At 36.1% G+C, this 49,070-nt stretch carries 49 protein-coding genes and 1 riboswitch; of the genes, 16 read left to right on the forward strand and 33 right to left on the reverse strand.

Features of this window, described 5'->3' with window-relative positions; genetic code table 11:
* Positions 1-35: 35 nt before the first annotated feature.
* On the reverse strand, positions 36-1,526 hold the full coding sequence (locus BAQ48_RS10395; RefSeq protein WP_071711019.1) for a coproporphyrinogen III oxidase: 1,491 nt from the start codon (positions 1,524-1,526) through the stop codon (positions 36-38).
* Positions 1,527-1,737: 211 nt separating this feature from the next.
* Positions 1,738-2,610: a Cof-type HAD-IIB family hydrolase gene (locus tag BAQ48_RS10400; protein ID WP_071711020.1), complete on the reverse strand. Its 873-nt coding sequence runs from the start codon at positions 2,608-2,610 to the stop codon at positions 1,738-1,740.
* Positions 2,611-2,744: 134 nt separating this feature from the next.
* On the opposite strand from BAQ48_RS10400, the gene BAQ48_RS10405 reads away from it, so the two are divergent.
* On the forward strand, positions 2,745-3,359 hold the full coding sequence (locus BAQ48_RS10405) for a DNA-3-methyladenine glycosylase (protein ID WP_071711021.1): 615 nt from the start codon (positions 2,745-2,747) through the stop codon (positions 3,357-3,359).
* 95 nt (positions 3,360-3,454) lie between these two features.
* Here BAQ48_RS10405 and BAQ48_RS10410 read toward each other — a convergent pair whose 3' ends face one another.
* The 4 genes from BAQ48_RS10410 to alsS form a co-directional block, all read right to left on the reverse strand.
* Positions 3,455-4,564: a glycosyltransferase gene (locus BAQ48_RS10410; protein ID WP_071711022.1), complete on the reverse strand. Its 1,110-nt coding sequence runs from the start codon at positions 4,562-4,564 to the stop codon at positions 3,455-3,457.
* A 40-nt stretch (positions 4,565-4,604) separates the two neighbouring features.
* Entirely contained in the window at positions 4,605-5,684 is a 1,080-nt protein-coding gene (locus BAQ48_RS10415) for a glycosyltransferase (protein WP_084064530.1), read from the reverse strand.
* A 187-nt stretch (positions 5,685-5,871) separates the two neighbouring features.
* The gene (alsD, locus tag BAQ48_RS10420) at positions 5,872-6,630 is read right to left on the reverse strand and encodes an alpha-acetolactate decarboxylase (RefSeq protein WP_071711024.1); all 759 of its coding nucleotides are present in this window, start codon (positions 6,628-6,630) and stop codon (positions 5,872-5,874) included.
* Positions 6,631-6,646: 16 nt separating this feature from the next.
* Positions 6,647-8,335, reverse strand: coding sequence for an acetolactate synthase AlsS (gene alsS / locus BAQ48_RS10425; protein WP_071711025.1), 1,689 nt, complete (start codon positions 8,333-8,335; stop codon positions 6,647-6,649).
* Positions 8,336-8,736: 401 nt separating this feature from the next.
* On the opposite strand from alsS, the gene BAQ48_RS10430 reads away from it, so the two are divergent.
* Together BAQ48_RS10430 and BAQ48_RS10435 are read left to right on the forward strand one after the other, a co-directional pair.
* Positions 8,737-9,294, forward strand: coding sequence for an HAAS signaling domain-containing protein (locus BAQ48_RS10430; protein ID WP_071711026.1), 558 nt, complete (start codon positions 8,737-8,739; stop codon positions 9,292-9,294).
* 13 nt (positions 9,295-9,307) lie between these two features.
* The gene (locus BAQ48_RS10435) at positions 9,308-9,904 is read left to right on the forward strand and encodes an NDxxF motif lipoprotein (protein ID WP_071711027.1); all 597 of its coding nucleotides are present in this window, start codon (positions 9,308-9,310) and stop codon (positions 9,902-9,904) included.
* A gap of 66 nt (positions 9,905-9,970) precedes the next feature.
* On the opposite strand, the gene BAQ48_RS10440 is transcribed toward BAQ48_RS10435, so the two are convergent.
* Together BAQ48_RS10440 and BAQ48_RS10445 are read right to left on the reverse strand one after the other, a co-directional pair.
* On the reverse strand, positions 9,971-10,327 hold the full coding sequence (locus tag BAQ48_RS10440; RefSeq protein ID WP_000164613.1) for a YlbF/YmcA family competence regulator: 357 nt from the start codon (positions 10,325-10,327) through the stop codon (positions 9,971-9,973).
* Between the two features lie 143 nt (positions 10,328-10,470).
* Positions 10,471-11,607: a DUF445 domain-containing protein gene (locus tag BAQ48_RS10445; RefSeq protein WP_071711061.1), complete on the reverse strand. Its 1,137-nt coding sequence runs from the start codon at positions 11,605-11,607 to the stop codon at positions 10,471-10,473.
* Between the two features lie 129 nt (positions 11,608-11,736).
* Between BAQ48_RS10445 and BAQ48_RS10450 the strand changes: the two genes are divergently transcribed.
* Together BAQ48_RS10450 and BAQ48_RS10455 are read left to right on the forward strand one after the other, a co-directional pair.
* Positions 11,737-12,789, forward strand: a complete 1,053-nt coding sequence (locus BAQ48_RS10450; protein WP_071711028.1) for a YheC/YheD family protein — start codon at positions 11,737-11,739, stop codon at positions 12,787-12,789.
* A gap of 20 nt (positions 12,790-12,809) precedes the next feature.
* A complete protein-coding gene (locus BAQ48_RS10455) occupies positions 12,810-14,267 on the forward strand; it encodes a YheC/YheD family endospore coat-associated protein (RefSeq protein ID WP_071711029.1) in 1,458 nt (485 codons plus the stop codon).
* 18 nt (positions 14,268-14,285) lie between these two features.
* Here the strand turns inward: BAQ48_RS10455 and BAQ48_RS10460 are convergent, their stop codons facing one another.
* Positions 14,286-14,531 (reverse strand): hypothetical protein, encoded by a 246-nt coding sequence (locus BAQ48_RS10460; RefSeq protein ID WP_071711030.1) that lies wholly within the window; start codon positions 14,529-14,531, stop codon positions 14,286-14,288.
* Positions 14,532-15,003: 472 nt separating this feature from the next.
* Between BAQ48_RS10460 and sasP the strand changes: the two genes are divergently transcribed.
* Positions 15,004-15,207, forward strand: coding sequence for a small acid-soluble spore protein, SasP family (sasP, locus tag BAQ48_RS10465; protein ID WP_000013349.1), 204 nt, complete (start codon positions 15,004-15,006; stop codon positions 15,205-15,207).
* Positions 15,208-15,257: 50 nt separating this feature from the next.
* On the opposite strand, the gene BAQ48_RS10470 is transcribed toward sasP, so the two are convergent.
* From BAQ48_RS10470 to BAQ48_RS10495, 5 genes are all read right to left on the reverse strand, one after another.
* On the reverse strand, positions 15,258-15,992 hold the full coding sequence (locus BAQ48_RS10470; protein ID WP_071711031.1) for an amino acid ABC transporter ATP-binding protein: 735 nt from the start codon (positions 15,990-15,992) through the stop codon (positions 15,258-15,260).
* Between the two features lie 28 nt (positions 15,993-16,020).
* Positions 16,021-16,719, reverse strand: a complete 699-nt coding sequence (locus tag BAQ48_RS10475) for an amino acid ABC transporter permease (RefSeq protein WP_000281495.1) — start codon at positions 16,717-16,719, stop codon at positions 16,021-16,023.
* A complete protein-coding gene (locus BAQ48_RS10480; protein WP_071711032.1) occupies positions 16,706-17,503 on the reverse strand; it encodes an amino acid ABC transporter substrate-binding protein in 798 nt (265 codons plus the stop codon). The genes BAQ48_RS10475 and BAQ48_RS10480 overlap by 14 nt, the downstream gene beginning before the upstream one ends.
* Positions 17,504-17,793: 290 nt before the next feature.
* On the reverse strand, positions 17,794-19,794 hold the full coding sequence (locus BAQ48_RS10490; RefSeq protein WP_071711033.1) for an ABC transporter ATP-binding protein: 2,001 nt from the start codon (positions 19,792-19,794) through the stop codon (positions 17,794-17,796).
* Positions 19,791-21,551 carry an ABC transporter ATP-binding protein gene (locus BAQ48_RS10495; RefSeq protein WP_071711034.1) on the reverse strand — a complete coding sequence of 587 codons (1,761 nt, stop codon included), beginning with the start codon at positions 21,549-21,551 and terminating at the stop codon, positions 19,791-19,793. The genes BAQ48_RS10490 and BAQ48_RS10495 overlap by 4 nt, the downstream gene beginning before the upstream one ends.
* Positions 21,552-22,175: 624 nt before the next feature.
* On the opposite strand from BAQ48_RS10495, the gene gapN reads away from it, so the two are divergent.
* On the forward strand, positions 22,176-23,615 hold the full coding sequence (gene gapN, locus BAQ48_RS10510) for an NADP-dependent glyceraldehyde-3-phosphate dehydrogenase (RefSeq protein WP_071711036.1): 1,440 nt from the start codon (positions 22,176-22,178) through the stop codon (positions 23,613-23,615).
* 51 nt (positions 23,616-23,666) lie between these two features.
* Here the strand turns inward: gapN and racE are convergent, their stop codons facing one another.
* Positions 23,667-24,494, reverse strand: a complete 828-nt coding sequence (gene racE, locus BAQ48_RS10515) for a glutamate racemase (protein WP_071711037.1) — start codon at positions 24,492-24,494, stop codon at positions 23,667-23,669.
* 200 nt (positions 24,495-24,694) lie between these two features.
* A riboswitch (Lysine riboswitch) is annotated at positions 24,695-24,876 on the forward strand.
* Between the two features lie 146 nt (positions 24,877-25,022).
* Between racE and BAQ48_RS10520 the strand changes: the two genes are divergently transcribed.
* The 3 genes from BAQ48_RS10520 to BAQ48_RS10530 all read left to right on the forward strand — a co-directional run bounded on the left by BAQ48_RS10520 (position 25,023) and on the right by BAQ48_RS10530 (position 28,070).
* Positions 25,023-26,447 (forward strand): amino acid permease, encoded by a 1,425-nt coding sequence (locus tag BAQ48_RS10520; protein ID WP_071711038.1) that lies wholly within the window; start codon positions 25,023-25,025, stop codon positions 26,445-26,447.
* Between the two features lie 60 nt (positions 26,448-26,507).
* The gene (locus BAQ48_RS10525) at positions 26,508-27,707 is read left to right on the forward strand and encodes an ABC transporter permease (RefSeq protein WP_071711039.1); all 1,200 of its coding nucleotides are present in this window, start codon (positions 26,508-26,510) and stop codon (positions 27,705-27,707) included.
* Positions 27,708-27,866: 159 nt separating this feature from the next.
* Complete coding sequence (locus tag BAQ48_RS10530) at positions 27,867-28,070, forward strand: hypothetical protein (RefSeq protein ID WP_071711040.1); 204 nt, start codon at positions 27,867-27,869, stop codon at positions 28,068-28,070.
* Positions 28,071-28,115: 45 nt separating this feature from the next.
* Here the strand turns inward: BAQ48_RS10530 and BAQ48_RS10535 are convergent, their stop codons facing one another.
* Positions 28,116-29,378 carry an MDR family MFS transporter gene (locus BAQ48_RS10535; RefSeq protein WP_071711041.1) on the reverse strand — a complete coding sequence of 421 codons (1,263 nt, stop codon included), beginning with the start codon at positions 29,376-29,378 and terminating at the stop codon, positions 28,116-28,118.
* 107 nt (positions 29,379-29,485) lie between these two features.
* Here BAQ48_RS10535 and BAQ48_RS10540 point away from each other — a divergent pair, with 107 nt between their 5' ends.
* Entirely contained in the window at positions 29,486-31,225 is a 1,740-nt protein-coding gene (locus BAQ48_RS10540) for an SgrR family transcriptional regulator (protein WP_071711042.1), read from the forward strand.
* A 30-nt stretch (positions 31,226-31,255) separates the two neighbouring features.
* The gene (locus tag BAQ48_RS10545; RefSeq protein WP_071711043.1) at positions 31,256-31,774 is read left to right on the forward strand and encodes a general stress protein; all 519 of its coding nucleotides are present in this window, start codon (positions 31,256-31,258) and stop codon (positions 31,772-31,774) included.
* Positions 31,775-31,828: 54 nt separating this feature from the next.
* Here BAQ48_RS10545 and BAQ48_RS10550 read toward each other — a convergent pair whose 3' ends face one another.
* Together BAQ48_RS10550 and BAQ48_RS10555 are read right to left on the reverse strand one after the other, a co-directional pair.
* On the reverse strand, positions 31,829-32,377 hold the full coding sequence (locus BAQ48_RS10550) for an NAD(P)H-dependent oxidoreductase (protein ID WP_071711044.1): 549 nt from the start codon (positions 32,375-32,377) through the stop codon (positions 31,829-31,831).
* A 19-nt stretch (positions 32,378-32,396) separates the two neighbouring features.
* Entirely contained in the window at positions 32,397-32,936 is a 540-nt protein-coding gene (locus BAQ48_RS10555) for an ester cyclase (RefSeq protein ID WP_071711045.1), read from the reverse strand.
* Positions 32,937-33,105: 169 nt separating this feature from the next.
* Between BAQ48_RS10555 and BAQ48_RS10560 the strand changes: the two genes are divergently transcribed.
* Positions 33,106-33,444 (forward strand): winged helix-turn-helix transcriptional regulator, encoded by a 339-nt coding sequence (locus BAQ48_RS10560; protein ID WP_071711046.1) that lies wholly within the window; start codon positions 33,106-33,108, stop codon positions 33,442-33,444.
* Positions 33,445-33,477: 33 nt separating this feature from the next.
* On the opposite strand, the gene BAQ48_RS10565 is transcribed toward BAQ48_RS10560, so the two are convergent.
* From BAQ48_RS10565 to BAQ48_RS10585, 5 genes are all read right to left on the reverse strand, one after another.
* Entirely contained in the window at positions 33,478-34,680 is a 1,203-nt protein-coding gene (locus BAQ48_RS10565) for an MFS transporter (RefSeq protein WP_071711047.1), read from the reverse strand.
* A gap of 212 nt (positions 34,681-34,892) precedes the next feature.
* The gene (locus BAQ48_RS10570) at positions 34,893-35,471 is read right to left on the reverse strand and encodes a TetR/AcrR family transcriptional regulator (protein WP_002017530.1); all 579 of its coding nucleotides are present in this window, start codon (positions 35,469-35,471) and stop codon (positions 34,893-34,895) included.
* Between the two features lie 129 nt (positions 35,472-35,600).
* Entirely contained in the window at positions 35,601-35,915 is a 315-nt protein-coding gene (locus BAQ48_RS10575) for a DMT family transporter (protein WP_000539670.1), read from the reverse strand.
* Positions 35,916-35,917: 2 nt separating this feature from the next.
* Positions 35,918-36,262: a DMT family transporter gene (locus BAQ48_RS10580; protein ID WP_071711048.1), complete on the reverse strand. Its 345-nt coding sequence runs from the start codon at positions 36,260-36,262 to the stop codon at positions 35,918-35,920.
* 1,071 nt (positions 36,263-37,333) lie between these two features.
* A complete protein-coding gene (locus tag BAQ48_RS10585; protein ID WP_071711049.1) occupies positions 37,334-37,693 on the reverse strand; it encodes a MerR family transcriptional regulator in 360 nt (119 codons plus the stop codon).
* Positions 37,694-37,829: 136 nt separating this feature from the next.
* On the opposite strand from BAQ48_RS10585, the gene BAQ48_RS10590 reads away from it, so the two are divergent.
* Complete coding sequence (locus tag BAQ48_RS10590; protein ID WP_071711050.1) at positions 37,830-38,600, forward strand: SDR family NAD(P)-dependent oxidoreductase; 771 nt, start codon at positions 37,830-37,832, stop codon at positions 38,598-38,600.
* 73 nt (positions 38,601-38,673) lie between these two features.
* Here BAQ48_RS10590 and BAQ48_RS10595 read toward each other — a convergent pair whose 3' ends face one another.
* Both BAQ48_RS10595 and BAQ48_RS10600 read right to left on the reverse strand, forming a co-directional pair.
* Entirely contained in the window at positions 38,674-39,129 is a 456-nt protein-coding gene (locus BAQ48_RS10595) for an N-acetyltransferase (protein WP_071711051.1), read from the reverse strand.
* A 128-nt stretch (positions 39,130-39,257) separates the two neighbouring features.
* Positions 39,258-39,752 carry an Lrp/AsnC family transcriptional regulator gene (locus tag BAQ48_RS10600; RefSeq protein WP_071711052.1) on the reverse strand — a complete coding sequence of 165 codons (495 nt, stop codon included), beginning with the start codon at positions 39,750-39,752 and terminating at the stop codon, positions 39,258-39,260.
* A 205-nt stretch (positions 39,753-39,957) separates the two neighbouring features.
* On the opposite strand from BAQ48_RS10600, the gene BAQ48_RS10605 reads away from it, so the two are divergent.
* The gene (locus BAQ48_RS10605; protein WP_071711053.1) at positions 39,958-40,869 is read left to right on the forward strand and encodes a DMT family transporter; all 912 of its coding nucleotides are present in this window, start codon (positions 39,958-39,960) and stop codon (positions 40,867-40,869) included.
* Positions 40,870-40,902: 33 nt separating this feature from the next.
* Here the strand turns inward: BAQ48_RS10605 and BAQ48_RS10610 are convergent, their stop codons facing one another.
* The 8 genes from BAQ48_RS10610 to BAQ48_RS10645 all read right to left on the reverse strand — a co-directional run bounded on the left by BAQ48_RS10610 (position 40,903) and on the right by BAQ48_RS10645 (position 48,375).
* Positions 40,903-41,385 (reverse strand): PRK06770 family protein, encoded by a 483-nt coding sequence (locus tag BAQ48_RS10610; protein WP_071711054.1) that lies wholly within the window; start codon positions 41,383-41,385, stop codon positions 40,903-40,905.
* A gap of 87 nt (positions 41,386-41,472) precedes the next feature.
* On the reverse strand, positions 41,473-41,874 hold the full coding sequence (locus BAQ48_RS10615; protein ID WP_071711055.1) for a nuclear transport factor 2 family protein: 402 nt from the start codon (positions 41,872-41,874) through the stop codon (positions 41,473-41,475).
* Positions 41,875-42,029: 155 nt separating this feature from the next.
* Positions 42,030-42,434, reverse strand: a complete 405-nt coding sequence (locus BAQ48_RS10620) for a DoxX family protein (protein WP_071711056.1) — start codon at positions 42,432-42,434, stop codon at positions 42,030-42,032.
* 151 nt (positions 42,435-42,585) lie between these two features.
* On the reverse strand, positions 42,586-43,659 hold the full coding sequence (locus tag BAQ48_RS10625) for a DUF871 domain-containing protein (protein WP_071711057.1): 1,074 nt from the start codon (positions 43,657-43,659) through the stop codon (positions 42,586-42,588).
* Between the two features lie 48 nt (positions 43,660-43,707).
* Positions 43,708-45,072: a PTS transporter subunit EIIC gene (locus tag BAQ48_RS10630; protein ID WP_071711058.1), complete on the reverse strand. Its 1,365-nt coding sequence runs from the start codon at positions 45,070-45,072 to the stop codon at positions 43,708-43,710.
* Positions 45,073-45,096: 24 nt separating this feature from the next.
* Positions 45,097-45,981 (reverse strand): N-acetylmuramic acid 6-phosphate etherase, encoded by an 885-nt coding sequence (murQ, locus tag BAQ48_RS10635; protein ID WP_071711059.1) that lies wholly within the window; start codon positions 45,979-45,981, stop codon positions 45,097-45,099.
* A gap of 252 nt (positions 45,982-46,233) precedes the next feature.
* Positions 46,234-47,097: a MurR/RpiR family transcriptional regulator gene (locus BAQ48_RS10640; RefSeq protein WP_071711060.1), complete on the reverse strand. Its 864-nt coding sequence runs from the start codon at positions 47,095-47,097 to the stop codon at positions 46,234-46,236.
* A gap of 150 nt (positions 47,098-47,247) precedes the next feature.
* The gene (locus BAQ48_RS10645; protein WP_000899805.1) at positions 47,248-48,375 is read right to left on the reverse strand and encodes a cation:proton antiporter; all 1,128 of its coding nucleotides are present in this window, start codon (positions 48,373-48,375) and stop codon (positions 47,248-47,250) included.
* 221 nt (positions 48,376-48,596) lie between these two features.
* On the opposite strand from BAQ48_RS10645, the gene BAQ48_RS10650 reads away from it, so the two are divergent.
* Positions 48,597-49,070 (forward strand): amino acid permease (locus BAQ48_RS10650; protein WP_116758503.1); only part of this gene is annotated, 474 nt, incomplete at its 3' end.

A 49,070-nucleotide genomic window follows, 5' to 3' on the forward strand; every position in this document is an offset into this window, starting at 1 on the left:
AGAGATTGTTCCTAATTGGAACAACCTCTTCACTCTTACACAAATAGCTCTTCTAAAATTTTCAGTTTATCTTCTGTATATTTCACAAAGCCATCGTTATATGATTTTGGATCTTTCGGATTCGCAAAGTGCGTAATTGCACCTGTCTTCGGATGAACGAACTTACTTGAAGCACCACATCCAAGTCCGATAATCGATTGTACTTCTTCCATAATAACAATGTTGTAAATACTTTCTTGCGTCGGAATTGCATAACCAACGTTTTCTAAGTTACCTAAAATATTCTTTTGACGATATAGGTAATATGGTACGTAATTATGCTTTTGTGTCCATTCTTCTGCTTCGTGCATCATCGCTGTAATTTCTTCACGACCTGCTACTTTATATTTACGTTTGTTTTGCGTCATTTCAGAAGCACGTTTAAATGATAACGTATGAACTGTTAATGATTCTGGCATTAACTTTTCTGTTTCATCTAACGTATGCTTGAAGATTTCTAACCCTTCACCAGGAAGACCAATAATTAAATCCATATTAATATTGTTCATTCCCATTTCACGAGCTAAATGATACTTCTCAATTGTTTCTTCTACAGTATGATGACGTCCAATTGCTTTTAGTGTTTCTTGATGGTATGACTGCGGATTAATACTAATACGGTCAATATTCCATTTATTTAACACTTCTAGCTTCGCTGGCGTAATCGTATCTGGGCGACCTGCCTCAACTGTCACTTCACGCACATTTTTCACATCTGGGAACGCTTCATACATTTCTTCATACAGCATATCCATCTCTTCTGCTGTAATACTTGTCGGTGTACCGCCGCCGTAATAAATCGTCGTAACTTTCACACCTTTTTCTTTTAAAAACTTACCAATTTCACGAACTTCATAATGTAAACCACCTAAGAATGAATCAACTGATCCTTGGCGTCCGTTAATTGCATAAGCTGGGAATGTACAGTATGCACATTTCGTCGGACAAAACGGAATACCGATATAAATACTTACTTCCTCTTTCAAGCGGTATAAATCTGGAACAACCGCTAATTGGCAATCAACAATACGCTGAAGAAGTTCAATTTTCTCTTCATGAATTAAATAGCTTTCACGAAGTTCTTTGTGTGCTTCTTCTTTTGACATACCATTTTGAAGCATTTTGTGAAGAAGTTTCGTTGGACGTACTCCTGTTAAAATACCCCAGCTTTGTTCAAGTCCAGTTAACTGCTGAAGAACAGAAAGATATACATAAGAAACAACGTGCTTCACTTGCTTCATACGCTCTTTTTCATCTGTAAAAGCAGATAAATCTTTTGCGAATGTTTCTTCATACACATTTCCAGTGGCAACATCTGTTAAACGAGCAGATGCTTTCACATTCTCTTCAATGTGAATATCAACGATAAGATTTGCTTCCTCTTGTTCAAATCCAATCGTACTATCTTCAAAAAATAAGCCGCCAATATTTTGTAGCGGACGTAAAAAACGATCATCTTGTAACGTTTTAATTGAAATTAACAACATTATCACCTTTTCATTTGCAAACTCTCTTTAGTTTACTTGAAGGGCGTTTGTAGGTCAATACAGAAGGTTTTACCTTATTTTTATATTCTATTTACAACTGAATAAATATTGCTTCTTCACGAAACTACACTAATACGAACAAAGATGCTAACGATTGAAATTGAATCTCAAACGTACAAAAAAAACGTAGCCAAAAAGCTACGTTTTCCTTTTATCTTCCCGATGTATTTTTATGATTTTTCAAAAATGGAAGCGGGAATTGCTTACGGAAGTGTTCTTTAATCATGTACTCCACACCATTTTCACTATTTGAACGTGTAATCCAGTCTGCTGCTTGCTTTAACTCTACAGGTGCATTCCCCATCGCTACCCCAAGCCCTACATTTTCAATTACCTCTAAATCCTCCATACTATCCCCAATCGCAACCATTTCATTTAGCGAAATATTTAAATGCTCTCCAAGCAATTGTAATCCACGTAATTTTGATACATTTTGCGGCAAAATCTCTATTCGTTTCGAATCACACTCCACATACTCTATATCTTGGAACGCTTTTCTTAATGTATTTAGCCCTCTTTCTTTTTCACCTTTACTATGGAAAATCACATCAATTTTTGGCGCAGCTACTGGATGATCACGAAGCGCATCCCCTAACGAATCTACAAATTGAACCGGATAAAATAGCGGATCTGCGCTTGATAATACAGTACGCGCAATTATGTTTGGTGTATTTCTCTCACGATTCCCTATCGAAAAACGTTCATGAGAAATACGTACATTACAATCAAAGTGCTCCAATACTTGCACAATGTTAAAAGTCTTCTCTTCAGATAATCGCCTTTGAGCATACGGCTTATCTAACGTTGCTGAAACGAAAGCACCACCGTGTGTCACTAATATAGAATCTAATTTTAACGCCTTTGCTACTTTATGAGCGGACTGAAAATTACGGCTCGTAAACAATGTAACGTATACATCTTTTCTTTTCACAAATTCAATTGTTTCTCGTAATCCTTTTGCAATTTTTCCATTGTTGTATAGTAGTGTCCCATCTATATTAAGAGCTAGTAAGCGATAAATCATGTCGCACTCCCCCTCTTCGCTGTTGTACTCTATCCATAATTTATGAAATAAATGTAGCAAATAGAACGAGTTAGAATTACTACTGAAAATTTGGTTTACTATATACATATACAACTTGTAAAGGAGATAGTACGATGCAAGCACCACCTTCTTTTTACGAAGGCGATACGTTAGAAATCGCAAAGAAGTTACTCGGACAAAAACTTGTACATATTGTAAATGGGATAAAACGAAGCGGCATCATTGTAGAAGTGGAAGCATACAAAGGTCCAGATGATAAGGCCGCACATAGTTACGGGGGCAGACGAACAGATCGTACAGAAGTCATGTTCGGCGCACCAGGGCATGCTTACGTATATTTAATTTACGGCATGTATCATTGTTTTAACGTTATTACAGCACCTATTGGCATCCCGCAAGGAATTCTCATTCGTGCTCTTGAACCTGTAGATGGCATTGAAGAAATGAAACGAGTGCGCTACAACAAAACCAATCTCACAAAAGCGCAGTACAAAAACTTAACAAACGGCCCCGGCAAACTATGCCGTGCACTTAGCATCACTTTAGAAGAACGCGGTGTATCATTACAAAGTGACACGTTACATATTGAATTAATGCCAGAAGAAGAACACATGTCATCACAATATAAAATAACGGCAGGACCTCGTATTAACATCGACTATGCAGAAGAAGCTGTTCATTATCCGTGGCGATTTTATTACGAGGGGCATCCTTTTGTTTCAAAATAAAGGAACCATTTCATACTTCATCACACGTCAAAAAACCGAGACCCAAGATTGGATTTCGGTTTTGTTTTATTGCCAAAGAGAAAATTTTGAAAGCATTATTTTTTTAGTGCATTATAATTTTCCAAATTAAACCTCGACAGAATGAAAGTTCCTGTTGGTGTTAAAAGTTGCGAAATAGATTGTAGGACCTGAGGGAATTGTGCTAACTCAATAGGATGCGATATTAGAATGTACTGAAACTTTTGATCAGTAAATACCTCATGTAACTTATCATACGCAACAGAAGTTGTAGGAGCTGTCCGATTTGCAAGAGCTGCCGCTTTTTCATTCACTTCTGCCCCGAATAAGGAAGCCTCTGGATAACACCTTTTCATTTCTAACAAAGTTGCACCGCATCCAGCTCCTAGATGAAGAATATTTACTTTATCAGGCGCAAATCGCTCTAAAATTGTTAGTAAATCATAATGAATGTATAAACCTTCACCATAAAATCCCCATTTTTCATGCAATTTTATATTATTCGCATGTAAAATTACGGAAAACTTCAAACTATCTTCCTTCCACGAGACGCTTCCATAGTGATGAATAAATGTATCTCTACATACATACAATTTATATCCTTTTTCAAAAATTCTTAATGACAAATCATCATCTTCATAATTCCCTGGTGTAAATCGTTCATCTAGTAATCCAACTTCATCTAACACTGATTTTTTTATAAGCATACAAAATCCGATTAATTTCATACGTTCTTCCCATTTATTTTTATCACTTTGATTATATAAAGTTGCAAAAGTCTGCATCTCTTTCATATCTTTATAAAAGGTCGGTATAGCAGTATAGTAAGCAGCATTATTAGTTACGGGCCCTACAGCTCCAGTATCCTCACTTTCATACAGACACCGAATTAAGTTACTTAACCAATTTTCAGTTACGACCACATCATTATTTAATAATAAAATGTTATCGCCTTTTGCTTCTTTAATTCCCTGATTGCAGCCTTTTGGAAAACCCATATTTTCCGCATTTTCCACTAGCAAAATATCCGATTGTTTTTGTAACCATTCTACAGTACCATCTGTTGACGCATTATCGACAACTATTAATTCATATTCTTTTTCCTCTGTATAAGTTCTAATACTTTGGATGCATTCTTTTGTATATTGTAATTGATTATGCGTCAATATAATTATACTTGTGAGCATGAAACAAACTCCTCTCTGCAGCCAAAATGATTATCAAATACTATTTTTTGAATACACTATCAAAATATTTTCTATTATATTCAATACTTGGATTATTAGGTATGAACTTTGCAGCTTCTTCATTATGATAAATTGCCTTTTCATATTCTTTTATTCGATCATAGCAAATACATAATTGAATATGTGGCAACCACGTATGACACTCTTCCCGGACAAATGGAGAATCTTTCGGTCTTGGTCCGTCAATTGCTGCATGGTACCAATATATTGCTTTAGAGTATTCACCTTGTTGCAAAAACACACGTCCTAAATGACAACAAAGTTCTCCTCTCGGTATGTCATACATAAATGATTCTAAACAAGAATCGATCGATTGTTTAAGATTCTCCAATGCCAAATAACATTCGGCTCTTTTTAAACAAGCTTGAATATTATCTTCAACCCAACCCTTTCCTTCATCTAAAAACTTGGTATACCCCTGAATAGCTTTTTCATATAATCCGTGATCCTTACATTCATTTGCATAATAGTACACATCACGAGGGCTAAATTCTTTTCCACTTTCAAGATGTTTTTCGTATATTTTTAAATTACGATTCGTATATACTTTTACTTTTTTATGACTTACCCCAACATCACTATTTATAAGGTTTCCATACACCTCTAAATATTCGTGAATAAATCCATGCCATTGAAAATTTCTACTTCTTTTAACTAATCGATACCTCCTTAAAGAATGCGTTGGTTTTCCTTCTGCATCAAAAGTTAAGTAATAATGCATCGATACTGCATCCGTACTACGATGTAACGTATCTTTTAACTGCAGAAATTTCTTTCTATCCTCCGTAGCTATTATGTCATCTGCGTCTAGCCAAAGAATATATTCTTTTGTAGCTTTAGAAAACGCAAAATTTCGTGCCGCTGAAAAATCTTCAATCCATTCAAAATCATATATTTTCGCATCATACTTCTGCACAATTTCTTTTGTAGCATCTGTGGAACCCGTATCTACAATAATAATTTCATCCACAATACCTTTGACCGATTCTAAGCATTTTGATATCGTTTGTTCCTCATCTTTTACAATCATACATAAACTAATAGCAATTGAGTTTCCCATCATATCCCCCCTATCCTTTTGATATATATGTTTAGAGGGAAAATTATATTTCCTTTGCTTCACAGTTGCGTTTGGATAGAGGCATTTTATGAGGAGATTACGCGGCAATAAAAAAAACGAAGCTTGAATAAAGCTTCGGTTTTTTTCCTACTGACGTTAGTCACTTATTTCTTTATGGGCGAAAGTGTCAATCTGCACCTTCCGCAGTCGCAATATTATCCTCTAAATTTTCTCTTGATAATTCAGCTGCCATAAAATCAGCTGTTTCTGGAAGTGCTAAATGCATATGAGCTTTTTGACAAATTTGGATCGTACAGTTTTCAACAACATAGTCGAAAACATGTCCGCCCCCACTTCTTTCATCATCAATGTAATGTAAGTGGAATCCAGCTACACCAATACCTTGCGCATAATCTGGCGTCCAAAATCCAGCAAGCGTACCTTCTGTATTTTTAAATGAAAAGATTGGTTGTGATTTCGTCACTTCAACGAGCGGTGTATACGGTTTTTCTTGTCTTGGAACAGTTCTCGTTCTTACTTCACGGAACGTACCGTCCATTCGAATACCATAAAATAGGTTTTTACTAGGCATTAATTCATGTAATAAAGCTTCCACTTCTTCACGATTCATCGGACGCTCTACTGTATAACTCATTTCTTTTTCAAAAAACGTTACCGTCGCAAACGGTGTTGTTTCTTCTGGCTCCACTTTTTCTGCCGAACCATCTGAACGTAAATGATAAAATTCGTTATCAAACGCAATCATTTCACCATCTAATTGATCAAATGTGCCGATGCCGAAATCACCACGTTCCTTTAGTTCCTCAAAGCTAATCACACCATCATATATACCATCTAATAGCGCAAGCATTGTAGATGTTTGATATACTTCGTTACTCATTTTCGTTCTTTTTGCATCAATATCAATTAATTGCGCAATAGTCATCTCAACCATGCCTCCATTAGTTTAATTGGTTTGGTAATAATTTTTCACTTAATTTAATGTTGTCACGGTAATCGATTGGAATATCAATAATGACAGGGCCGTCTGCTGCTAGTGCTTCTTTTAATACACCTTCTAATTCATCAGGCGCGTTAACACGAAGACCTGTCGCACCAAAACTTTCTGCATATTTCACAATATCAACATCACCGAACTCTGTAGCCGATGTTCTACCGTATTTCATCATTTGTTGGAACGCAACCATATCATACGTACCGTCTCTCCATACAAGATGTACGATCGGAGAATTTAAACGGACCGCTGTTTCTAATTCCATCGCTGAGAATAAGAAACCACCGTCACCTGATACGGAAACTACTTTTTTACCTGGTTCTACTAAAGTAGCAGCAATTGCCCAAGGAAGTGCAACACCTAACGTTTGCATACCGTTACTAAATAATAATCTACGTGGTTCATAAGAACGGAAACATCTTGCCATCCAAATGTAATGGGAACCGATATCACACGTAACAGTTGTATCATCATCAATTAAAGAACGAAGTGTACGAATAACTTGAAGTGGATGCGTAACACCTTCTGATGCACGATTTGGAACTTCTGCTTGTTCTGATAATTTCGCACGTAATCTTTCTAATACTGCTTCTGATTTCGAACTTAATACAAGTCTCGGTAATTTCTCTGCGATGCTATTTACAGTTAAGGCAATATCGCCAATTAATTCACGCTCTGGTTGGTAATCATGGTCGATATCCGCTTGATGATCATCAAGATGAATGATCGTTCTGTCTCCAAGTTTATTCCAGAATTTCGGATCATACTCAATTGGGTCATAACCGATAGAAATAACAAGGTCTGCTTCTTCTAGTAAAATATCACCTGGTTGGTTACGGAATAATCCAACGCGGCCAAAGAAATGATCTTCTAACTCACGTGAAATGGCACCAGCTGCTTGATATGTTTCAACGACAGGAAGTTCTGTATCCGCAATTAATTCACGAACAGCTTTCGTTACTTCATTTGTGCTTGCTCTCATACCAAGTAAAATAACTGGTAATTTCGCTGATTTTATTTTGTCTACTACATATGTAATATCATGTGTGGGAGCGATTCCAAGCTGTGGCTTAGAAAGCGCACCGATAGACCCTACAGTCGTTTCCGCAGTCATAACATCTTGCGGCAGACTTACTAAAGTAGCGCCTGGATTTGTAGAAGTCGCACTTCGGAATGCATTTGATAATGCTTCTGGCACATTATCAGGATGCTCTACTTCTACGCTATATTTTGTGATTGGTTCGAATAGTGCAGCATTATCCATAGATTGGTGCGTACGTTTTAATCGATCTGTACGTGGAACTGCACCAGCTAAAGCAACAACGGGATCACTCTCCGCATTCGCAGTAACAAGACCTGTCGCTAAATTTGATGTCCCTGGTCCTGAAGTTACAAGACATACGCCCGGTTTCCCTGTTAATCTACCAATCGCAGCTGCCATAAATGCTGCGTTTTGTTCATGACGACAAACAATTAACTCTGGTCCTCTTTCTTGCAGTACATCAAATACAGAGTCAATCTTCGCCCCTGGAATACCGAAAACATGTGTAACACCTTGTTTAATTAAACAATCAACAACAAGATCTGCTCCTTTTGTTTTTGTCTTCACGTCGTTTGCTTTTACACCTGTACTCAAACTAATCACCCTTTATTTCATAATGTGTGTAATAAAGATTTTTAACTTCACCTAGTTAATTAACGTGGTGAAGTATTGTTTATCATTATATTACAAATGCATTATTTTTCCAACGATATGAATTTGACAGTTTTTTGACAAGTATCAAGGAATACGCTTACAACCCTTTATTTATCCTAGAATAATTTTTTATATCTCCTCTAAAAATACACAAAAAACTTCCATTTCATCACAGTATAAAAAAAATCACAGTACCTTGCAAAGAATACTAGCAAATGATATATTTGTAAATATTGGAATACCCATTAATTGGAATAACATTCATGATTAGTATATCGCCCTTTCAAAAAAGAGAGGATTCTCAGCTGTAATTCATCATTTTATAAAGGAAAGTGATTGTAATGAACAAAAGTGAATTTTTAAGCCAACTTAGTTCCTCCTTACGGAATATGCCTAATTTAGAAAAGGAGGATATTATCTCAGAGTACGAAACTCATTTTATTAGTGGTAAACAAGATGGAAAATCTGAAGAAGAAATTTCTAAAAAACTAGGAAACCCTAAAACGATCGCTAAAGAACTTAATGTTTCCTATACAATAAGCAATGCTGACAGTAAACGAAGCTTTAAAAATATGATAACCGCACTATTTTCTGTTATGAGCTTAAGTGTTTTAAACTTTGCCTTTATCATTATCGCCTTTTTCGTACTACTCTTTTTATTACCGATTCTACTAGCACTGATCATTGCCACTCCAATATTAATTATTTCACCTATTTTATTAATAGGATTAGGATTCTTTAAAGGGTTTCATCAAATTAGTTATTCCGATGTTTATAATGTGTTCATCGCTTTTTGCGTCGGTTTACTGATATCCGTCATATGTTATCAAATGGTAAAACATCTATATGCACTTTTAGTAAAGTATCTGAAATGGAATATTGCTATTTTACAAAGATAATAAGGAGATTAATATGAAAAAGTATATTTTATACCCAATTATGTTACTCACTATTGTATTTCTATCAGCTTGTTCAAACAGTATACAACCTAAGGAAGAAAACGATGTACAATCTATTAAAGATATTACGGTTAAAATTCCGGAAACTATATTCACTTCCTCAAAAAACAATGAAACTATTAATGAAGACGAGATGAAACGAAATATAAAAACTTATTTAGATTATAGCGGAGAGTTATACGAAAACATCGTTACACTTTCGTCAGCTATGTCTGACGAGAAGGTTACTAAATCCGACCGAGAGAAATTACAAAAACTAATAGATTTAGCGCAACAAAACGATGCGAACTTCCATAATTTTATTAGTAACAATACGATTCCTAATGATTACAAACAGCCTTCGAAGGAAATTCATGAATATATTTCATCATCTACGGCACTTTCAGTAGAACTAGAGCAAGAACTAGACAAACTCGCTGAAGATGGTAACTTATTCAAGACTGATTTTTCTTTTACAAAACACTTTGAGAAAGTTAATGGTAGGAAGCAAGAAGAAATTGAAAAGTTTTTGAAAGAAAAGAACATTGAGACTGAGTATTTCAAAAAATAACGTTCTATACAAATATCAAATGCCCTAAATAAAAAAGACGCCCCATCCAAGGGGCATCTTCCACTATTACGCTTGTTGTTGCGCGTTATATAATTCTTCAAGTGGCTTCATGATAATTTTATTAATGTCGCCAACTACAACGTTTAGACGTTGCTCAGTTTCCATTAATTTTGTGATTTTAGCATCTTGTTGAATGCGAACTACAACTTCTTGTGCTTGTTGGTTGTCTTCTTCAGTGATTTCTTGACCTTGCATCATTTTTTGTTGTAGGCTAAGTTGCATTGTACGGAACTCATCGAATAAGTTCTTTGAAGCTGCATCAGCTTGAACTGCTGCGTAGCTTTCTTTTAACGTTTTGAAGTCTTCGTTTTCAGCGATTGCTTTTTGTAATTCATATGCAACATCATGAATGTTTTTTGTCATTTTATTTTTCCTCCTTTAGAAGGCTAGCACTTGTCATGCGCACTGCCTTTTAAGTACGTTTTCATACGCACCTCTTCTTACCATATCAAACTATGCAAGAGATGTGAAGAAATTTCACTTTTATTTCTATGTACTCATCTTTATTACTTAAGAAACAACAGTAACAATCCTTGCACAAGTCCGATCATTCCACCTAATAATGCTCCTAAATACGTAATCATTTTCAGTTCATTTTTTGTAATGGACAGAACTAGATCTTCTAGTCTCTCTGTTGAAAATGTAGATACTTCTTGCTGAACAATTTCCGCAAGGTGTAGATTGTTTAGTATGCTCTCTACATTTTCTGTTCCCCACTTCAAGCCTTCCGTTACTATGCTTGGAACCACTTTTTCAAGTATTGTTTCTCGAACCGGCTCACATACTTGCTGAACAGACTGACTTAAAAATTTACTTACTGTTTCTTCTACTTTAACAGCTGACAGCACGGAGCTTACAATCATTTCTTTCTCTACAAATACTTCTACTTCTTTAACATCTCTTCCTTTTAACTTTTCCCACTCTTTTTGCAGTACGTCAATTAAAATTTGCTTCGTGCCATCTTGTCCTAAAAACTTAATGACTTCTGGCTGCACACGATCTACTACACTTACATTTCCTAAAAACATCCCGACTAAGTTAAGTAGCGTTCCGCGAGAAGCGAAGAAATCATCAATCATTTTTGAAAGACGTGCTTTCCCTTCTTCACTTTCAAAAAAACTAATTCCTCGCTTTAAAATAAACGCCGAAATATTCGGAATCACACGCTCGACTTTTTCATGGACAGAATGAGGTAAAGCTTGTTCCCATGTATATGTATAATACTCTGCTAAAAATGCCTCTATTTTTTCTGTAATCACACGTTCGATTTTTTCTGTTGCCTCTTCTTCTACATGCGCTACATTCCATTTTTCTAACATATGTCGCAGTGACTGTCCATTCGTCATTACTTTATCCACTTCTACTTGTGTCCATTGAATTAAACTTTTTTGAAATTCTTCATTTGTTAGCTTTTTTCCGATTCCTTCGGGCGTTAACAAATGCTCGACAACCATTTTTCCTAATTGAACAGCAAGCTCATCTCGGCGCTTCGGAATTAACCCTGGCGTAAATGGGACTTGAAACTTCCCGATATAAATAGGACGATGAGGACGAAATAACATTTTTATCGCTAAATGATTTGTAAATCCTCCAATAATTGCTCCGAGCCCTGTCGTCGTTAACATACTTAACCATATATTCATTATAATCAACCTTTCGCTTCTCCAAAACTATAGCATATCATCATATGGACAAAAGTATAATGGTATAAAAACGTATTTGCAATATATAGCTTCGCCTATTATGCAAATGTTTGTAAAGGAGTGATTTCGTTGGTTCTTGGTCTTTTAACTTCTCCAATTCATTATGAGCAAACGTATTACACCGAAATCGCGAAACGCGCTCGGCTTTATCATAATGTCGTTGCCCAGTTTACGCCATTTAGTATTGATCCTAAAACAGACCTTGTTTCTGGTCTTATTTATGATACAGATACAGGAAAATGGAAAGAGCAAACATTCCCGATTCCTTCTTATATATATGATCGTTATTCTTTTCATGAGGAAACAGACTTTGAAAAAGCAAAACCAATTATTCAATCGTTACACAACCGCCCTACAACTACCTTTTTAAATAACACACTCATTGACTTAAGTGAACTACATGATTTGTTTCTCACTAATAAAAAGTTATCTCCTTATATACCAAAATTCGAAATAGCAACGATACAAAACATTTTCAAACTATTATTAAAAACAAAGGATATTATTATACGCCCTACTAATGCACATTCCAATGAAAGTTTGTACCGGGTCGCTTATAAAAATAAAACATTTTATATCGATACAATACATGAAACATACCATACCTCTAATCAAATCAAGCGGACAGATGAATTTATATGTTGGTACAAATCTAACGTACATTCAGCACGTTACATCACACATACGATGCTGCAACCACCAAATCAATTAACATACCCGCTCCACATTCGAACTATTTTGCAAAAAAGTAAAGAACATACTTGGAACGTTATCGGTCAATTTATACAAACGAGCTCATTTCCGAATCAATTTTTACTTTCAGCAACAGATGATTCCTCACTGCATTCATTTTCAAAAATTAAATATGTACTATCTAGTACTGGCGTTCAACTATTACAAGACGCTTTACATGACATTATCAATGAAGTGTTTCAAACATTGGACCACTCTTATACTTCCTTATTCGAACTAGAACTTTCCACTATTATGGATCAAAAAGGAGCTATTTGGCTTATGTATGTAAACACAATTCCCCCTTATGAACGCTACATTCGTCATAGTGATGCATTAGCTGAAAAAATCTTTCATGGACCACTAAAGTTTAGCCGCTTTACACCATAATGAAAGGAGGCAACCTTATTTTGAAAGAGCACATATATACATTAAATATTTCAGATGAATATCCAAATAGTATTACTTTACCTTACGTTTTTTCTATTACACCACCTATTACATCCCTATCCTTCGGCATACGTCATGTTGCAAGTGAAGATGTAAAAATTCATTATTCTTTTACTCGCGAAATTATGATTGGAAAACATATTGCCGAAAAACTTTTACTCCCTGAGTCCACTACCATTCATGCCTTTACACAAAATCAAACCATTATTTTCGGACCATTAATCGGCATTTTCACAACGGGCTTCAACGATGACTCACCTACTCCTTTAGGAAACCGGTCAACGTCTCTCAGTGAGTTACTAACACCACCCTTCACGTTACGACCATTCGTATTCGTCTTTGGCGTTCAACATATACACTGGGAAGAAGAAACAATTGAAGGGTATTTCTTTCAAGAAGGAACATGGCGAAAGAACAAAGTCCCTTTACCAAATGTCATTTATGATCGATTACCAAATCGCCAAGCAGAAAATTATAAACCAATCGTCAGAGCAAAAAGAAAATTAGAACATGACTACGCTATTCCGTGGTTTAACCCAGGATTTTTCAACAAATGGGAAGTTCATCAACTTCTTATGAAAGACGAGTCAATCATGCCCTTATTACCAAACACAGAAGCATTTCAACACTTCGAACAAGTAGAACGATTTCTCGGTACGTATAAATCCATTTACATGAAACCGATACACGGTAGCTTCGGAAGAAATATTCATCAGCTATTTTACTCTCAAACAGAAAATTGCTACTACTGTCGTTATCGCGAGAATGAAGAAAATAAACTAAGAAAGTATCAATCATTGGAAACACTTCTGAACCATGTATTAAAAGGACATGATTTAAAAAAATTTATCGTACAGCAAGGTATTTCTTTACTCCGCTTTGACGGGCAACCTGTTGATTTCCGTATTCATACAAATAAAAATCATTTCGGTAATTGGGTCGTCAGTGCCATCGTCGCCAAAATCGCTGGGAAAGGTAGCTTAACGACTCATGTAAATAGCGGCGGTGACACAAAATTACTGCAAGAGCTTTTTCCGGATTCAACGAAACAAGTTCAAATTGAAAACAAATTAAAACAAACAGCCTTGCAAATCAGTTATGCACTGGATGAGCAAGTAACCGGAAACATTGGCGAAATCGGTTTTGATATCGGTTTAGACACACAGGAAAATCCGTGGCTATTTGAAGCAAATTCTAAACCAGGGCGAACTGTATTCCAAGATAAAAAGTTAAAAGAGCAGAGTGAATTGACTCGCCAATTATTTTACGAATATGCCATCTACTTAACTGAACATTCTTTGCGTGATTCGAAAGAAAAAACGTCTCACATACAATCCAAGTCTGCTCCTAACACTGGAAATATTCCTTCTCCTATGATTCACTCACAAATACAAAAACAAAAACTTCCACCTAAATGATAAGGTGGAAGTTTTTGTTTACACGAGTTTTACTGCAACGTCTGTTTCCACATGACACACACCGCAATAAAAAATATGATTGCAATATTCTTGTGAATGATTATGTGTTAAACCATCCACTGCACTTAATAATTCTTGATCCATATACGCGCTATAATCGTCTATGTAATCTACAGCCTTCCCATAATCTTGGAGTATACCTTGGCAATTTTGACAAGAATATGTTTGTGATTCTAATGCATTGCAAAGCGGGCAAATTCCCATCATGATTCCTCCATACGTTATCGTTTAAAAACTTGTACAACCTTTTCTCTTTAAATAGAAGAGACCATCTAACCATGCACCACTAGTTAAAACAGGACTATGAAGTTGTTGCCGATTTATTTTTCATTTTACGAAGCTGCAATTTATCTCACTTTCATACATCATAAATAAGAAGCTAATGATTAGCTAAAAAATAGCGGGTTACAACGAGAAAAACCTATCTCATATCGCTCTTAGTTTAGCCTTCTTTCTTAAAAATACAACGATTACTCTTATTTCATAATTTACGAAATCGCTAATATTTTTTTACAAAATTTACAAATTATTATTTCGTATATCTTTCTAGGTAACATCCATACTATGAGTACAAACTTAATTACCGATGGATTAGCGCCAACCGGGGCGATAATCTGGTTCAACTCCAGCTAGTCCAACCAAAAAAACTTTTATACTCTAAGGAGGATATATTCCTATGGCAAACCAAAGTTCTTACAATCAATTAGTAGTACCAGGAGCAACAGCTGCAATCGATCAAATGAAGTACGAAATCGCTCAAGAATTTGGTGTACAATTAGGAGCAGATTCTACGGCTCGCGCTAACGGTTCTGTTGGTGGAGAAATTACAAAACGTCTAGTTGCAATGGCTGAACAAAGCCTTGGCGGATTCCAAAAATAAATATATATGGCAAAAAGGTCTCAAGGCATATGCCTTGAGACCTTCCTTATTTACTGCAACATTTGTAAGAACTTTTTCGTGCGTTCTTCTTTCGGATTTGTAAATACATCTTCTGGTGTCCCTTGTTCGACAACGACACCGCCATCCATGAAAATAACACGGTTCGCAATTTGATGAGCAAAACGCATTTCGTGCGTTACAATGACCATCGTCATACCCTCTTTAGCAAGCTCTTTCATAACCTTTAAAACTTCTTGAACTAGCTCAGGATCAAGCGCTGATGTTGGCTCATCAAATAGTAACACTTCCGGCTCCATCGCAAGCGCGCGAGCAATTCCAACGCGCTGTTGTTGTCCACCTGATAATTGGAATGGATATAAGTCTACTTTATCCGCAAGACCAACTTTTTCAAGGAAATAGTTTGCTTTTTTCTTCGCTTCTTCTTTCCCCATCTTTTTCACTGTAACGAGCCCTTCCATTACATTTTGAAGTGCTGTTAAATGCGGGAATAAGTTATGATGTTGGAACACCATTCCTGTTTGCGTACGAAGATTTACAATATCTTTTTTCGTTACTTTTTTCGAGAAGTCTAGTGATTCCCCGCCAATACGAATCGTACCCGCATTCGGTGTTTCTAGTACGTTTAAACAACGTAAGAACGTCGTTTTACCAGATCCAGACGGCCCAATAATAACGACAACTTCGCCCTTCTCAACTGTTAAATCTATATGTTTTAGTACGGTATTATCTCCAAAACTTTTTTGTAAGTGCTGAATTGAAATCATAAAAACAAAAACTCCTTTTGTGAAAGGATTATTTTAACGTGTAGCGTTCTGAACGTTTTTCTAACATCTGTTGTACGATTGATAATAAGAAACAAATAACCCAATAAATAAGACCTGCTTCAAAATAAACAATTAAAAATTCGTAATTCATTGCCGCAATTTCCTGTGCTTTTCGGAACATTTCTGTTACTAAAATTAATGATGCTAATGAAGTATCTTTCACTAAGCTAATAAATGTATTCGAAAGCGGCGGAATAGATACGCGCGTTGCTTGTGGTAAAATAACGCGTTTTAATGCTTGCGGGTATGTCATCCCAATTGTGTAAGCTGCTTCCCACTGTCCTTTCGGAATAGAAAGGATCGAAGCACGAATAATTTCTGATGCATACGCACCAACGTTTAATGAAAATCCAATAACTGCTGCTGTATACGGCTCAACCTCAATATTAAGAGTTGGAAGACCATAGAAAATAATAAATAATTGTACAAGAAGTGGTGTTCCGCGAATGATAGATACATAGATACGAGCAATCCATTGTAAAATACGACTACCTGAAATACGTGCAAGTGCTGTTAACGTCGCAAGTATAATCCCGATAATAAACGTAATAAGCGTTAATGGAATTGTTGTAAAAACAGCTTCCTTCAGCATAGGCATGAAGGAAGACTGCATAATATCTATCCAAGTAGACAGTCGATCTGAAACCAACGCACTACTTAGATACATTTTCACCGAACCATTTTTTCGCTATTTTGTCGTACGTACCATCTTTTTTCATCTCTTCTAACGCTTTATCTACTTCTTGTACAAGCTTATCGCTACCTTTACGGAATAAGAATCCACTTTGTGAAGCTTCTTTTTCTGTATCTACAATTTTAATTTTTGCATCTTTTTTCGTTTCTAAATAGTTTAATACTGATAATTTGTCATTAATTGTGAAATCAACGCGACCCGTATTTAATAATTCTGCCGCTTGGCTAAAGCCTTCTACATTCTCAATATTCGCACCGTTTTTCTTCGCGATATCTGCATAGTTACTTGTTAAAGATTGCGCTCCTTTTAAACCTTTCACATCAGCAAATGTAGCAGGTTTATCTTTATCTTTTGCAATAACTAATACCGCTGAAGATGAAACGTATGGTTTAGAGAAATCATATTTCTTTTGACGGTCTTCACGAATACCAACTTCGTTTGCAACCATATCGAAACGTTTCGCATCTAATCCTGCAAGTAAGCTATCCCATTGCGTTTCTTTAAATACAGGTTTTACACCTAAACGTTTTGCAACTTCTTCTGCTAATTCAACATCAAATCCAGTTAATTTATTGCTTGAATCATGGAATGTGAACGGTGGGTATGTACCTTCTGTCCCAATTACAAGTTCTCCACTTTGTTTAATCTTTTGTAATGCGTCTTGACTAGCTGTATCTTTTTTCTCTTCTTTACCGCAGCCAGCTACAATCCCGATCGCTAATGTAGTTACTGCAAGCACTGAAAATAATTTTTTCATGATGGTAATCCTCCAAGTATTCTGATAGGAATTTAAAAACTATATTGATTGTATGCAATCTTGAACAATTTTTCAATGAAAATGTTCTTATTTAGTTTATCCTTTTTCTTCATAATCAAACAAAATGGAAAAATAACGCTACATACAAAAAATAAGTAACATTTTTTAATATAGCATTTATTGTAGGAAAGGTAAAATAATACTTCTTGTTTAACCGATTGTAATTTATAGAAGAACCGATATGTTCATCAATACAAAAAGAACTTGCGAAAATCGCAAGTTCTTCTCTATTAAGCACTTTGATTGCCTTCCATTTGCGTTTTATACATATCATAATAACGCCCGCGCTTTTTCATTAGTTCATCATGAGAACCTTTTTCCAATATTGTTCCTCTATCGAGTACAATAATTTGATCTGCGCTTTTAATTGTTGAAAGACGGTGCGCGATAATAAATGTCGTCCTTCCTTTTTTCACAACTTCCAGCGCTTGTTGAATCATCGCCTCTGTTTCTGTATCAATACTAGACGTTGCTTCATCTAAAATTAAAATGGCTGGGTCAAAAGCGAGAGCCCTAGCAAACGATATAAGCTGACGCTCTCCAGTGGAAAGCGTACTACCCTTTTCTGTAATTTCTTCATTTATATTGTTTGCAAATTTCTCAGCACCAACATCACGCAATGCTTTTACGATACGCTCGTTTGAAATTTTTTCGTTCTCTAAACTTACATTAGATGCAACGGTTCCGCTAAATAAAAATGGATCTTGTAATACAATCCCCATATGCTCACGAATAGCTTGTTTTGGCATCTCTTTTATATCGTGTCCATCAATCGTAAGCTTCCCTTTTTCAAATTCATAAAACTGAAAGAGTACATTCATAATCGAACTTTTCCCCGATCCTGTATGACCGACAAGTGCAACCGTCTCCCCTTGTTTCGCTTCAAATGAAATGTTTTTTAACACTTCATCTTTTCCATTATAAGAAAACGACACATTATCAAACTTCACATTTCCTTGTAAACGAGACATACGTTCTTCTTCTACTGCCTCTCCCTTTTCCTCTAACAATTCAAAAACACGCTCGGATGCAACGCGCGCTTGTTCCAAGTTCGCAAGCTGATTCACCATATTCGTAATTGGCGAAAACAGTCTCGTTAAATAATCGACGAACGCATATAGTACCCCAAGTGAAATAATACCTGTAGCACTTAATGACGCACCGCCGAAATACCAAATCACACCTGTGAAAGCAATATTTCTTAATACAGACACTAAGTTATGCGAAGTTGCTGCATTTAAATTTAAAATTTTATTTTGATATTTAAAGTAATCGCCATTTAATTCTTCAAACTCTTTTTTCGTTTCATGCTCTTGACGGAACGCTTGAATAATTGGCATACCTTGAATCGATTCATTCACTGTTCCGTTAATATCAGATAGACGGGAACGCATTTTATGATTATAGACGGACGCATACTTCCTATAAAGAATCGCCCAAACAATTAAAATCGGGATAATTAATAAACATAACGACGCAAGCTTCACATCGAGTAAAAATAGCGCTGCAAAAATCCCGATAATGTAAATAATACTCGAAACGAATGTGGCCAACACCGTTACATACAAATCACGAATGGCCTCTGTATCATTCGTTACGCGCGAAACAATTTTCCCCGCCGGTAAATGATCAAAGTACCGAATCGGCAACGTTTGAATATGAGAGAAGACGTCTTCCCTCATAATTTGAATAATTTTGTTCGCTGCTTTCTGCAAGAAGAACTGTTTTCCATATGCAAACAATGATACGACTACTAGTAAAGCAAAATAGCCACCACCAAGTAATAATAGACGGTTTATTTCTGGCTTATAAAACGCAAACACTTCTTCCTTCGTTAATGCTTTCGCTTTATACACCTGCACTGCCTTATCGTTTTTAACGGTAATCATATCACCTTTTACAGTACGTGCTCCTTCAATATTCACTTTATTTGGTACAAAGTAATATTGAAAACCGACTTGCATCACGCGCACTTCTTTTCCTTTTGTCTCACCTTTTTCAAAACGATCACTTCGCTTATAAAAAGCACCATTATACGAAACAGCCTCTTCACTCTTTTCTGTTTCATACCAAGGTTTCTCTATCCCAACGATATGATCGTCAATCATCGTTTTAGCGACGAAAGGACCGGCAAGCTCTGCGATGACGAAAATAAATAACATTAGCATCGCTGCAAAAATCGTCCCTTTCACTTTCATCGCATATTGAAACAATCGTTTTGAGACGCTCATATTTTCACCCCACTATCCGCACTTTCACTTTCCCCTTGTTGTCTTTCAAATTGCTCAGCATACCAGCCATTATTTCGAAGAAGCTGATCATGCGTACCCTCTTCCATTACTCCACCTTCATCCATAACGAGAATCCAATCCGCATGCTGCACTGCAGATAAACGGTGCGTCGTAATAATCGTCGTCTTTCCGCTTCTTTCCGTTCTTATATTTTCAATAATGGCTGCTTCCGTACGAGCATCAACAGCTGATAAAGAATCATCTAAAATTAAAATTTCTGGATTTTGAATCACAGCTCGCGCAATCGAAATCCTTTGTTTTTGCCCTCCTGATAAAGAAACACCTTTCTCTCCAACGAGCGTTTCTAATCCTTCTGGTAAAAACTCTAAATCCTTTTTGAACGCTGCAATTTCAATCGCCTTCTGTAGTTCTTGTTCCGTCGCTTCCCTATTCCCGAATAAAATATTTTCTCTCGCTGTTTTTGAGAATAAAATATGTTCCTGCGGTACATATCCAATCCACCCGAGTACATTTTCATTCGTCATTTTATCTAATGTCACATCAGAGACTGCAATATCCCCATCTCCAAGTGGATATTGACGAAGAAGCTGACGTACGAGCGTCGTTTTTCCGCTTCCTGTTTTCCCAACCACTCCAAGCGTTTCTCCTTGTTTTAATGTAAACGAAACCTTCTTTAAATTTGTTTCAGTTGATGAAGGATATGAAAAGGTAACGTCATCAAACTGAATATAATCCGGCTCTTGTACAAGCTTTGGATTTTTCGGATCCTTAACATCCGGTTCATACGCTAATGTTTCATTCACACGGTCGAGCGACGCATTTCCTCTTTGCATAACATTGATTAATTCACCAATTGCAAACATCGGCCAAATCATCATCCCTAAATACACGTTAAATGAAACAAGTTCACCAAGTGTCACCTTTGATTGAAATACAAGATACGCACCATACACTAAACCGATTAAATAACTAAGCCCAACAAGCATTTTCACAGTTGGTTGGAATAATGCATCGATTCTTGCTACCTTCATATTTTTTTCGTAGACATCATCTCCTAAATGATGAAACCTTTCCTGATCTGCGTTCTCTTGCACATACGCACGAATAACGCGCACGCCGGCAATCGATTCCAGTACTTTATCGTTCATATCACCGAACGCATCTTGCGCAACTGTAAATCTTTCGTGCAATTTCTTCCCATATATATTCATTGCATATGCCATAATCGGAAGCGGTATAAGTGCCGCAAATGTAAGCTCCCAACTGATTGTAAACCCCATCATAAAGACAATCGTAAGCATATATAAACTTGAATCTACGAGCGTTAATATACCAAAACCAGCTGTCATAGCGATTGCTTTCAAATCATTTGTCGCTCTCGCCATTAAATCGCCAGTACGATTTTTTTGATAAAACGTCGGTGACATCTTAAGTAAATGCCCCATAAATTTAGAACGCATTGTTTTTTCAAGTACGAATGCACCACCAAACAATTGATGTTGCCAAACGAAAGTGAGGCCATATCCAACTATCGTAACTCCTATTAAAATAAGAATAGACTGTATAATTGCTTCGTTCGATAACGTTCCTGTTTTTATATTATCTATCGTAACCCCTAACACTTTCGGGGGAATGACTTCAACTATATTCACAATTAAAAGAGCCCCAATGGCGATACTATATCTCTTCCAATGCTCCCTAAAAAACCATTTTAACTTTAGTAATACTGACAACAATGTAACCTCTCCCTTCTCGTTCTCGTTTGCCTCTCATTGCGTTATCCACTATCTAAACCCATCACATTTACATTTCGTAAGCCATACAGTCTCATCACATTTTTCCACCTTCCAAAATTTTATTTAGTAACGCGTGGAAAATAAACAAAAAAAAGCATACCGTCGCTTGACGATATGCACAAAAATGCATAAAAGCGTACGTTACGATATACGCAACGTACGCTTTTTATAAGACAAAGATGCCTTATATGTCCGCACGGGTTGCGTAATGATATGAATGTTTTCTGCCATTTAACAGAGCTAAACTCACTACATTTACGATTACAATCATTACGCACACCCCTTTCATTTATTTTCCATTTATAATCTTACAACTTTATTGAGTATTCTGTCAATTATTTTTTTACACATAAAATAAAATACGCGAAAATCACAAAAAATGAAGATGGTTCATGACATAAAAAAACAGTTTAAAATAAAAGAATGTTCTGTAAGAAAGGGCATACAAAATAAAAAAAGAATAAGAAATCGTTTTCACAAACATTTCATTTGAAAAATATTCTCAAACCCCCTACAATCACCTTATACTCACTCTTACAAGTTGCTATTTTAGGAGGACTAATCATGACAACTAGCAATACGTACAAATTTTATTTAAACGGAGAATGGAGAGAAAGCTCTTCAGGAGAAACAATTGAAATTCCATCTCCATACTTACACGAAGTAATTGGACAAGTACAAGCAATTACTCGCGGAGAAGTAGATGAAGCAATTGCATCTGCAAAAGAAGCTCAAAAATCATGGGCAGAAGCTTCTCTACAAGATCGCGCAAAATATTTATATAAATGGGCTGATGAGCTCGTAAATATGCAAGATGAAATTGCCGATATCATTATGAAGGAAGTCGGTAAAGGATATAAAGATGCGAAGAAAGAAGTTGTTCGTACAGCTGACTTCATTCGTTATACTATCGAAGAAGCTTTACATATGCACGGAGAAAGCATGATGGGCGATAGCTTCCCGGGCGGTACAAAATCTAAACTTGCGATTATCCAACGTGCACCACTCGGTGTTGTATTAGCAATCGCACCATTTAACTACCCAGTAAACTTATCTGCTGCAAAACTTGCACCAGCATTAATTATGGGTAACGCTGTTATTTTCAAACCTGCAACTCAAGGTGCAATTAGCGGTATTAAAATGGTTGAAGCACTTCATAAAGCTGGCCTTCCAAAAGGTCTTGTAAACGTAGCTACAGGACGCGGTTCTGTAATTGGTGACTACTTAGTAGAGCATGCTGGCATCAATATGGTATCGTTCACAGGTGGTACAAACACAGGTAAACATTTAGCGAAAAAAGCTGCAATGATTCCACTTGTATTAGAACTTGGTGGTAAAGACCCTGGTATCGTTCGTGAAGATGCTGACTTACAAGATGCTGCAAACCACATCGTAAGCGGTGCATTCTCTTACTCTGGTCAACGTTGTACAGCTATTAAACGTGTACTTGTACACGAAAACGTAGCGGACGAGCTTGTTGGCTTATTACAAGAGCAAGTTGCTAAATTATCGGTTGGATCTCCAGAACAAGACAGCACAATCGTTCCATTAATCGACGACAAATCTGCTGACTTCGTTCAAGGTTTAGTTGACGATGCTATAGAAAAAGGTGCTACAATCGTTATCGGTAACAAACGTGAGCGTAACTTAATTTACCCAACATTAATCGACCACGTAACAGAAGAAATGAAAGTTGCTTGGGAAGAGCCATTTGGCCCAATCCTTCCAATCATCCGTGTTTCTTCAGATGAGCAAGCAATTGAAATTGCTAACAAATCAGAGTTCGGCTTGCAAGCAAGTGTCTTCACAAAAGACATTAACAAAGCATTTGCAATTGCTAACAAAATCGAAACTGGTTCTGTTCAAATTAACGGACGAACAGAGCGCGGCCCTGACCACTTTCCATTCATCGGTGTAAAAGGTTCAGGTATGGGCGCACAAGGTATTCGTAAGAGCCTTGAGTCTATGACACGTGAAAAAGTAACTGTATTAAACTTAGTTTAATCTTATATGTAGAAGCTGATCTAGTTTTAGATCAGCTTCTTTTTATACAATTTAGTTCACGAGTTGTTTCTCCATAGGTAAATTCACATATTCTACAGAAATTTGATACCCTAGCCATCTCTCAGCAATATGTTCAAATGAAGAAACAGAGCCTGTTGTAAAAAAACGATGCTTCGGATTCAAATTGTCAGACAGGATTCCTTTGTGCTGTAAGATTGTGCTTAACTCTATCGCTGTTTCTTCTGCAGAACTAATAATCGTTACACCCTCTCCTAGTTCCTCTTTAATATAAGACTCTAAAAGTGGATAATGCGTACATCCGAGAATTAACGTATCTATATCTTCTTTCGTTAATGGCAGTAAAGCTTGTTTCACTTGCTGCGTTACATATGCTATATCTTCTAATTGATTTTCTACAACTGTAGCTAAAGTCGGACACGCGTGACTATGCACTTCCAAATATGTATCAAGCTCGTGTAATGCTTTTTCATACATATTAGACTGGATCGTACCTACAGTTCCAATTACTCCGATTCTCCCTTTCTTTGTCACTTTAATTGCCGCTCTTGCTCCTGGATGTATAACGCCAATAACCGGAATGGACAGTGCTTCTTGCAGCGCAGTCAATGCAGCTGCTGCACCAGTATTACATGCTACAACTAGAGCTTTTAACGGAAACTGTTTGAGGAATTCAACCATTTCAAATATGAAAGATTGTACCTCCTCTACACTTCTTGGTCCATACGGACAACGCTTATTATCACCAATATAATAAATGCTCTCTTTAGGCAATTGTCTTATAATTTCACTCACAACTGTTAATCCCCCAACTCCCGAATCTAGCACACCTATTACGGAATTTTTATGACCTGTAGACATATACTTCATCCCCTTCTCAATCTTCTAGCCCTCATAATATTTATTATATTATGAAAATTCGATATTACATAATAATCCCTCTCCCTTTTAATCACAAACTCTTCTCTATAATCTGATTATTACTATATCCATTGACGTATAAAAATTCATTTGTTACTCTTAAATACGTTAATTTAATATTTAAATCCTCATTCGTATCTCGGTGAGGTAGAGGTTGCAATCATTAAGAGTATCATTTCAGGAGATGTAGTGGCATTGATGAAGAAATGAGAAAGGAATGGTTGCCGAAGTAAGTCGTGTCCACCATGCACGCTTGCTGGGTCTGCATTTAATAAGTGCAGAACTGTCACAAACGTTTCGTTTGTGGAGAGCTATCGAGAGGTATGTCGTGGGTTTCTTATAAGATAGAAAGCATGTAGCGGCAAATTACGTGCTTTTTTTGTTTTGTTTGGGACTTCTCTTCTCTACTAAGAAGACATACATATCTCCTCGCTTGACTTGGTTATACTAACTTTGGAGGTATTTTCTATGCAACAAAAAAAATGGGGCTTTTGGGTACTAACAGCTTTCGTTGTCGGTAACATGGTTGGCGCTGGGATTTTCATGGTGCCAAGTACGTTAGCACAAACAGCAAGCCCTCTCGGTGTCACTTTAGCTTGGTTAACAACAGGGTTTGGTGTTTTAATGCTAGCTCTTGTTTTCGGTAATTTAGCAATTCGTCGTCCTGACTTAACGACAGGACCACAAAGTCATGCATATGCTTTATTCTCATCACCAAAAAAGAAAAAAATGGCTGGTTTCAGTATGGTATGGGGATATTGGGTTGCAAACTGGGCAAGTAACGTTGCCATTATTACATCTTTTGCGGGATATTTATCACTCTTCTTCCCGATCATGAAAGATACACGACTACTATTTTCAATCGGTTCTTTCAACATAGAAGTCGGAAAACTAATTACATTTACTATTTGTTCCATCTTACTATGGGGAACTCATATTATATTAACAAACGGTGTAAGCGGAGCTGGAAAACTAAACTTCTTAGCAACAACAACGAAAGTAACTGGATTCCTTTTATTCATCGTCGTTACTTTATTCGCATTTGAAGCTTCTAAGTTTGGACAATGGTACACACCGATGGTCGATAAATCAGGTGTATCACACGGCCTTCTTTCACAAGTAAACTTAGCCGCTCTTACAACACTTTGGGCATTTATCGGCATTGAATCAGCCGTTCTTTTATCAAATCGTGCTACTTCTCCAAAAACAGTAAAACGTGCAACAGTTGCAGGATTACTAATTACAGTTGCCATTTACTTAGGAATTACGATTTTAACAATGGGTGTGCTTCACGTTGATAAATTACAAGCTTCTGAACGTCCATTAGCGGATGCATTAAATGCTGCAATGGGTCATGGCGGCGGGAAACTGATGGCATTACTTGCTCTTACTTCCCTATTCGGTTCTATCTTAGGCTGGATTTTATTAAGCTCAGAAGTGCCTTATCAAGCAGCAAAAGAAGGTTTCTTCCCTTCCTTCTTTGCAAAAACAAATAAAAAAGGAAGTCCAATTTACTCATTACGACTAACAAACATTATGTCGCAAGTGTTCTTATTCTCAACATTATCAGGAACCATTGCGGAAGCTTATACATTCGTTATTACCGTCTCGACTTTAGCTTATCTCATTCCATATCTCGTTTCGCCAATCTTCCAGTTAAAACTAGTTGCAACTGGTGAAACGTATAAAAATGAAATGCGGGCAAGAATTACAGATGGTATAGTCGCAGTTATCGCACTTTGTTACGCACTATGGGTTATTAAAACGGGTGCATCCGATATTAAAACGTTCCTTCTCGGAATTGGTTTATTCGTAATCGGTTTTGCCTTCTATCCATTAATGAATCGTGATCAGAAAAAAAATAACGAAAAGAAAAACGAGCAAGTTGCATAACGCAATTTGCTCGTTTTTTCTTTTGTAAAACATATATAATAGAACAAAGAGGTGAAAAACATGTCAATCGAATCACTATGGAGCAGTCGCTTCCAACAACATATTCAAAATATCATTACATACTTTGCACGTATGATTAACGGTTTACTATATAGCTTCATCTTCGTCTCCTGTATAGGTGCTTACTATTACGCAAAGTTTCTTAAGACTGCTCCTTCTAAAGGAGTATCCTTATTGCTCATTACAATCGTCCTAACCGGGGTTATATCGAGATGCCCCATACGTACATTTATTCAAAAACCAGACGCAGTTTATTTATTAGCATTAGAAGAGAAATTAACTTCTTATTTCAAAAAGTCTCTTCTATATAATTACATCATTCAGCTGTTCCCATTATTATTTACGTTCCTTATTCTCGTTCCACTTGCTATGCAAGCATTGCAATTAACTGTACCTTTCTTATGTACAGTCTTTATCGTTTTAATGATCACGAAAGCTTGGAATATGTACACACATTGGATATGGCGTGATAGTCACGAAAAAAGCATATGGCTTATCACTCGTCTTATTTGTAACGCACTCATTATTTACATGCTGTTTTATACAGCAAATGTAATCGTGTTAGGTGGATTACTTTTACTTCTCGCTTTCCTATTTCTATATACGAAAAAACAACCTACAAAACGAATACCGTGGGACTACATAATCGAGCAAGAAGAAAAAATGGACATACGCTTTTATCAATTTGCGAGCATCTTCACCGATGTACCGCAACTAAAAAAACAAGTAAACAGCAGAAAATGGCTTACGAATTGGATTGAACCTTTATTACATAAAAAACGAGCAACTTTCTTCTATTTACATACACTAGCATTTTTACGCGGAAATGATTATTTCGGTATATATACTCGCTTAGGGCTAATCGGTGCTTTCGCCTTATATTTTGTTCCGAATATATATGTAAAAGGTGCTATCGCTTATATCGTCCTATATATGATTTCTATGCAGCTTCGCTCTCTGTGGAAATATTTTTCGGGAAATATTATTGTAGCATTATATCCGATTGGTACTGAGAAACGAATGAAGCAATTTCTTCACTTAATTTTCATATTGCTAGTCATTCAATTAGCTGTATTTTCAGTTGTTATACTTGTTTCTACAGGACAAATTCTACATAGTCTTATCATTATGATTGCCGGGTTACTCTGGATCAAATTTATTATTGTACCAAAAACAAAAAAACGGATTTCCTCATTTTAACGCAAAAGAGGCTGTATACAACAGCCTCTTTTCGCGTCCTAAAATTTCTTATCACTATTTATAGGCACTTCTCATATAGTGAAAATGACTATACAATTCCACTCCATACGTTAAACAATGATTTCACACATACAAATAAAAAAAGATGGGAGCCCTACTATGAACAACACTCCACCTTCAACGTCCCAAAGTTCAGCAGCAACAAATAAGCGTGAAGTGACCTTACAAACATTACGCGTCGTCGGACTTATTGTACTTATTAGTGGCTACATATTGGTCGCGCTTTCTGAAGTAGGAACATTAAAAAACCTTTTACTACAACCGAGCACCACCCCAAATTTAGCTGACGTTGATCCGTTTTAATAATTATATAAAAAACGATCCTAGTTCGTTCGCTTTTTATATAATTTATCCAATCTGAGAAACATTCCGTTCATCCTGATACTTCTCTTTCTCTATCGCCTTCATAAATAATAAAATACTGCTCATACCAACGATAAAGTACAGAGCACTCATACCCCAAGATGCAAGAAATGAACCTAGCATAACACCTAATGCTCCATTCATTTTTGCAAATTGAAAGACCATCCCGTTAATCGCCATATAAGAACCTCTCGCCTCGTTTGGCACCATATCTGCCATAATAGATTGACGCACTGGCACATACATCATCTCGCCTACCGTTTGGAAAAGCCCTGCCATTAATAAAATCCATAAACTATTGCTCGTTCCGAGTATTGTAAATCCAATCGTATAAATGAATAAGCCTACATATAATATTTTCAAATCGTTGAAGCTTTTCAGCATTTTAATAAGAAGCGCTGAACATAACACAACTAAAATTGTATTCTCAGCAGAAATCCAGCTCAGCATGCGAATACCTGTTAAATCAAACGTGAAACCATTACCGAAGAAAAAGTGAACCGTTTCAAATTCCTTCTGCAAGCGAACGCCTAAATAATTATTAATTTGAAACTCTAACGATAATGTACATATACTTGCCAAACAAAAAATTAAAAACGCCCTATCTTTCATCACAACTTTATAACTATCTGCCATATCTTTTAACACATTTTTCTTTTCTACTGTTTTTCGTGCTACATACACTTCTTCCATATATACAGCCATCACATATAAAGTAATAACGGCAACAAGCGTTAACACGATAAACAGTTGTAATCTATAGTTCTCAAATAGTAATCCGCCAAATATCGCTCCAATCGCAATCGATAAATTAATAGCCCAGTAATTAATGCTGTACATCACTTTTCGATTTTCAGGTGTACTCACATCAATTAACATTGCCTCTGTCGCTGGGTTCATAAGTCCAGATCCTAAACTATTCACTAACATAAACACAAATGTTAACCACGGGGAATCTATATAATCTGAGTTTGCAATCCCCATACAAGCAATGGAAACGACTTGTATACTTTGTCCAATAATCATCACCTTTTTACGACCGAGCCGATCCCCAACATACCCACCATATAAACCAATAATTAATGAAGCTAACACATTGATTAGCAATAAAGCACCCGCAAGCGCACTACCTAACTTGATTGAAAAATAAATCGCCATAAATGGAAAAATCATTGTGGACACAGTACGTGTTAAAAACGAAGTTATAATTCTAATTTTTATATTTCGATGCATACTCCAAAATCCCATTGTTTCCCCCTCCTTATGCTTACTTATTTTACTTTGAAAAAGAGGAAGAAAAAGGTTAGAATATTCTAAAGAGTTTCCCCTTTTATGAAAGAAGGAAGTGTATACGCATGAAGATTATGGACTATTACATTCGTTTAAGATTACATGCACAAGATCAACAACATATACGAAATAGCTTACAAGAATTAGCGGATATTTTATATTGCAGTACGAAAAACGTAAAAATTTTATTAAAGAAAATGAGTGAAGAACAATTAATTCACTGGACTCCAGGGCGAGGTCGTGGGAATAAAACAGAAATTATATTTGTACATAGTTTCATAGAAGCCGTTGAATCCCATACAGATGAACTATTAGCACAAGAAAAATTAAAGGATGTCTTTCTTCTTTTAAAGGAGCCCTTGCCTCCTACACTTCATAAGAACATTGAAGGTAAACTCCATCATCATTTTGGCTATGAACCTTCAAATGATATGTACGACATTTTAAAAATTCCAATATCAAGAAAAGTAATGCCGCTGGATCCCGCTTTTGCAGCTGTTACAACAGAGAGCCATCTTACGAGTCAAATTTTTGATACATTAGTCGTTTATAACGATATTACCGAAAAAATGGAACCGCACATTGCACATACGTGGGAATTAAGTGAAGACGGGCTTACATGGACGTTCTATTTACGAAAAGATATACATTTTCATAACGAAACAGTTTTAACTTCTAAAGATGTTCAATTTTCATTTGAAAGATTAAAGCAAGTTCACTCTCCTTTCGAATGGTTAACAGAAGAGATTGTTCAAATTGAAACACCATCACCACTTCAAATTCGATTCCATTTAGCAAAGCCCAATTTATTTTTCTTACACTATGTAAGTTCCATGCAGCTCGCAATTTTGCCGCATGATGCGAGTATTCAAAATCATCATTACATCGGAACGGGACCTTTCAAACTTGCTCATTACTCTGAAGATAATATCGTACTCGAAGCATTCACCCATTATTTTAAAGAGCGTGCATTATTAGACCGTATTGAATTTTGGGGTATTCCTGATCATGTGCAAGTAGATTCTGACTATGAGCTGCCAAATGAAGAGGAAGATGACAGACACGACATACAAATAGAAGAAATAGGCTGCGTTTATGCTGGGTTCAACTTTACAAAATTTGGTCCGCATCACGACATTTATTTTCGTAAAGCTTGGAGAGAAATATATGATGTTGAAACGATACTTAGTAACATAGAAGGCAGACGAACAATTGCTGCTTCGAGCTTTTTTCCTGAAAAAAGTCGCCAAGCCAAGAAGAGATCTTCCTCTTTAAAAAAGGCGAAAGAATATTTGAAAAAGAGCACCTATAATGGAGAGACGATACATATTTATTTCTTCGCATTTAAAGATAGTGCAAATGATGCAGATTTCCTAAAAGAGCGTTGTGAAAGTTTAGGTATACAAGTAGAACTCCACCCATTTCTCGTTTCCGATTATATGAATCGTACTATCGATCAACATGCCGATATTATTTTAATGGGAGAAGTGTTTGCTACCGATCATGAAATTGCATTCTTAAATGTATTTAAAAATAAAAGTTGCTTCGTAAGCCGGTTCATGGACCCACACTATGAAAAACAAATTAACTGTTTGCTAGATACATTTTTACTAGAAGAAAATAAAGAAAAGCGTTATGAGCTCATGTATGAGATTGAAGAGTTTTTACAAGGAGAACACATCATTTTATTTAACTATCACGTTTTAAAAAGAAAAACATATCCTTCTTCTTTGAAAAACGTAACAATTGATTCATTCGGTTGGGCGAATTTTGCGAAGTTATGGATACAGCCATCCAGGTCTTAAAATGTGAGTCATTATAAAAGGAGAGAAACCATGAAACGCACCCTAGAAAAAAGACTTTCCTATCTATACACAGGTGAGTTATTTTCAGTCATTACTTTTATTTTCACAAGTTACTTACTTAATTATGCTTATCCTACGTTACATTTATATTCCCTGTATTCTTTTTGGGTCTCATTTCTTCTTTTAGAGTTTATCTTATTACAAGGAACAATTTACTGGTACGTAAAGTGGAAACGACTAAAAAAAGAGAAAACATCTGTTACGCCTATTAGGTTGATTCAATATTTAAAAGTACTTAAAAAGATAAATATAGCATTAATTATCACGGGATTTATTACGTTTACTATTGATTTTGTAATTTGGTATCCCCACTTACCTTTAGGCGGGCTATCATTCACTCTATTTATTTATATTTTTGCATTACTTGAGTACATTAACTATTATCATACTCAGCTTTCATACGATAATATCTCTGATATGAAACATTTAATCAAATCAAAAAAACTAAAACAGTCCTGTATAAGTAAAGATTTTCAACGTATTTCATGAAAGAGAAGGTACTACATCCTTAGTAGTACCTTCTTCACATACAGATCCAAACTATTATTTAATTACTCCATCTAAGTGATCTTTCAAGTTCAATAAATATTGCTCAATATTTGGATTCTTCACCACATCATAACAAGCAAAACTCTTTAGCGGACTCATACCGAGAAACTTTTGCACGCGATGTAAATGACTAAGCACTGATTCTAAACTTTCTCCTTCAAAGAACTTCGTCTTATCTCCAAATGCTTTCTCAGGTGCATTCCAAGTTGTAGAAAACATATATTTCTTCTCTTTTAATAAACCACCTGTTCCATATTCATCAGCACCTTTAAAGAACAAACCGTATTCATATACTTCATCCATATACGTTTTAAATAAGCCCGGTACACTAAACCAGTAAATCGGTGTTTGATAAATTACAACATCCGCCCATAAAAACTTCTCTTGTTCTTCTTTTATATTGTAGCCATCTTGAATCGTTGTTGTTTTCACATGATGATTCTCACTTAATACTGTTACCATATGATCCACTAACGTTTTATTTAATCGTCCTTCCTTTGTACCGTATTTTTCATGTCCATTTATAATAAATATATTTTTCATCGTTTTTCTCTCCCCTAATCTATTCCTCGCTTATTAACCCCAGTTGCTGTTTCAACGTAAGATTATCTTCCAAATGCCAGTCTTCCATGATCTTTCCATCTTTCACATGTAAAATATCAATTGCAAAAAAATTGATTTCCTTATCATTATGCGTTCCTGTAAAAGAAAGACGAGCTGTTACTTTATCTCCAACGACTAATAAATCTTCAATCTCGCAATGTATATCAGGCACAACTTTACGAAAATTTTGTACCGCAAACTTTAATCCTTCCGTGCCTTGTGGTCGCCCTTTCGGCAATGTATTATCGAAAAAATTTTCAGCAACAGTCTGCGGAATAAGCTCCTCTTTACCTGTATCCCAAAATGTATAAAAACGCTGCGCGGCATGAACCATTTCGGTCGCTTCCTTTTTACTGATCGAAGGATCAATTGTCATTGCTTTTGGCTGTGGCATTTCTTTTAATAGCTGGACTTCAGTTTTTTGCTCCCCGCCGCATGCTACAAGTACGATACAAATAACAAACAAACTAAGGAACCCAAACAACTTTTTTATCCCCATGAAAATCACCTCCCCCTCATACAAACCCTTTATATTTCGTATTGCTATTGTATATGCACTAACTTCCTTTATGGAAGTAGTGATATTTTTTTCATATAGTTACTAAAAGTATAGTTTTGTGATACTATAAAGCAAATTCATTCAAAAAAATTTTATGGAGGCTAGTTCCATGAACAATATAGATCCAGTTGAATTAACGAAAGGTTTACCTGGCATACCTTGTCCTATCGCTAAAACGCTTGATGTAATTCGTACAAAATGGACGTTTTTAATTATTCGTGATCTTCTTATCGAAGGAACATTACGCTTTAATGATTTGCAGAAATCAATGGACGGGATTAGTCCAAAAACATTATCGCTTCGACTAAAAGAATTAGAATCTCAAGGCATTATAACGAGAAAAGTATATCCAGAAGTTCCGCCTCGTGTAGAGTACACATTAACGGATAAAGGAAAACAATTAGAGGGGATTTTTATTGAATTAAAACGGTTTGGATTAAGTTTATAAAACAAAAACCCCTTACCGTCGTAAGGGGTTTTATTACTTCGCAAAACTTTCAGCTAGCTGCTTCTCTCTCCACATAAATGTAATGCCGAGACCAACTATTAAAACAACTCCTGAAAATGCATATGGATAATGAATATTCATATCAAATAATATTCCGCCCATCGCTGGTCCTGCGATATTTCCTAAACTCGTATACGTCGAGTTCATACCAGCAACGAATCCTTGCTCTTTTCCAGCTGCTTTTGATAAAAACGTCGTTAAAGCGGGACGAAGTAAATCGAATGCTAAGAAAATGAAGCAAGTAACGAGAAGTACAATCCAATAATTAAAGACTACAGTTGATACGAACGCTAACACTGCTCCTACAATTAAACATATTTGAATTAATACTTTTTCGCCAAATATGTCTACTAATTTTCCAAACATAAATACTTGCACAACTACCCCAAAGATGGAACTAATTGTAATAATTGCCGCAATATCTTTCGGTGTAAAACCAAACTTATGATCAGAAAACAGGCTAAACACAGTTTCATACGCTGATAATCCGAATGCGAGTACAAATACGATAATAAATGCAATTGCATACATTGGATGTAATGATTTCTTTAAGTCACCAATAAAACTTGATTCTTTCGTATTAGCAGAAATCTCTGCAAGCTCTGCTTTTGTTAACGGTTCTTTTAAAATAAAGATAGAAATTACACATGCTATAAAAGCAATTGCTGCTGCTACGAAGAACGGCACACGTATACCGTATTCTGCAATAAACCCACCGATTCCAGGTCCTATAATAAATCCAGTACTAATAGCCGCAGATAAATATCCCATCGCCTTTGGACGTTCCTGCATAGATGTAATATCCGCAACATATGCCGTAACACCAGGCATAATAAACGCAGCACTAATTCCGCCTAACACCCTCGCTGCATAGAGCATCCATACATCTTTTCCTAATCCAAACAGAAGCTCTGAAACACCAAAAATAAATAATCCAATGATTATCATTTTCTTCCTACCGTAAAGGTCAACCCATCGGCCTGTAATAGGTGAAGCAATAAGCTGAGCCATTGCAAACACTGCAACGAGATATCCCATCGTCTTCCCTGTTAAACCCATATCATTCATAAAGGACGGCATAACCGGAATGATTAATCCAATCCCTAAAAAAGCGATAAATATATTACTCAAAAGAATGATCAATACCATCTTTTGTTCTTTTATCGGTTTCTTCACTTTTTAACACCTCTTCCCGTAAATTCCTATCAAAAAATAATGCCCAAGAAGCTTTTTCTTTATCCTTCTATTTGTGGGCTAATCATGAGTGAAGATGCCCTTACTCGTTAGAATTTCACTCTATCTTTCCACACATACATACGCATTAGGTGAATGACTATCATTCAGTTTTCCTCAAAAATGAACCTACCTTTTCAGACAGGTTCATCCCACTATTTCTTTATATGTAGTGCATGTGTTAAAAAATCTAGTACTTCTGCCTTTTGTAGCTCGACTTGCTCATCATCTTTATGATCATATAAATACACTTGTTCCGCTGCTGATTCAACAAGGGCGATAAATAACTTCGCTGTTCGCTCTGCATGAACCGAATCACGAATTTCACCAGCTTCTTTCGCCTCACTTAAAAATTCACTTAACCACATATAAAGAGGCTCATACACAGCTTCCCATTCTTTTATATGTTCAGTAGATGCAAGACCCGCATACATTAAGGCTTGTATTTCACGATATTCAGCTATGAAGTTAAATACCGCATCTATTACTTGCGTCACTTTACTTGAAAAAGGTGCATCGTTCTGCACTTTTTCCTTTACTGCAAGTATCATCTTTTCAACCATCACTTCTGCTATTGCAGGCATAACAGATAACTTAGAAGGAAAATATAAATAGAAAGTTCCTTGTGCAATGCCAGCCAATTTCACGATATCAGAAATCTTCGTTTTTTCAACGCCCTTTTCCTGAAACACTTCAATAGCTGCATAGACAATTTTTTCTTTTTTATTCATCATCTAAACCCTTTCACACACATATTGAATGACTGTCACTCATTTTATAAAATAACTAGCTGTACTGTCAATTATGGTGCACTTTTTATAACAAAAATCTCCTAACGACTTGTTAGGAGATACAGTATATCTTTACGACAGAGCCTTTAATCCTGTCACACCACATACAATAAGAGCCACACTAATAATACGTGCCTTACTTTTCGATTCACCAAACAAGAACATATTTAACAAAACGGCACCGGCTGTTCCAATACCAATCCAAACCGCATACGCGACACTTACTTGTAAAAACAAGAAAGATGTGTATAAGAATGCGAAGGAAGTTGCAAAACCACCTATATAAATCGCTCCATTTGCTAACGTCTTGTCTTTACTATACATTTTAAGACCGATCACACCGACTATTTCACTAATTGCAGCACAAAATACGAAAAACCAACCCATCTTTAAGCAGCTCCTTCCATCGTTTCTTCTTTATTATCAGCTAGCTTTAAACCGATAACGCCAGCTACAACCATCACGATAAAGAATAATTTTCCTAAACTGAAACTTCCGCCAAACAGGAATACATCCATTAAGAAAGTACCTACCGTACCAGCTCCGGCGAACACAGCATATACAGTCCCTGTCGCAAGATGTTCACACGCTTTAGAAAGGAAGTGAAAATCAACAGCGATAACTCCTAAAATAATAACCCAATGCCACCAAATATCGGCCGTATTAAAGCCAAACACCCAAAAAATTTCAAAGATACATGTTAATATGACATATAACCAAGCTTTATTTTTCATACCTCTCACCTCTTATGACTGACTATCAGTCATTTTTATTTTAAAAAAATATACTCTTTCATCACTACTATATAAAAACAGCTATCAACCTCTTTTATCGTTATATTTATTCTGTTCCAACGCTGACTACATTCAAAAATTATTTGATTTACTTTTAACATCCTCGATCAATGAATTCTCATCTTCTTGCATGCATCCAAAAATATCTTATCAGCAGTCTTCCGAAAAATGACTGAATGTCATTCATAGGTATTGTATATGAATACTTCACAACGTGTCAACAGTAGATTTTCATAATGAATATGGACAAATACATACTACGAAATATGTTTAGGAAAAATTTCATTTCCGCCTGTATATTTCTCAATAATCTGTTAATAATAAGAGTAACAGATTATTTTCTCCATTCCCCCTTGGAGAGATCCCTTGAATAGAGCAGTTAGCTTTTGCTAGCTGCTCTTTTTAATTTTCATCTTTCATAATCCCATTCAATCGCATGTTCACTTGATCCAAAATAGCACTTGTATTCAATTACCACCTTCACTTATTTGTTTTATAATTCAATATGCAATATTGCATATTTTATTATTGCAATATCACTTTATTAATCATCTCTTTATATAAACGAGTGTCTATTATGCGGTAAATCAACATTTGTAATTTAATTCCTTATTTAAAATATCTAGAATTCATTTTAAACACTATATTCGGATAATTATATTGGAATTTATTGCTCTACACATTCAAATACGTATTATGTATTATGTAGGAGAAGAGTAATTAAAAGACTTACTCTTTGCTATTGAGGGAAGAGCCTGAGAGCCATATCAGGCTCTTCTTTGTTTATAAACTTATATGCCAGAAATCGCGGTTTATCTACTATAATATTCCTTTTGGACCCAGTTTAATAAAAATAACAATCACTTATTCAACTATAAAAATATACATACTAAATTTTCAAATCCAATTTATCGAGCAGTTAGCTTTTGCTAGCTGCTCTTTTTAATTTCTCCACACACTATGATGAAATCCTTTTTTCATCACATAACAAGGAACGAAGGATTTTTTAATCTATTTATTTTCCAATAATCCTTTATATGTGCTAATTTTATGCTCGAGCATCTTCTCTGTAACTTCTAAGGTTTCTCTTTGAATCTGAATAGATTTCCTATGATCCTCTAGGAGCTGTAAACGTGCTTCGGCTGTATGCTCCCCTTCTGTATATAATCTAGCGTATTCTCTTATTTTCGCTATCGGCATTTGTGTTTGTTTTAATTTCATTACAAACTGCAACCACTTTATATGTGATTCTTCATAAATTCGATTCCCATTTGTATCGCGATTTGTAATTAATATATTTTCCTTTTCATAATAACGTAGTGTATGCGTGCTCACTCCTAATAATTTAGCTACCTCACTAATTGTGTACATACTCTAACTCCCTCCATATGCTTACCCTCATATATTTTACGGCCTTATCAAATTTATAAAAAACATTTGACTTAGAGTATACTCTAACAAATAAAATCTAACCATAATAATTAATTTGAATTTAGGGGGATTTTATATGAAATATACTGTGATTACTGGTGCTAGTTCAGGAATCGGCTATGAATCAGCTTTAGCCTTTGCATCTCGCGGAAAAAACTTAATACTTGTAGCTCGAAGACAAGAAGAATTAGAAGAATTAAAATTGAAAATTAACGAAATGCATCCAGAGTTGGATGTTGTCATTCGAAGAACTGATTTATCCGTCACTGAAGAAGTTTATAAGCTGTATGAAAGTCTCAAAAGTTTTCAAATTGAAACGTGGATTAACAACGCAGGCTTTGGTAATTTCGCCTCAATTGCTGAACAAAATTTAAATAAAATAGAGACGATGTTACATGTAAATATAGAAGCACTAACTATACTCTCTTCTCTTTTCGTTCGAGATTATTCAACGGTTGATGGAACCCAGCTTATTAACGTTTCATCGGGCGGTGGCTACACAATTGTTGCTGACGCTGTTACGTACTGTGCTACGAAATTTTATGTAAGTGCATTTACAGAAGGACTGTCCCACGAACTGAAACAACAAGGCGCGAAACTGCAAGCAAAAGTTTTAGCTCCTGCTGCAACTGAAACAGAATTTGCGAAACGCTCATTTGATATTGATGAGTTCCAATACGATAATGTTGTACCGAAATTCCACACTGCAAAACAAATGGCACAATTTATGCTCGACCTTTATGATAACGATAAAGTTGTAGGAATTGTCGACGGTTTTACGTATAACTTTGAACTTAAAGATCCACTTTATAATTTTGCCGTGAGACAAACGAATTCAAATTCTTAATACCATCTCATTTCTTATTGAAATATAGATGCCCACTATTATGTAAATAATAGTGGGCATCTATATAAATTTTTCATCCAACATACCGAACCATCGCCACTTCATCACAATAATCAACCTTTGGACAATGTCTGCAATCAATCCATACTTTCTCTGGCAATGCATCTCTATTCACAAAATCAAACCCGCATTTTTGAAAAAATTCCGTTTCATACGTTAAAGAAATGACTCTACTCACTTTTATTTTCGCTGCCTCATTTATTACATGGTTCACTAACATACGCCCGATTCCTTTTCCTGCATATGTATGCGAAACGACTAAAGATCGTACTTCTGCAAGATCTTCTCCTAATACATGCAATCCAGCAACTCCAACAATTTCTCCGTCTTCTTTCATAACATATAAACATTGCAAATATTGATAGAGAGACAACAGAGAACGCGGTAAAACAACTCCCTCTTTTGCGTAAGTTTCAATGAGATTATAAATTTCTTTCACATCACTCGTAACCGCATTAAAGATTTTCATATTCTATCCCCTTGCCCCCAATATTAATATTTATAACTTTAAATGAATTTTAATTCATAATTTTATATAATAATACATCTCTCTTTTCTCCTCGTCAATCACTTTATACAAACAAAAAACCAAGCAGTCTAATCACTGCTTGGTTCCTCACTTCGTATCGGTAATACCGTTGAATATTTAATTTCACGCAGTGCTAAACTCGTCTGTATACGTGTAATACCAAGCTTATTCAGCTTTCTAATAAACTGCTCCAGCTCTTTACGATCACGATTTGCAACCTTTAATAAATAATCGTACTCTCCTGTTAAACAGTGACATTCTAACACTTCCGGCATCGATTCTAATTCTTTCTCCAGCACTTCCAGTTTATCCGATTGATGAATATTCGTACTCATAAAAATGAAGCATAACAAATCAAAACCAAGCTTTTCTTGATTTAAAATGGCTACTTGCTTATCAATAAAACCTTCTCCATCTAACCTTTTTATCCTTGCATGCATCGCAGCTGGTGATAAATTAACGCGGCGTGCTAGCTCGACATTACTTACTTGTGACTCCTTCTGCAATATATCTAAAATTTGTACATCTAAATTGTCTAGCACTTTAATAACAGACGACTCCATTACAATTCCCCCTTTTTCCTTACCGATGATTATTCGGAAAAACACCTTACACTCTCTATGAAACTGAACATTTTTTCATTAAAATCATTTTCAACTAAACATTTTATCGAGTTTTTATCATTATACAAAAGAATATATTACACAATAAAGAAAAATGCTAAAATTATTTACAATTCATATTGATTACAACAAAGGGGATTTTAACATGCCTTATTTTTATGTCTTTTTACTATTACTAACGAGCTTATTATGGGGAGGAAATTTTGTCGTTGGGAAATCACTCGTTGATCATGCGTCTCCGATGACACTTACTAGTTTAAGATGGATAATTGCAATCGTTTGTTTATTACCAATGGTTTGGTTTAAAGAAAAGAAAATCATCCCGCCTCGTGCTGCCATACTTCCGTTAATATTGATGGGAATTTCAGGGGTTGCTCTTTTTAACATCTTTCAATTTTTAGCTTTAGAAAAAACATCCGCAACGAATGTAGGGCTTATTTCTACATTGAACGCAATTTCAATTGCACTATTTTCAGTATTATTTTTAAAAGAAAAAGTAAATACACTTCAAATTTTATCTATGATTCTTTCATTCTTTGGCGTTATTCTCGTACTTCTAAAAGGTGATTTCTCACTTTTATTTTCACTACATTTTAATAGCGGAGATTTATGGATGATTGCGGCAGTTTGTATTTGGGGAATCTATTCTGTTTGCAGTAAATGGGCAACAAAAACAACGACGCCACTTATGGCGACATTATATTCTGGTATTTTCGGCGTTATTTTATTACTGCCATTTAACATAGGGAGCTTCACTGTTACAAATATAAATACTTCTTTCATAACATCACTTTTATATACAGGACTCATTTCCACAGTTCTTTGTATGGTGTTTTGGAATATTGGCGTACAAAAATTAGGAGCGACAACGTCAGGGATTTTTCTAAACTTCAATCCGATTTTTACAGCAATCTTAGCATTCTTTTTCATCGGTGAAGAACTAACATGGATACAAATTTTAGGGACAATGATCGTCGTGACAGGATGTTATTTATTTTCTCATTTCAAAACTGTTGCTGTTCAGCCGACTAGAGCTTTACTGCGAAAACATTCTTAATCAAAAAACATCGCCACCCTAGTGGCGATGTTTTTATTTACGTTTCATTTCTTTCACATACTGCTTTTCTTCTTCTGGCGATAAACGTTCTGTTGCCTTTCCAGTATCACCACCTTGAATTTCCCACAAAAAGTTATGCTCCTCAACCGTTTGTGAAAAATCCCCTGCCTCCCAGCGCTCTAAAGTGGTAAGTAGCTTTGACTTATGTTTAAAATTTGTACTGCTTTCTACCGCGGCCTTCGCACTACGAATTTCCTTATTTGTCATTTCAATAAACCCCCATTTTTCAGAGGATTTCACTTTTTGATGTACCATCCTATGCATGGTAGAAATAATTTCATCTTCACTAACTTGTGGCTTCTCTTCCTCACCTTTCTTCTCCTGTTGCCCCATTGCTTTTTGTGTTTTAAGACTCTTCTCCTCTTCTTCTATATAATTAATAGCTTTAGTAACACCGAATATAGCTCCTATCGCAATTACAATCATTGTAATTGTCCCTATAATCCATTTTTTCATATTATGTATTCCCCATTCCCCTAATAATCACATAAACAAATGGAATCGCCTGCACACGAACGATTCCATTTGTTTCCTTATTTCATTTTAAACCTTCATTGCTTCTCGTACAATATAACTATCCACATATTGCTTAAATTTTACTATTTTTCTATTTTCAAGATTCCATACGTGAACGAAATCTGCTTCAAATGATTTTCCCGTTTCTTTATAAATTCCTGAATAAACACCTTCAGCAATAATTACATCTTTTCCGTTTACTTCATGGTACATATTTACTCTCGCTTTATAATCATCCCATTCTGATCCTAATCTGCTAAATACATTTTTCATTATTGCTTCTATACCTATATAAGTTCCACCGTATGGGAATCCTTCTGCCTCTGTCCATTCTACTTTTTCAGAGAGGGCTTCTGCTAAATGTTTTGCATTCGAAGAAGCTGATCCTTCATATGTACTTCGAATAATTTCTAAATTTGATTTAGGCATGTTACTTCCTCCCATTTTATTTATTTTTTACACATGATGTAACCAATAACGTTACATCATGTGTAAAAAAATATTTAAATTGTTTTATTCTTAATCTACAAGTTGTAATCATTATAGTTACAATAATGATTCAAGTCAATAATTTATAAATAAGTTTACTTCGTTTTCATTACTTTCTCTTTTAAGAAACGATCTACATATCCTTCTGCTTTTACAACGAATAAATACGCACCCATTGCCAGTAATGCAAGATCTAATTCATATCCTGGATTCTTTCCATCTCCTAATAAACCTGCTGCTCCATTTACCTTTACGATAGCTCCAGCTAAAATAAGTGCAAATAATAATCCTACATATCGTACACCTAAACCGATAATTAATAATATACCACCAACTAATTCAACTGTCGCTACGCCGTATGCAAGACCACCTGGTAAGCCGATGCTTGTGAACCATCCTGCTACGTTATCGATACCTGATTGAAACTTCGCTAAACCGTGCGCAAAGAACGTCACTCCTAACACGAAACGAATAATTAGATTACCAATGTATTGATTCATTTTGAACTCTCCTTTTTGTTTTGTTATGACAAACTTTTATTCACAAGTCAAAACAATACGGTATTTCATTTCATTCGTCAAATACTTTTTAAAGAAAACAAAAAACATTATCCGTTTTACGAATAATGTTTTCTTACAAAATAGCGCTAATTCAAGCTTTTACTCTATCGCACAGAAAAAGTTGAAACATTTTTCCAGCACTAACATACGGCAATAAAGACACATCTTCTTCTATAACCATTCCAACAACATTCACCTTCTCATCTACAGCTAAATCATGTACAACAATTTGCATCTCCCCAGCGTATCTACCGTACAATTCATTATCAATTGTAATGCTGCCTTTCTTTCTTGCAATTGTATGCATCGGCTGTAGCACAACTTTATTTCCTTCTCTTGATTCTACAGAGCGAATGACATCACGCGCTGGATCTAATCGATTCGTATGCACTTGCTCTACCAGTTTTAATACTTCTTTATCAGTTATAAGTGATTTGTAGCGTAGCGGAATAACCCCTCTACTCGCACTCGCTATCTCTTGTACACTTTCTAGACTTCCGCTTATATCCCCGATTAACACCTTATCGACACCACAATCCTGTAAAAGTTCTAAATACGCTTCAAGCGGGCGCATATTGCGGTGCTTTTCTAACGTTGGTAAGCCTTCATATAACGGGCCCCGTTTCTCCCCATCCCCTGTAACAAATGCCATCGTTTTTATTCCGCACTCATGTAAATATTGATTTTGCTTTTGCAAGAAGGACTTTGCTAGTCCTGTCTCTGGGCGCGGGTAAAAATTATGCCACGCTTCTACATTCTCTACTCGTATATCTTCCGCAAGTAACTCTTTCCAAAATGAATCTGTAATCGTACTCGCATTTAAGGCTACTTTCATTGTATGGGATACGCGTGCGATTTCTTTCGGCGTGATGCCATAGTCCATTCGTAAGCCAGTAATGCCCCACTCTACTAACTCTTCCACATTTTCATACGTCATTCCTAAATGGTGTAACGATTTTGGAGAAACATCGACCATTAATTCCATTTCATTTTCAAGAGCCTGCTTCCCAAGTATTTGAATTAACTCTTTATACGTATTTGGATCATCTTCTGGTATATGAAGTGATGTAAAAATAGATAAAAACCCGTTTTCCTTCGCTACTTTTAGCCATTCTTCTTGTTTCTTTACTCGCTCTTTTGAAAGATAAATTGATACTCCTAGCATATGAATCTCCCTTTCTATGAATAGAAAAAGAGAAAGGAATCCCTTTCTCTATATGTTTTCTGCCATTTCTTCTTTAAATCCGAAGAAGTACGTAAAGATGAATCCGAAAGTATATGCAACGACTAATCCAAGGAAATATAATAAATATTTATTATCAGCAATTAACGGAATTAATGATAATCCTGATACGCCAATTCCGAGCGCGGCTGTTTGCATAACTGCTTGGAATGCACCACCGACAGCCGCACCTAAACAAGCTGTAAGAAACGGTTTCCCAAGTGGTAATGTAACCCCGTATAATAACGGTTCGCCAATTCCTAAAAATCCAACTGGTAATGCACCTTTAATTACGTTACGCAGTCGTTTGTTTTTTGTTTTTACAAAAATCGCAATGGCTGCGCCTACTTGCCCAGCACCAGCCATTGCAAGTACTGGTAATAAAGGTGTCACATGCGTTTGATTAATAAATTCCATATGAATTGGTGTTAAACCGTGATGTAGTCCGACCATAACGAGAGGTAAAAAGGTTCCGGCAAGCACTGCTCCAGCAAACGCTCCTCCAATATTTAAAATACCATTAATTCCGCTAGTAATTCCTTCCGATAAGAAACCTGCAACTGGCTGAATTGCTAACATCGTTACGATACTTACTACTAATACAGTAATGAGTGGTGTCACAATAATATCAACTGCATTCGGTACAGCTTTTCGAACTTGTCTTTCCACGACAACCATAAGCCACGCTGCAAAAATAACTGCAAACAATCCGCCCCGTCCGGGTACGAGCGCTTCACCAAATAACTTTACGTTCGCCATCGCCGGGTTAAAAATTAAAATACCAGCAATTGCCCCAAGAACTGGAGTCCCGCCAAACTCTTTCGCTGTATTCCAACCGACTAAAATGCCTAAGAATGTGAAGATACCGCCACCAATAAGTAGTAACATTTGTAGCCACGTTGCATTCGGATCAGCACCTGCGTTTTTCGCAAAGTTAGCAACCCCGTTTATAATACCTGACGCAACAAGACCCGGAATTAACGGAATGAAAATGCTTCCTATTTTTCGTAAAAAGTTTTTCACTGGTGTATTATTTTTCTTTTTAATCTCTGACTTCATCTCTTGCCCAAGGTCTTCAAGGTGATGATCTGCCACCTCACCAATTCGCAGTCCCGTTAAACCTTCCATCTCAGCTGCTACTTTATTTACTGTCCCTGGACCAACGACAACTTGAAGCGTCTCATCTTCAATAACCCCCATAACGCCTTCAACCTTTTTCAAAAGGTCCATATTCACTTTACTTTCATCATGAAGCGTTAATCGTAGCCTCGTCATACAATGAGCAATGCCACGAATATTTTTTACTCCCCCAAGTTGCTCTGAAATTTCTTTGGCCATTCTCTCTTCTTTCTTCATAATAGAATCCCCCTCCCTATTATTTTATAACGCCTTCTTCACAAACCCTTTTGCTTCTTTTAGTTTCTCCAGTGCTTCCCCATACTCACACTGCAGTAGCACCATAACAATCGCAGCTTTCACGTTACGTTCTGCTTTTTCATAGTAATCTGCCGCTACTTCATAACTAGCACCTGTTGCTTCTACAATAATTCGTTTTGATCGTTCTACTAACTTTTCGTTTGTAGATTGAACATCTACCATTAAATTTTTATATACTTTCCCAACACCAATCATAGATGCTGTTGAAATCATATTGAGTACTAATTTTTGCGCTGTACCAGCCTTCAAACGCGTTGAGCCTGTTAAAATTTCTGCGCCTGTTTCTACTTCCACATTTAGTTTTGCATATTTACTTATTTCAGCATTTTTATTACAAGAAATACTCGCCGTGCTCGCTCCCACGCTATGCGCGTATTTCAATCCGCCAATTACATAAGGAGTTCGGCCACTTGCTGCAATTCCAATCACAGTATCTTTCTCGTTTAATCCAATACTTTTTAAATCTTCTTCTGCTAACTCTTCGCGGTCCTCGGCACCTTCTACCGCTTTAGTAAACGCTTTCAATCCACCAGCTATAAATCCTTGCACCATTTTATCATCTGTGCCAAATGTCGGTGGGCATTCCACTGCATCTAAAATACCTAAACGGCCACTTGTACCAGCCCCAATGTAAATTAATCGGCCCTCTTCTTCGAAAGATTTAATAACAGTCTGCACAACTTTTTCAATCTGTTCTATCTCTTTTTCAACTGCTAACGAAACAGTTCGATCTTCTTCATTCATACTTTGCAGAACTTCTTTTATACTCATCTCATCTAAATTCATCGTCTTTTCATTACGGTGTTCTGTCGATAAATTTTCTAACATATTACCACCCACTTTGAAATTTAATTTCATACTTTCATTATAACTTCAAGAAATTTAAAATCAATATTACTTTATTATTTTATGAAATTTAATTTCTTTTCATGACGAATTTATCCCACTTTAACAGGCAGTAAGACCCCCACCTCAAATTCAGCGAAAGCAAAGAAGATCGTTGGGGGATGAACAAAACCCCCACTTATTAAAGTTTCACTTTATGTCAGTATGCAAAAAAAGATGGGTTTCCCCATCTTTTCATTTTAACTTCCGTAACCGTACTGCTTCTTCTCTTGTCTCCATAAATTGATCCAATACATTATTACCAATTCGGTTGAAAGTAATTACATATAAAGCATCAATCATATTCAGTTGTGTCATTCTTGAAGCAATACTCGCAATACGGTGATCTTGCTCTACATCTGGCATACAAAGACGAATGTCTGCCTCTTTATATAACGGTGATGATTGATCGAGCTTTGTAATTGCAATAACTGTTGCACCTTGTCTCTTCGCATATTGCGCCATCTCAAGTACATCTTTCGTACGACCCGATGTTGAAATCGCCACAAATATATCGCCTTCTTTTAAATTCGTCACAAGTGGCAACATCATGTGAAAATCAGATAGCATCATCGCTGTAAATCCGAGCCTCGTAAATTTATAAGCCCCGTCCATCGCCGGAGTAGCTGATCCACCTACTCCGTAAAATATAATTTTATCCGCATTTACAATAAGGTCCGCTGCTTTCTCCAGTTCCTTCTTATCAATAGCAGTAACGCTCGCCTCAATTGCCGCTTTATTCACATATGTAACCTTATTAAACAAGTCGTACGGTCCATCTTCCGTATTCATCACTGAAAAATCGTTAATATTATAATCAGCAATCGTTAATTCACGAACGAGCGCGATTTTAAATGCCTTAAAGCTTCCTATTCCAATCGACTTACAAAAGCGAACAACACTCGCCTCACTTGCGCCTGCATTCGTTGACACTTCTTTCGTCGTTAAGTTCGGAACAATCTCTGCATTCTCCATTATGTACATGGCAACCTTCTTTTCAGCTGGTGAAAATTGATCCATATTACTTTCAATTTTAAATAGTAATGTTGAAGCTTTCACTATTTAACCTCCACTTCGTAATTTTCACACTTTCTTCTCCTTGTCATCACATACATAGATTTTATCATACTTACAAACCTTTCATGCCATATGACCATTGCTTTTTACAATAAAAAAAGAGCTTACCTACTTCAGATAAGCCCTTCTTCTCTATACAAAATATTTCTTCAAAAGTGGCGGCGTAATAATCGTCGTTAATATAACAACAATGACAATCGCTGTGAAATTTTCTTTCGCCAATAAATTCGCCGTAAGTCCATTTGCTGCGATGATAAGCGCTACTTCTCCGCGTGATACCATTCCCGCACCAATACTAATAGAAGATTGAAGATTGAACCCTGTTAATCTTGCGCCTAAACCTGATCCGATTAACTTTGTGAAAATCGCAATAAGCGTCATAATAATAATGAACCAAAGTTGACTTCCAATGCCTTGAAATGTAATTTCCATTCCGATACTTACGAAGAACACCGGCACAAATATCGCATAAGCAATCGGTTCAATCTTATGTTCTACTTCATGCTTATACTCCGTTTGAGAAATCGCAATCCCTGCTGCAAATGCTCCAATAATACCTGCAATCCCCATCATTTCACTGTAATACGAAAAAGAGAAACAAATAATAAGTGCCGCACTAATTAATGCTTCTGATACACGAAGTGGGACAAGCATTTTCATAATCCACGGAACAACTTTCCATGCGATAAAAACAATACTTACAAAGAAAATAAGTTTCTTTGCGATAACAAGTGTTATATTCACATCTTGCGTGCCTAAAAAACTCATAACAAACGCTAATAAAATAACGACAATGACATCATCAAATACGGCAGCACCTAAAATCGTTGTACTTTCTCTCGTATTCATTTTTCCTAAATCACGTAACGTTTGCACTGTAATACTAACCGATGTTGCGCAAAGTAATAGCCCTAAAAAAATTGCATGAGATTGTATTAATCCAAATAGCAACCCCGTTACATATCCACCGATGAAAGGAAAAATAATTCCACCAGCCGCTACTGCAAATGATGATTTCAAATTCCGATTTAACTCTTCTAAATCTGTTTCAAGTCCAGCCATAAACATAAGGAGTAAAACACCAATCTCACTCAGTTCATCAATCAGTTCAGAACTATTTATAATACCGAGTACAGCTGGTCCAATAATAATACCGACAATTAACTTACCAAGTACAGAAGGCTGACCGAGTCTTACGCTAATGTCACCAGCCAATTTCGTACAAAGTAAAATGACGACAAGTTCAAAATAAAATAACATAGCATCTGCTCCTACTTTAACTTTAATCAGTGGGTTTTCTCCATCCGAAGTAGATTGGTAACCCCCGTCTTATTCCTGCAAGTAGTTTCTCCTATTCATCCGCTTTTTATTTGTCATATTTTTATTTGACAAAATATTCTGAATTATAATAAGATTAATCCAGCAATTTCAAAAACTACATACCATAACTGTACCTCCATTTCCTTACATACTCTTTTTTAGTGGGCTCATACCATATTCGCGGTTATGGAAATGAAAAAACGGGGGGAGAGTCCAAAGTGAAGTCATTATTACGAAAAAAAGCGCTTAGTACTGAATCACCACGGCAACTAGATCGGACATTAACGGCACTAGATTTAACCTTTTTAGGAATTGGCGCCGTAATTGGAACAGGAATTTTTGTATTAACAGGTATTGTCGCAGCAAAACATTCTGGTCCTGGTATTATGCTTTCATTCCTCATTGCTGCATTTACTTGTGCTTGCGTAGCCTTTTGTTATGCTGAATTTGCTTCTTCTATACCTGTCTCAGGAAGTGTGTATACTTACGCATACATGACAGTCGGAGAAGTCGTTGCCTTCATCGTTGGTTGGTGTTTAATGCTCGAATATTTACTGGCAGTCGCAGCCGTAGCTGTCGGTTGGTCTGGTTACTTACAATCTTTACTACAAGGCTTTAACGTACACCTTCCCGCC

This window comes from Bacillus luti (genome assembly GCF_001884105.1).
Taxonomy (GTDB): domain Bacteria; phylum Bacillota; class Bacilli; order Bacillales; family Bacillaceae_G; genus Bacillus_A; species Bacillus_A luti.

Excerpts from the sequence above, each read along its gene's own strand:
- murQ (WP_071711059.1), bottom strand. The coding sequence starts at position 45,981 with ATGTTAGAAAATTTATCGACAGAACACCGTAATGAAAAGACGATGAAT.
- BAQ48_RS10430 (WP_071711026.1), top strand. The coding sequence starts at position 8,737 with ATGAACAAAAGTGAATTTTTAAGCCAACTTAGTTCCTCCTTACGGAAT.
- BAQ48_RS10645 (WP_000899805.1), bottom strand. The coding sequence starts at position 48,375 with ATGTTATTTTATTTTGAACTTGTCGTCATTTTACTTTGTACGAAATTG.
- BAQ48_RS10440 (WP_000164613.1), bottom strand. The coding sequence starts at position 10,327 with ATGACAAAAAACATTCATGATGTTGCATATGAATTACAAAAAGCAATC.
- BAQ48_RS10395 (WP_071711019.1), bottom strand. The coding sequence starts at position 1,526 with ATGTTGTTAATTTCAATTAAAACGTTACAAGATGATCGTTTTTTACGT.
- BAQ48_RS10535 (WP_071711041.1), bottom strand. The coding sequence starts at position 29,378 with ATGGGATTTTGGAGTATGCATCGAAATATAAAAATTAGAATTATAACT.
- BAQ48_RS10550 (WP_071711044.1), bottom strand. The coding sequence starts at position 32,377 with ATGAAAAATATATTTATTATAAATGGACATGAAAAATACGGTACAAAG.
- BAQ48_RS10545 (WP_071711043.1), top strand. The coding sequence starts at position 31,256 with ATGAAACGCACCCTAGAAAAAAGACTTTCCTATCTATACACAGGTGAG.
- BAQ48_RS10405 (WP_071711021.1), top strand. The coding sequence starts at position 2,745 with ATGCAAGCACCACCTTCTTTTTACGAAGGCGATACGTTAGAAATCGCA.
- gapN (WP_071711036.1), top strand. The coding sequence starts at position 22,176 with ATGACAACTAGCAATACGTACAAATTTTATTTAAACGGAGAATGGAGA.
- BAQ48_RS10445 (WP_071711061.1), bottom strand. The coding sequence starts at position 11,607 with ATGAATATATGGTTAAGTATGTTAACGACGACAGGGCTCGGAGCAATT.
- BAQ48_RS10555 (WP_071711045.1), bottom strand. The coding sequence starts at position 32,936 with ATGGGGATAAAAAAGTTGTTTGGGTTCCTTAGTTTGTTTGTTATTTGT.
- BAQ48_RS10590 (WP_071711050.1), top strand. The coding sequence starts at position 37,830 with ATGAAATATACTGTGATTACTGGTGCTAGTTCAGGAATCGGCTATGAA.
- BAQ48_RS10435 (WP_071711027.1), top strand. The coding sequence starts at position 9,308 with ATGAAAAAGTATATTTTATACCCAATTATGTTACTCACTATTGTATTT.
- BAQ48_RS10540 (WP_071711042.1), top strand. The coding sequence starts at position 29,486 with ATGAAGATTATGGACTATTACATTCGTTTAAGATTACATGCACAAGAT.
- BAQ48_RS10400 (WP_071711020.1), bottom strand. The coding sequence starts at position 2,610 with ATGATTTATCGCTTACTAGCTCTTAATATAGATGGGACACTACTATAC.
- BAQ48_RS10575 (WP_000539670.1), bottom strand. The coding sequence starts at position 35,915 with ATGGGTTGGTTTTTCGTATTTTGTGCTGCAATTAGTGAAATAGTCGGT.
- BAQ48_RS10585 (WP_071711049.1), bottom strand. The coding sequence starts at position 37,693 with ATGTACACAATTAGTGAGGTAGCTAAATTATTAGGAGTGAGCACGCAT.
- BAQ48_RS10630 (WP_071711058.1), bottom strand. The coding sequence starts at position 45,072 with ATGAAGAAAGAAGAGAGAATGGCCAAAGAAATTTCAGAGCAACTTGGG.
- BAQ48_RS10610 (WP_071711054.1), bottom strand. The coding sequence starts at position 41,385 with ATGAAAAAATGGATTATAGGGACAATTACAATGATTGTAATTGCGATA.
- BAQ48_RS10490 (WP_071711033.1), bottom strand. The coding sequence starts at position 19,794 with ATGAGCGTCTCAAAACGATTGTTTCAATATGCGATGAAAGTGAAAGGG.
- BAQ48_RS10525 (WP_071711039.1), top strand. The coding sequence starts at position 26,508 with ATGTCAATCGAATCACTATGGAGCAGTCGCTTCCAACAACATATTCAA.
- BAQ48_RS10415 (WP_084064530.1), bottom strand. The coding sequence starts at position 5,684 with ATGGGAAACTCAATTGCTATTAGTTTATGTATGATTGTAAAAGATGAG.
- BAQ48_RS10570 (WP_002017530.1), bottom strand. The coding sequence starts at position 35,471 with ATGATGAATAAAAAAGAAAAAATTGTCTATGCAGCTATTGAAGTGTTT.
- BAQ48_RS10615 (WP_071711055.1), bottom strand. The coding sequence starts at position 41,874 with ATGCCTAAATCAAATTTAGAAATTATTCGAAGTACATATGAAGGATCA.
- BAQ48_RS10470 (WP_071711031.1), bottom strand. The coding sequence starts at position 15,992 with ATGATTTCAATTCAGCACTTACAAAAAAGTTTTGGAGATAATACCGTA.
- alsD (WP_071711024.1), bottom strand. The coding sequence starts at position 6,630 with ATGACTATTGCGCAATTAATTGATATTGATGCAAAAAGAACGAAAATG.
- BAQ48_RS10410 (WP_071711022.1), bottom strand. The coding sequence starts at position 4,564 with ATGCTCACAAGTATAATTATATTGACGCATAATCAATTACAATATACA.
- BAQ48_RS10600 (WP_071711052.1), bottom strand. The coding sequence starts at position 39,752 with ATGGAGTCGTCTGTTATTAAAGTGCTAGACAATTTAGATGTACAAATT.
- BAQ48_RS10560 (WP_071711046.1), top strand. The coding sequence starts at position 33,106 with ATGAACAATATAGATCCAGTTGAATTAACGAAAGGTTTACCTGGCATA.
- BAQ48_RS10530 (WP_071711040.1), top strand. The coding sequence starts at position 27,867 with ATGAACAACACTCCACCTTCAACGTCCCAAAGTTCAGCAGCAACAAAT.
- BAQ48_RS10620 (WP_071711056.1), bottom strand. The coding sequence starts at position 42,434 with ATGAATCAATACATTGGTAATCTAATTATTCGTTTCGTGTTAGGAGTG.
- BAQ48_RS10595 (WP_071711051.1), bottom strand. The coding sequence starts at position 39,129 with ATGAAAATCTTTAATGCGGTTACGAGTGATGTGAAAGAAATTTATAAT.
- BAQ48_RS10605 (WP_071711053.1), top strand. The coding sequence starts at position 39,958 with ATGCCTTATTTTTATGTCTTTTTACTATTACTAACGAGCTTATTATGG.
- BAQ48_RS10480 (WP_071711032.1), bottom strand. The coding sequence starts at position 17,503 with ATGAAAAAATTATTTTCAGTGCTTGCAGTAACTACATTAGCGATCGGG.
- BAQ48_RS10580 (WP_071711048.1), bottom strand. The coding sequence starts at position 36,262 with ATGAAAAATAAAGCTTGGTTATATGTCATATTAACATGTATCTTTGAA.
- BAQ48_RS10475 (WP_000281495.1), bottom strand. The coding sequence starts at position 16,719 with ATGTATCTAAGTAGTGCGTTGGTTTCAGATCGACTGTCTACTTGGATA.
- sasP (WP_000013349.1), top strand. The coding sequence starts at position 15,004 with ATGGCAAACCAAAGTTCTTACAATCAATTAGTAGTACCAGGAGCAACA.
- BAQ48_RS10520 (WP_071711038.1), top strand. The coding sequence starts at position 25,023 with ATGCAACAAAAAAAATGGGGCTTTTGGGTACTAACAGCTTTCGTTGTC.
- BAQ48_RS10625 (WP_071711057.1), bottom strand. The coding sequence starts at position 43,659 with ATGCTAGGAGTATCAATTTATCTTTCAAAAGAGCGAGTAAAGAAACAA.
- racE (WP_071711037.1), bottom strand. The coding sequence starts at position 24,494 with ATGTCTACAGGTCATAAAAATTCCGTAATAGGTGTGCTAGATTCGGGA.
- BAQ48_RS10460 (WP_071711030.1), bottom strand. The coding sequence starts at position 14,531 with ATGGGAATTTGCCCGCTTTGCAATGCATTAGAATCACAAACATATTCT.